Source organism: Pantoea sp. JZ29 (assembly GCF_035190385.1).
Lineage (GTDB): Bacteria > Pseudomonadota > Gammaproteobacteria > Enterobacterales > Enterobacteriaceae > Pantoea > Pantoea stewartii.
The window spans coordinates 173015-230685 of the sequence record NZ_CP045242.1; the positions used below are offsets into that span (position 1 = coordinate 173015).

Here is a 57671-nt window from a genome sequence, read left to right on the forward strand (position 1 = left end):
TGAGATCACGTTTTCCCGACCTTTACGCCTGCTGCATCCCCGTTTTCCTTGCTATCTGGTTCCCCGGGCGCAGGGGCACTTTATGCTCGGGGCCACCATGGTTGAGAGTCAGGATACCAGCCCCATCAGCGCGCGCGCCATGATGGAGCTGCTGAGCGCTGCTTACAGCATTCATCCTGCGCTTGCCGAAGCGCGCATTATCGAAAGCGGGACGGGGTTACGTCCTGCTTATCACGACAACCTGCCCGACGTGCGTTATGAAAACGGTGTCTTTTCCATTAACGGCATGTATCGCCATGGCTTTTTGCTGGCACCGGTTATGGCCGAAAAGCTCATGCATCAACTTGCAACAGAGAGACTACTATGCGAATCGAACTAAATGGTCGTGCTATCGAGACGAAAGCCGGGACGCTTGCGGAGTTGTTAGAAGAGCAGGGCATTGACGCTGGCTGTGTGGCCAGTGCCCTCGATGGAACCTTTGTTCCCAGAGAGCGCTATGCTTCACAGTTGCTTGAGGCCAACTGCCGTCTGGAAGTGCTGTCGCCAATGCAGGGAGGTTGATCATGTTTTACGACTACACGGGCGAGTCCCGTTTTTTACTGGGCACGGCCGGTTATCCCTCACCGGATATTCTTCAGCAGGCTGTTGTAGCCTCCGGTGCGGATATCATCACGGCCAGTCTGCGTCGGGAAGGAAATCAGGGTGGGGCCTTTCGCGATTTACTGAAAACGCTTAATAAGCGCGTGTTACCGAATACGGCGGGTTGCCATACCGTCAGGGAAGCCGTCACGACGGCGCATATGGCGCGCGAACTGTTTGCCACGCCGTGGATCAAACTGGAAGTGATCGGGCACGCGGATACCCTGCAACCGGATCCTTTCGCCCTGGTGGAGGCCGCCCGTATTTTATGTGCCGAAGGTTTTCATGTTTTTCCTTACACCACAGAAGATCTGATTGTGGGCGAAAAACTGCTGGAAGCGGGCTGTCAGGTGCTGATGCCCTGGGGCGCGCCCATTGGCTCGGGGCAGGGGCTACGCAATATTGACGGTTTACGCACCATGCGTGCCTGGTTTAAAGACGTTCCGCTGATCATTGACGCAGGGATCGGTGCTCCCAGCCAGGCGGCGCAGGCGATGGAGCTGGGCTTTGATGCCGTGTTGCTGAATACCGCCGTCGCGAAATCCCACGATCCGGTACGCATGGCGGGAGCGTTTGCCAGTGCCATTCAGTCAGGACATCAGGCGCGGTTGGCCGGCATGATGGAACGTCGGGATATGGCGGTCGCCTCCACGCCCGTTTTTGGTCTGGCGCAGTTCAGTTAAGGAGCGAAAATGTCGCGATATCAAAGACAGACTATGTTGCCCGAAGTCGGGGATGAGGGGCAGCAGGCGCTGGCTGCAGCCCGCGTTCTGGTCGTGGGCGCGGGTGGACTCGCGTCAACCCTGTTGCCCCTGCTCGCAGGTGCCGGCGTGGGCTATATTCGGCTGTATGATCATGATGTCGTGACGCTGCATAATTTGCATCGCCAGACGTTGTTTACCGTTGCCGACATTGGCGAGCCCAAGGTTTTCTGCGCGCAGCGTGCGCTGGCGCAACGCAATCCTGACATACTCATCGAGCCGCATGTTGATGCCCTGCGTGCCAGCATTATCGATACGGCAATGACAGGGATTGATTTGGTCATTGACGCCGCAGACAATTTTGCAGTGACCTATCTGCTCTCCGACAACTGCTATGCCCGACGAATTCCCCTGGTGAGTGCCTCAGTGCTGGGAAGACAAGGCTATGTTGGCGGATTCTGCGGCGGAGCGCCCAGCTATCGCGCGCTGTTTCCCCGTTTACCCAAAGCATCAGGCAACTGCAACACTGCGGGGGTTTTAGGCCCGGCGGTCGCCACCTTAGGCGCAATGCAGGCTCAGATGGCGCTCAGCATACTGCTAACGCTGTCGCCGTCACCGTTAGGGTGCATGATTAACTGTGATTTTGTGTCATGGCAGCTGCGTCAGTTCCGCTTTGACGCGGCACCGGAACCGGAAAAACCCGGGATTCCGTTTATTGATCCTGCCTTGTTGACGCCAGACGACTGCGTGGTGGAGCTACGTGGGATGGATGAAGCCCCCGTGAGCGTCAGCACGAATGCTGAGAGGCTACTGCCACAGGATATTGCCCGCTGGCAGCCGCCCGCGGATAAGCGCATTGTTCTGGTCTGCGCCAGCGGCATGCGTGCCGCTCAGGCCGCGCAGGCACTGGAGGCGTGTGGCTGTGAGCGGCTGGCCATCATCGCCGACCGCTAAATCTGACGGAAAAGCAGGCTTATCAGGCCCGGTCTGAACGACGGGCCTGATAGATATCGGGTCGGGTAATCGTCCAGGCGTAATCGGGCCGGCTGGTATGAACATGCCGATAAGCTGAATCAACAGGCTCAGATGAAACGCGAACGCGCGACCACCTTCATGCTGGCTTTCGAAAAAACGCTGCAGTATCCACCGCAAAAAGCAGATGATTTATATAACCGTTTACAGAGATGTCGTTAAATATTTTTCTAAACCAGAAAGGGTAAATGCAATTTTGATCCTGAAGTTGTCCGTATACGGCAGCGCGCTATGGATGCGGCCAACCATATCGCCGGATTTGATGTTGCCACCATGCAGGATAACTAACGCTGGTGTTAACAGCGATGATGCTTTGCAGCGTGGCATTGAGACCGAAGATTGCACTGGCTAGTTGTGCACCAACATTTTCAATGGCAAGATCAGTTTATATCTTATAGCAATTAATGGCTTAAGCACGTCTGTCTGCTTCTCCAGACAATCAGGGCGAATTGATCGGAACAGCCAATGAGAGACAGCATCAAACACGGTGTACTTTTATTACTAATGCCGGGAGTTAATGGATGATGAAAAGGAGAAATGTATGGTTAGGGATGTAAGCTGGATGCATGAGTGCCTGGAAATTAATAATGGCTTATTTGATAAAATTTTTAACATGATTTTAATGTGAATGTTAACGCCAACACCAGCAAGCCCGGCAAGACCAGGCTTTTTTCATTTAAGCAGTTGCGCGATCATTCCATGAGTCGCGGAAGATAATATTGCCATCTATATATTTCCATGTAATCGCTTCATATCGAATCTCCAGCGTTTCCTGGTGAGTGCTGCTCATCCCATTAGGTGTAAGATAAGGCGAAATAGTCGTTATTTTGACATTTTCTAAAATAATATTGAAATATTCGGCCTCTGTACCAGACTCCAGTATATGATACATTTTAATCGTAGCCTTCTTCATAGGACGGCCCTGGCATACGGCACGATATAAAATGGGTGTAGTTCTGTCGAATTCTTTCACTACAGTAATGGGTCGGTGAATACGTGTTCCTGTTAATTTTCCCCAGCTGGGATCAACCGGAATTGTCACGGCGTGAGAAAAATTTTTTAACTCTATAGAACCCAAACGCATTGGCATTGTACAGCCACCAATAATAGGCGAACCGTTTTCATCTTCAAGCCATAAATGAGCTGGTGTAGACATATTATTTCCTTATAAATCTGTGTTATTGCTTTCGTTTGAACTTCACAATTTCATATATTGATAAACCAACCATCACGAATATAAAGAATAAGGGGATTAGCCAGATTGGACTATTCGGGAAAAATAAGCCCTGAATGACAGCAAATGCTATGGTCAATGCTGTCGGGCCATAAACCGAAATTAATGATCTGAATATACGGCTGAAAACCCTTTTAGTTAAACTTGTCATTTATCTAATCATCTTAGTAATGATATCTGCAATTTTATTATCTGATGCCCAATGAGCATTAAATGCCTCCGCCCGCTCGAATAAAGGTTCTATCAGGAAATACATCATTTCGAGCTCTTGGGTGTATAGCGCTGAATAATAAACCGGATTAGACACGTGAAGACGGTATGCGCTATCTGCCGCTTTCTGGACTATGCCATATATGCCAATCGCTCCGGCTAACTGTCCCGCCCTACGTCCCACCAGCGCGCTGAGTTGAAAACTCAGATTCATGCCTGCTGCAACAGAAGTTGCTGTTGCTAAAGCAAATCCAACATTTGTCAGTGAGCTGGCGGCAATATGTATGTTAACAGTCATTAGCTTTTGCTTGATGTGTTCAAGTTGTTCGGAGGTCTTATCCTTAAATATTTCTTCGAAATATATCTTTAGCATTTGATAAGCAATATTTTCATGTCGCAAAAGATAAATGACGCCATTTTTGAATCGAACATCTTCGTTTTTTTGCTGCTGGCAAACATCGTTATATTCATCGGTAAAACACGAGGTATAATAAAGCGCACGCCTGGCACCAGCGCCAATCGTATCTATCTGGTTTGAAACTAAATCCATGACACCTGTTAACGCACGATCTAATTTAGAAGCTAATATGTTATTGGCTTGAAAATAATTTATTATCTCTTCCCTGTAATACATCCTTCTATCCTTTTCGACGTCCTTTCATGTTTGTTTTAACGGTTCATCGTCACTGATGAAACGCGAGATTAACGAGAAATTTTTAACCAGGTACAATGTAATGCTATTAACTTATTAAGTAAATCGGAAAATTGTCTTGATAAAAGTCTTGTCAATAAAAATAATTATTTTTCATAGGTTTTACAAATTCCCAACCGTAGCGGCTTGATCATTATCACGTACTGATATTACTGTAATTACACATAGCAAAAATTGAAGGGCAGATTGATGCCCCGAGACTACGAAATCATGGTTACCTTTCGCCAGGCTGTTAAGTGCAACAGCGAAGGCCGCTACACACTCAGTGCACTCGACCTTGTACGAGAATGACTGGCACTGAACGTTACACGCCGCAAACAACTGGATAGAGACGTACGGCCACATCCATTCGCGATATTTCAACCGGCTGCCCATGTTGAGCGGGTAAGTAGCGATGAATCGCCTCAATATCCATCCTTGCGCGATCTGTCGTGATCAGATAATCGTCTTTATACCATTGCTGAACGGCTACCATCTGTTTCCCCCTGCCTTCCGATATGAATGAAAGTTATGATGACCGCGTTGAGCTGACGATCAGGATACCAGGTTGTGTACGGCAATCACTATCAGCAAAAGGCCCCCTGCCATGTTTACATAGCGTTTCAGAACAACGGGATTCACGCTTTGCGCTGAAAAAACCAGTAGCTGGCTGATAAGCGTGAGCCAGAGACACATCACTACAATGTGCACGGTGGCCAGGCTCAGGAAGGCAGCCAAATCGGTTCTGTCGCCTGTAAACTGGGAAACCACCGTCAGATAAAACAGGATAGCTTTAGGGTTAATGACGTTGGCCAGCCAGGCGCCTTTTATCGTCACCGCGCTGTCCATAGCGTTCAGCGTAAAGGTTTTTGTCTTTATCCCGGTGATAAACAGCAGTCCGCCAAGCCACAGTAAATAAACGCCCCCCACGATTTTTAACCAGGTGAACAGTGTGGATGACGCCACCAGCGCCGTCGACAGCCCCAGTCCAATCAGCAGCGCGTGCGTGTAAATACCCAGCGCAGTGCCGAACAGTGTTTTAAACAAGCCTCTGTAGCCTGATGTAAGTGCACTGTTCATCGCCAGAGTGAAACTCGCCCCAGGTGACAGCGCAATCGGCAACAGTGCAGGCAGAAAGCCAGCGAGATTAATATCCAACGGCTCTCCGTTTACAAGGCTTTTTCGCTGCGTGTACAGAACCGGTCATACACTATGACGGATTGTAAAAAGCACACAGCTTGTTACCGGTGGGATCTCTGAGATAAGCGACACAGCGACCATCGGTTTCTCTGATATGCGGTGGGGATTCAGCCGAGGTTCCGCCGTTTTCGAGACCCTGCTGATGCCAGCGGAAGACGGCGTCAGATGAGGGCATCGCAAAGCCGATGGTTCCGCCATTGGCAAAGGTGGCGGGTTGACCATTAATGGGCTTAGTGACAATAAAACGCTGGTTATTTTTCGAATAAAAAGGGCGGCCTATGGCATCAATTCCCTGCTCTTCACACGCTATTACGGCAAAAATGGCGTCATAGAATTTTTTAGCCTGTTCAATATCGTCTGTACCAACAACCATATGACTAAACATGATTAACTCCTTTTAACATCGGTAAGCATATACTTAACATACCCGCAATGTGTGCGGAAGAGCTGATGAATGAGCTACCTGTTTTACAGGTTATCAGACGATGCGACAGGGCGATGACTTCCCGTGGTTACGACGCATTGATGCAGCACTATTCATAGGATGCCTGCCTGATGATAAAGCCGGGAATGACGGTAACGCGCAAAGCCGCCATGCGTCGTGCTTTTAAGGCCATTGTTCAGGATAAGCGGGTGGTTGAGCAGGGCAGAATGGCGGTCATTGAGGGGGGAAACGGCGCTGGTGATCATGGAAACCGTGCTGCGTTATCCCTGTCAGCCGGAAAACCATGTTGAAACGACCCGGCGCGCCACCTATGTGTTTCGCCGGGACCGTGATGGTCAATGGCGCTGCACCGTTGATTCGGCCTGCTGCCCCGGAATGAAAACGCCCGTTCGGATGTAATACGGGCGCGAACGGGCGGTTTGTCAGATGACTTCCACCAGCTGGAAGGTTTCAAAGATCAGCTCCATTTCGGGACTGAATCCGCCGTTGCGCTGGAAGAAGCGTTGATGTTCACGCTGCCAGTATTCAAGACTCAGGTCGCCTTCTCCTTCCATCATGGCCATTTCCGGCGTGACGCGATCAAAGCGCGTCAGAAAAAGCCCGGTCGTTCTGACGACGCACAGCGGTTTTTTCTCGCCATCTAAAATAATGTTGTAACCGCCAGGCAGCGGCCTGACGTCGTCGTCGTACCAGCCCTGCAACGAGCTGCAGGTGGCAATTTTCTTCCCGGTCAGGACCAGGGTCGCCAGTTCATTCGCCAGCTCAGGTGAATCGCCAAATGACCACGACAGTGCGCCAGGATATTTAGCCTTTATTTGTTCCACATTCATTGTCATGGGAATATTACGTCCGTTTATGGGTTATCCACTCAGTTTGTGTGCATCGCAGGGGAATATCAGGCCAGAAGGCGTTCTGCCCACTGTTCAACCGAATCGCCGCTGCCGATATCGGGCTGGACCAGACCATTAATCATGAAGGTTGGCGAAACATGAATCCCGTTCTGACGGGCATACTTACAGTGCCATTTCACCAGATTTTGTAAGTCAGGGCGATCGAAAGTCGCATAAGCATCAATGCCGCTGTAATCCCTGAGCCGTGCCAGGAGTTGGTTAGGCGTGGTGTCCATGTTAGGACCACGGCAGTGGTCAGTGAACTCAAACGCTTCGCGGTGATCGGCCACCGCCTGGAGGACGGCTTTAGCCGCCGCTTTACCTTGTACTGAGGCGGCAAGAATATAGCGCACAATAACCCCGGAATACATATGCCAGGGCTGGGACTGAAGATGGACTTTAAGCGTCATCTTATCTTCTCCGACCAGGCTCAGGAGCGCATCCAGCTTATTGAAAGCCCGAACGGAGAAAGGGCAGGTGGGCTCGATAAAAACTTCAAAAAGATGAGGCCCATGACCCCAGGTAAGCGGTTCTGCCCGTAGTGTTTCAGTGTTCATAGCGGCTCCTGTTGTAAAGCATGAAAGTTGGCTTCAATGACTGTGACAAACTTAGCCAGGTTCTGCTAGTGCAGACCTTATTTTAAACCGATAAGGATTAATCTCATTTCTCCCACATCAAACCAAACCAAACTAGAATTAGCTATCCGGCGGTTTCGCTTTAAAGGCCAGCACTATCAGATTTCATCAATGTTAAATCATGATATTAAACATTATTTTTAACGTTAAGGCACAAAGCGGCAAACTGAAGCGAAATAAAAGCCGCTAAGGTAACGCGCTTTATTCCCTGATATTGGGGTTCAGTCGCGTCATTTATGCCTGGTTCAGGTCTGAGGAACACTGCATGTCGCATTTTCGTCCGGTAGCGCTGGAACACGCAAGCCGTCTGCTTAATCACGGTCCAACGGTGTTAATTACCAGTCGCGACAGTCAGTCAAAGCGCCGCAACATCATGGCCGCAGCCTGGTCGGTACCCGTTGAGTTCACACCAGCAAGAATGGCTATCGTTGTGGATAAATCCACATTGTCACGTGAGATCATTGAAGCCAGTGGGGCATTTGGCATTTGTGTACCGGCGGCGGGTTTTGTGGATATGGCTTATGCGGTGGGCAGCACGTCCGGGCGCGATCAGGACAAGTTTGTCGACTTCGCTATTCAGGCACACGAAAGTCCGCACTATGGCGTGCCGTTGCTGGAAGAGAGCTGTGTCGCGTGGATGGAGTGCCGTCTGCTGCCTGAAACGGAAGCGCAACAGGCCTATGACACGCTGTTTGGTGAGGTGATCACTGCGGCGGCTGACAGCCGGGTATTTTATGACGGCCGCTGGCATTTCGAGGCCGTGGATCCCGCGCTCCATACATTACATCATCTTGGCGGTGGTCAGTTCGTGACCGTTGCGAATACGCTGACTGCCAAATCAACGCGTTAAAAGAGGTACAGAATGACAATTAAGAGTTACGCAGCCATGCAGGCGGGACAAGCGCTGGAGCGTTACGACTATGATCCCGGCCCGTTGGACGCTGAAGATGTTGAAGTCGAGGTTGAGTATTGTGGTGTCTGTCACTCCGACCTGTCGATGATCGATAACGAGTGGGGAATTTCGGCTTATCCCGTGGTTGCTGGTCATGAGGTCATCGGACGCGTAGCCGCACTGGGCGACAGTGCAAAAAATAAAGGGCTGAAAGTTGGTCAGCGCGTGGGCATTGGCTGGACGGCCAAGAGCTGCCAGCACTGCGATCCCTGCATCAGTGGCGATCACGTTAACTGTGCACAGGGTACGACGACGACCATCGGCAACCACGGCGGTTTCGCTGAGAAGCTGCGTGCTAACTGGCAATGGGTCATTCCGCTGCCGGAAAAACTGGATCCTGCCACGGCAGGCCCACTGCTCTGCGGCGGTATCACGGTATTTAAGCCTCTGCTGATGCACAACATCACGGCGATGAGCCGGGTTGGTGTGATCGGGATTGGTGGACTGGGTCATATCGCCATTAAAATCCTGCATGCCATGGGGGCGGAAGTAACGGCGTTCAGTTCATCTGAAAGCAAAAAGCAGGCTATCCTCGACATGGGGGCAGACCATGTGGTGAACAGTCGCGATCCCGAGGCGCTGAAAGCGCTGGCCGGTCAGTTCGATCTGATTATCAGCACTGTCGCGGTTGATCTTGACTGGCAGCCGTACTTTGCGGCATTGGCTCCTCGCGGCAAGTTCCATACGGTCGGCGCGGTGCTGAAACCTTTCGATGTCCCGGCTTTTAGTCTGATTCTGGGCGACCGTGCCGTTACTGGCTCGTCAACAGGCTCTCCGGCTCAGTTACGTTCACTGCTGAAGCTGGCTGGTCGTGCAGATATCGCCCCGACGGTAGAGTACTTCCCAATGTCCAAAATTAACGATGCGCTGGCGCACGTACGCGCGGGTAAAGCCAATTACCGCGTGGTTCTGAAGGCGGATTTCTGATGCCAGGTGCGCCTTTCTGGCGCGCCTTTTCTCTTTCCCGTAAGTAGACGGGCTAATCTCTGTTAAAATTAACTCCTCACGCTTGATGCCGGACGTCTGTACTGGAGAGATTATGTTGTGGATTTGGAATGCCCTGATCGTGTTTATCACCGTGGTCGGCATGGAAGTGGTTGCTGCACTGGCACATAAATACATCATGCATGGCTGGGGTTGGGGCTGGCATCTTTCACATCATGAACCGCGTAAAGGCGCATTTGAAGTTAACGATCTCTATGCCGTGGTATTCGCTATTGTGTCGATTGCCCTGATTTACTTCGGCAGTACAGGAATCTGGCCGCTCCAGTGGATTGGCGCAGGCATGACCGCTTATGGCTTACTGTATTTTATGGTCCACGACGGACTGGTACACCAGCGCTGGCCGTTCCGCTACATACCGCGCAAAGGCTACCTGAAACGGTTATACATGGCCCACCGCATGCATCATGCTGTAAGGGGAAAAGAGGGCTGCGTGTCCTTTGGTTTTCTGTACGCGCCACCGTTATCTAAACTTCAGGCGACGCTGAGAGAAAGGCATGCGGCTAGATCGGGCGCTGCCAGAGATGAGCAGGACGGGGTGGATACGTCTTCATCCGGGAAGTAACTGCCTGACCGGATGCCGTCAGCAAAAGCGTTAATTTTTCGGCGGTGGATGTGGACTGGCGATGATCCCAGGCCTGCTTACCGGCCTGTTCAACTTTCACGCCAATTTTACGGTACACCTGCTTCGCTGTCGCGATGGCCCAGGCCGAGCGTAAGGGTAATTGTGCCAGACCGGCCATCGATGATACGTAATAGGGTTCCGCTTCCCGTACCAGTCGCCCGGCGATACGGCTTAAGGCCTGCCGGTTTTCTGGCGCAGCATAATTCGCTTTCGTCAGTCCTTCCTGTTCCAGCCAGCTTTCAGGCAGATAACAGCGGCCCACCTGAGCATCGTCGACAATATCACGCGCAATGTTGGTCAGCTGGAAAGCCAGCCCGAGATCGCAGGCGCGATCGAGCGTGGCGTTATCGCGAACGCCCATAATTTGCGCCATCATCAGGCCCACAACACCGGCGACGTGATAGCAATAACGCAGCGTATCGTCCAGTGTCAGGTAGCGCGTTTCGCGCACATCCATGGCAAAACCTTCCAGATGGTCGAACGCGTAGGCGGGAGCGATATCATGCGCCATCGCGACTTCCTGAAACGCGGCAAAAGCGGGCTCGTGCATTTGCGAACCGGCGTAGGCCTGACGCGTTTTCATTTCAAGCTGCTGCAGGCGCTGCTCAGGCATCTGCGAAGAGGGCTGGTCGGCATGAAAGCCCAGTGTTTGATCGTCAATGACGTCGTCGCAGTGGCGGCACCATGCGTAAAGCATCAGCACGCTGCGACGGGTTTTGGCGTCGAAAAGCGTCGATGCAGTCGCAAAGCTTTTCGAGCCAACCGCCATGGTTTCGACGGCATGATTCAGTAATGACGTATTCGTCAAATCAGGTCCTCCAGCATTAAGCCTGCCGTCGCCTTCGCCGAGCCGATTACGCCGGGAATGCCCGCGCCGGGATGGGTGCCTGCGCCAACCAGATAAAGATTATCAATGTGCTTATCGCGGTTATGTGGTCGGAACCAGGCGCTCTGGGTCAGAATAGGTTCAACCGAGAAGGCCGAACCTTGCCAGGCATTGAGCTCGTCGCGGAAATCGAACGGCGTAAACATACGGTGCGTCACCAACTGGCTTCGCAAGCCAGGCATGTAATGTTGCTCAAGGTAGTCAAAAATACGATCGCGCAGTCGGGGTCCTTCTACCGCCCAGTCGAGGTTCGCCGTGCCTAAGTGTGGAACAGGCGCCAGCACATAATAGCTGCCGCAACCTTCCGGTGCCAGTGACGGATCCGTGACACAAGGTGCGTGTAAATAAAGCGAAAAATCCTCAGCCAGACCATCATGGTTAAAAATTTCGTGAATCAGTTCACGGTAGCGTGGCCCAAAACAGACGGTATGATGGGCGAGCTGATCGTGATGATGGTTGAGACCAAAATAGAGTACAAACAGTGAGTTACTCATACGCTTGGATTGCAGTTTTTTCGCCTGCTTAGCGGCTGCGGGATGCTGAGACAGCAGATCGCGATAGGTATGTACAACATCAGCGTTCGACGCCACCGCGCAGGTTTCAAACCGTCTGCCATCTTCCAACTGCACGGCCTGAATCTTGTCCCCAACGGTTTCCATATGACTGACCCGGGCGTTAAGCACGACTTCGCCGCCCAGATCCTGAAACAGCTTGATCATGCCATTGACCAGCGCACCGGTTCCACCGCGTGGAAACCAGACGCCCCATTCCCGTTCTAACGCGTGAATCAGCGTATAAATGGACGAGGTTGCAAACGGATTCCCCCCCACTAAGAGCGAGTGAAAAGAAAACGCCTGCCGAAGATGCTCATCCTCAATGTAGCCGGCAACTTTACTGTAAACGCTGCGCCAGGCCTGCAGCTTTGCCAGCTGGGGTGCGGCCCGAAGCATGTCTTTGAACGATAAAAAAGGCACAGTGCCGAGCTTCAGATAGCCCTCATTGAATACGGCACGCGAATAGTCAAGGAACGCTCGATAACCCGCAACATCGCGCGGATTAAACTGCTGTATCTGCGCTTCTAACTGGGCCTGGTCGTTATCGTAATTGAAGACCTTGCCGGACTCCCAGCACAGGCGATAAAACGGCGTGACCGGCAACAGCTCGACGTAATCCTTAAGCTGTTTACCGGCCAGAGCAAACAGTTCTTCAATTGCGCTGGGATCGGTGATAACGGTAGGGCCTGCATCAAAAGTAAAGCCCTGCTCCTGATAAACATAAGCCCGGCCACCCGGCTTGTCGCGCTGCTCAAGCAGCAAAACAGGAATACCTGCGGCCTGTAAACGAATTGCCAGTGCCAGGCCACCAAAGCCCGCACCAATTACCGTAGTTGGTTTCATGTAGTCGCTCTTCAACGATGAGTCGTCATAATTGCCTGCAATGCCGCGAAAACGGGAACGGGCGGCTTGCCGCTCAGAATGCGTAGCCGATCGATCACGGTGAGTTTTCCCGCATAAAAGCGGGCAATCAAATCCTCGGGTAAGCCATAGAAACGCTGCATCACACGCCAGCGTGACTCGGCCGGTCCGGCTAAAAACAACATGCGATTCAGCATGCGGAAAAACCCCTGTTGCTGCCAACGTTGCTGGGCAAAGTGAGCAATCGTCTGGTGAACAGAGGTAGAGGTAAACACATCCAGCGCGCTGAGACGATCGGCCAGTGCCACCGCGAGCGGTAGGGAGTAGCCAGTTGTCGGATGAAACAGCCCGGCGCGTAATCCGCTACAGGCTTGTGGTTGCTGTTGCCAAAACTGACGATTATCGCCCGTTAACGTAATGGGCAATGCACCCTGTTCTTCCCGCAGCAACGTCTGTAACGGCCAACCCTCTCGCGCAGCATAATCGCGAATGTTCTGACGCGCCCGTTCGGCCTGAAGATTAGCCTTGTCAATGTAGTGTGTGTCTTCGATCAGCAGTGCGGTTGCGGAAAGCGGCAGGGTATAAACAAAGCGGTAGCCATTTTGCTGATCGACCGTTGCATCCATGATAATCGGTGACGATAAACCATGCGGCGCGCTCAGTTGCCACTCCTGACCGATAAATGCCTGGAATCCTACGCGTAGTGCAGAATCAGGCGTGTAACCCCGTCCGTCGATCACTGTACTGGCATGAATAATCCGGCCATCCGCTAACTGGACCGATTCAGCATGAACGGCTGAAACCGCGGTATGCAGCCATAAATGTTGTCCAAACTGTTGCCGGAGTATCCCGGCGAAATGCCGGGAGGTCACGCAGTAGTAGCCACTGTTCACATGGCGACGGCGTTGGGGGAAACGAACCTGGTAGTCGGGCCAGTGATGGACCACAAGCGGCGCTATCCAGCGATGCTGATTCAGCGTTAAATCCTCTTCGTGAAAGGACCAGGTATGGTTCCCTCCCGCCTCAGGACCCGCCTCAATAAGCAAGATCCGCATATCCGGATGCTGTTGCTGAAGCCGGAGCGCGATAAGGCCATTAGCCAGACCGGCACCGACCAGAATGAGATCATAGTGCGGTTGCATAATCCTGCCCACTGAGTACTGGCTGACAGGTCCGCATCGCCTGTTCAACAATATCGGCGGCGGCTGGTGTGCCGCCTGCCAGACGCAATGCGGCCTGAATTTTTGTCATACGCTGCGGGTAATCGGTGTTAGTCAGCAGCGATCGAATCTGCCGCGCCAGCGCATGGCTGGTGGTAAACCGAGACGCACGCTTGCCGATGCCATGATAAACAATTCGTGATGCCACGCCAGGTTGATCAAATGCCAGCGGCAGCGCCAGTAGCGGTGTGCGGGAAGCAATAGCATCCAGTACCGTATTCATCCCACCATGTGTGATTGTCAACTGTGCCTGTGAAAGTGCTGCGGATTGATCGGCAAAATCCACAACCTGAATGTCCCCGCCCCGGGCCAGTTCACCTGCCTGCGTGGCTGAGAGGCCGCCACAGTGTGCCAACAGTAACTGCGCATCCACCTCTTCGCAGGCTTTGGCGATGGTCCTGAACAGGCCATAACGATGCCCCTGCAGGGTGCCCAGCGAGGCAAAAATACGGGGTTTGTCCGGGGACGGAAAATAAGAAGTTGCTGACCCCGGCGTCCCCTGGGGTTGCCGTAACGGTCCCACTGCATGAAAGCAGTCGGGCAGCGCTTTGCGGGGAAAATCCAGTTCGGGGATCAACTGGCTGATTTGTGCCAGTGGAGAAAAACAATGATGCAGTTTTTCACGCGGGGCTAAACCCATTCTGTATGCATGATGCGCGATCACACGATCGTGACGTCGCATCAGCCAGTCATAAATTTTTTCGCTGGTGGTATAGCGTTCCCGAGCCGCATCGCTGGTGCCGTATTCGAAAGGCATCACCGCCAGAGGCAAACCCGGTTCGCGGTTGAGCGGCAGCGCGCAGGCCACCGAAACAAACGGCAGGCCTGACGCTTCTGCGACTACTGCACCTGCCGGCTCCATTTGATCAACGATCACGCCCTCTATCTGCAACGCATGAAAAGCGGCGGGCAGTTCCCGGCAAAGCATATCGCTGGTACGTGCCATTTCATTGATCAGTCGTAACATCGAGGGTCCGAGCGGGTGCGCGGCCAGGTGCAGCAGGTGCGATAAGGAACCGGGAGGATGCGTTTGCAGTCCGACGGTCTGGAATCCGATATCGCTGCCCGTTACCAGCGCTTTGCAGTCATGTTGCTGAAAAAACGTAACACGATGACCGCGGACCACTAATTCCTGAGCAAGGTTTTGCAGAGCGCGAACATGGCTGAAAAAGGGCGGTGCGATCACCGCAAAATGGCTCATGCAGCATCCTTAACTGACGGCAGCGAGTTTTTTGTCAAACCAGGCCTGAATAAAAAGTTGGGTGGTGGAATGGCCGTTTTGGCATGCCGCGGAAAGGTGTTCACTGGCCAGGCGCAAATGCTGTCGCAGGCGTTCTTCGACCGCGCCTGAGCCTAATAAATTGACCAGCGTTGATTTACCTGCGTCCTGATTGATGTCTTTGCCGGTATCGGTCATGCCATCGGTAAGATCGTCAAGCAACTGAAAGGCCTGACCGAGATCGAGCGAGAAACGATGCAGGTTCTCACGCGCTTCGCAGGACGCGTTGGCCGCAATGGACGCCATTTGCGTTGACGCGCAAAACAGCGTGCTGGTTTTAAACTGATTGGTTAGCAGTATGGCATCGGCGCTGCGGGGTTTATCGCCTTCCGAGAGGTCCTTAAACTGGCCCTGAACCAGACCCTGCATGCCAATCGCAGTGGACAGCTCCGACACCGCGCGAGTTTTGGCTATCGGCGTCAGACCTTCAGCCTCGGCAATCACCCCAAACGCTTTGCTGAGTAAAGCGACCGCCGCCAGAATCGCCACATGTTCACCGTACTGCGTGTGAATGGTGGGACGCCCCCGACGCATCTGCGCATCGTCCATGCAGGGCATATCATCCAGAATCAGCGAGGCAGCATGCACCATTTCAACCGCGCAGGCTAAATCCAGTAATCCCCCGTGACTGATCGCACAGCCAAGATCGCGCGCTGTTAATAACAGCAGCATCGGACGAATACGTTTGCCCGGTGCCAGCGTGCCTTCACGCATCGCGGCACCCACACAATCCCGCTCACCCTGAACCGGCAGTAACTGATCAAGGCGGCTATCAATATCAGCCAGCAATTGCTCAGCCGAAATGCCAGTAAGGTGAACGTGTTTTTTTGCGCAGACCGTCATTCGGGCTGTCCTTATTAACGGATACATTTACGACAACGCTAAAACGTGCGATGCCATTTTAAAAGACACTTTAACTGCCAGAGCATCGTTGGCAGGGCTACCCGTTTTTTTACCGTTCGGGTTTTCAGTTTTTATTGGGCTAAACCCATATAATTAATACTAGTTGAGCTTTAAGAAAAGAGGGGAAATTCATCAACCTCCGTCACTGCCCTCTGCCGGACTGGCTTTAATCACCTGGATCGTTCTTCAGCGCGTCAGCGCCCGTAATAGCGAAATAATCTGTGAAATGTCATCCGCGCTCAGGGGAGTGTCTTTGGCAAATTGCACATTGCCTTGTGCGTCAAGAACAATTGCCGCCGCCCCGCCCGATTTAAGCTGCCAGCGATGGCGGGCAAGGCCACTGCTGTCAATGATGAACTGCTGCCACGGCGACGCTTTTTTACTGGAGCGAATGCTGTTAACCACAAAAATACTGCTGCCCGGCAGAGCATCGTCGGTATTAACGATGGTAGTTGTCTGAAAGGTCTTTTCCGGCAGACTGGCCTGCTGAATGGCGCTGATGAGGCCTGCGGACTGCTCTTTAGCCGATAACCGGCCAGCCACATGAATAAGTAAACGGGCTTTTCCTGTAAGTGACTGACTGTTCCAGGTTTGGTAGTGAATTTGACCGTTGCGTAACTGCATTTCACCTTTATCTGCGACAGAAACGGCCGGAACAGGTTTGCCCATCGTAAATGTGTGAGCATGAGACCAACAGGAAACAAGAAAAAGCACCATCAATCCATAACGTTGCACGTGGTCTTCTCATGTTGTCTTCAGGAGAACTTCCAGCTTAGCAACTTTCTCCCTCTTTCGTCTGTTTAATGCGTGTATATGACGCAGATCAATAAGAACCGCCCTGAATTGAACAAAAATGCAGCATTAACGACAGGTTGGGAGGTGAACATGCATGCAGAGTTTATGACATTACCCGAAATGGCGACCTATCTGGGTATTTCGCAAACAAGCCTGGTCAGAGCGCTTTGCAATCGTGGGGCGTTATATGGGGTACCATTGCCTGAGGGGCTGGAGCATCTGCCTTTGACGCAGCGTCACTGGTTACGCGAGGATGTGCGGCAGTTTAAACATGCGCTACAACGTGCCCATGTTATCCATCATCACTGAACGGACAAAACGTTATTATGCCTGACAGCACTGTCGCCCGCTTTTAGCGGGCGACAGTGTTTATTTACCTTGCTCGTCGCTTTCACCCAGGAAGAAGTACCAGAGCGGAATGGACATTAAGCCTGTAAACACTGTTGTATAAAGCAAAATCATCAAGGCCTGCGTGATATACATCATCGCGGTCCAGTCGCTGAACGGAATATTGTATTGCTCAATTACACCACTCACCATGGCGCGAGCCATCACCGTTCCGACAATAATGGCGAGAATGGCGACACTGCGCAGGAAATAGCGCATCTCTTTACGCTTTACTGCAAAACGGGACTGCACAATCGCCAGCGGCGATTGTTGATCTTCCGGCGTAGCGACCACCTGGCGTACCGCACGCTGCGCTTTACGCCAGCGTTGCAGATCCAGCAGCACAAAGACCACTAAACTGACGCCCATCAGCGGCAACGCATAACCCAGAGCCAGGGCGAGAATCAGGCTTGAGCCCTGAAGATAGCGGGGTAACGCCAGCCAGGCCGCGAGCAGCGTTTGCACTGGATTGGCCTGCGGCAGTGCCGGGCGTCGAATCCACCACATGCGGTAGCCGAGCACGATCATGGCGCACAAACCAAAACCAAAGAACGCGAGAAGCAACTGATTGGGTAAGCCAAACAGCACGCCCATATGCGCATCCACGCCCCAGCGCGTAAGTTTTGCGACCAGCGGGAAACGGGCAAACTCAACGTGATCAACAATGCTGAAGTCATGCGGATTTACGGATACCGAGTCGACCTGCGTCGGCCAGCGACGATCTATCTCACTGACCGTCCAGGCCTGGTCAGGGTTTTTGGGCTGGCGCAGCTCAATTTTGGCAGCGTGTAAACCGGCCAGGCGCGCGGCGTGTTCAACGCTGTCCCAGTCCGCGTCCGGCTGATTGAATACGGCGGGCATACTGGCATGATGACCCGGCATTGAAGTCTCCATCACCATGCCGTCCATGTCGGGATGATGATCGGCGTGGGGATCGGCAGGCGCAGAGGGTGCAGCCCCGTTTAACGCCGTTCTGACCTGCGGTGTCAGCCAGCCAAGATCGCTACGCATTTTATCAATATTGCTCCCGGCCCACTGCGACCAGGTCAATCCCGTAACGGAGAAAAAGATCAACCCCAGAGATAACACCAGGCCCAGCGTAATATGCCAGTATCGTGTCAGTGCAAAACCCGTCTTGCGCGTTTTTACCTGACGCCGGGGCCGGGTACCAGACCACAACACGATCCCGCCCAGCGCCGCTACCCACAACCACGACGCCGCGAGTTCACTGTAGTTGCGGCCAACATCCCCCAGCAGCAGTCCACGATGCATCTGGTCAAGCCACATCCGCAGAGGTAACACGCCGCTGGTGCCGTATACGGTCATATCACCTTTGACGCGAAGCGTATAAGGATCGATGAAAACAGAGCGTGACTCTGATGGGCCTGACTGTGCATCCGTAAATTGCACGCGAGTGGTGTCATGAGCGCCGGGCGCAGGCCGTACCGCATAAATCCGCGCATCACCAACATATCGCCGCGCCGCAGCAATCTGAGCGGACAGCGGCTGAGCGGCACCGACAGGCTCCGCGGTTAACGCATCTTTATAAATTACGTTTTCTATCTGTGGCGTCAGGACATAAAGCGTGCCGGTTAATGCCGCAATAAAAATAAACGGCGCAATAAACAGGCCAATGTAAAAATGCAAACGGCGCAAAACATTCAGTACCGTGCCGCGCGGCGGCGATGTTATTTCTTGTGAAACACGCATAGCGATTCCATATTTCGAGAATACCGGGCTTTTCTTCTTCGTGGATGACGAAGAAGAAAAGATCACATTAAGCTGAGGCGCGCATTTGCAATGGTGGGGCGCGCTGCCGGTAAACCCGCTTGTGGCGCGGTAACAGAGGGCAAAACGTATCGGGAGTCGGTGGGGCCCGGCTAATTAAACACATTAACCAGATGAACGGAATAAACACCCACAGCATAAAGGGGATATGGACCAGCAGATCGCAGTAACCACAGGCACTCATCATCATGCTGTGATCGCCCATGGCCATATCGCTATGGTGATCCCCCATCGGCATGTCGGCCATGATCATATCGTTATGCTGATCCAGCATCGACATGTCGGACATCGCCATCGCGTCACGATTTTCAGCCAGATTTTTGGATACCATCGGTGCAATGAACAACAGCAGCACCGCCAGTATCGCAAGACAGGCGGTAAAACGTTGTCGATTATAATGGGTGGCGTTAATCATCTGAACGGCGGTAGTCGGGTACACGATAGAGGCGGCAGTGTAACGCGTCAGAGGGTTTAGGGTTAAAAGAAATGCCTTTTTGCCCCAAAAAATTAGCACCTTTTGAACACCTTCACTTAATTAGATATTAAGAATAACTTATCTGTTACTGCTGCCATACATTTGAGCAACATTATTCATCCGCAAAACGTGATAAAGGATACGTCATGAAAATCGTAACGCTTGATGGTGGCACGCTGCCCGTCCCTCCTTCTCAACCTGACTGGTGCAGCGACTGGTGTTTTCGTGAAGAAACGCATGACAATGAGATTATTGAGGCGTTAAAGGGCGCAACCATTGCCATCACCAATAAAGTCCCGCTGCGTGCGGCGACGCTGGCGCAGCTTCCTGACCTGCGCTATATCTGCGTCACCGCCACGGGCTTTGATTGCATTGATATTCCGGCGTGTCGGGAACGTGGAATCGTCGTGAGTAATATCCCCGGCTATTCAACGCAAAGCGTTTCAGAATGCGTGATCGCCTTTATTTTTGCGTTGCGTCGCCAGATAGTGGAATACGCGACGCTTACGCGTGAAGTATGGCCTGCCTCTTCTCATTTTTGTTTTCACCGTTCAACGATTCAGGATATTGCGGGGGCAACATTAGGCATTGTGGGAAAAGGAGACATTGGTATCGCCGTGGGCAGGCTGGCACAGGCGCTCGGCATGAAGGTGTGCTTTGCCGAACGCAGGGGCAGCACCAGGGTGCGTGAGGGCTATGTAAGTTTTGACGAGATGCTGGCCGCAAGCGATGTGATCTCGCTGCATTGTCCTCTGAGCGAAGAAACCCGGCATCTGATTAACAGTGAAACCCTGAATAAGATGCAACCCCATGCGCTGTTGATCAACACAGCGCGTGGCGGTCTGATTCATGAAGCTGATTTGGCGAAGGCATTGCAACAGGGCACGATAGCCGGAGCGGCACTGGATGTGCTGAGCAGTGAGCCGCCGCCAGCCGATCATCCTCTGCTTCAGGCCGATGTGCCGAATCTGCTTGTCACGCCGCATATTGCCTGGGCAAGCAAAAGTGGTATGCACAATTTGTTGCAAGGCATCATGGTCAATCTGGCTGGCTTTGAGCAAAACCGGCCTGTAAATGTTGTCAGCTGAGTCAGAATATTGAGCGGCCCAGCCTGTCAGTCAGGCACTCCAGCGCGGCAGTGCCTGCCAGCGAGTTGCCTGCACTGTCCAGCCCGGGTGACCATACCGCTATACTCATTTCGCCCGGGACCACGGCAATAATACCGCCACCTACGCCCGATTTTGCGGGCATGCCGACACGCCAGGCAAATTCACCCGCCCCATCGTACATGCCACTGGTGATCATCAAGGCATTGATTTGCCGGGCCTGACGGGAGGTGATGAGCGCCGAGCCGTCAAGCGTTTTTCCCTGGTTTGCCAGGTAAATAAAACTGCGGGCCAGTTCAATACAGTTCATGGACAATGAGCAGTAGTGAAAGTAGGTCTGCATCACGTTGGTCACGTCATTGTCAAAATTGCCAAATGACTTCATTAACCAGGCGATAGCCGCGTTGCGGGCTGAGTGTTCAAACTCTGAACGCGCGACATGACGATCGTACTGAATATCAGGTTGCTGGCTCAGTTGACGGATAATCTCAAGCATACGCTGGCGCGGTGCTGTAAGACGCGTTTCAAGCAAATCACAGATCACCAGCGCGCCGGCGTTAATAAAAGGATTACGCGGTTTTCCCTGCTCAAGTTCAAGCTGAACCAGTGAATTGAACGGCTGACCTGAGGGCTCTTTACCCACGCGTTGCCAGATCTCCGCATCCTCATAGCGCGTCAGTGCAACAGTTAAGGAGAGGACTTTAGAAATCGACTGGATGGAAAAGCGCGTTTCAGCATCACCCGCCTGAAAGACTGTGCCGTCACGCAGACAGACGGCAATACCTAAATGATCGGCAGCCACGTCGGCCAGTGCCGGAATATAATCGGCTACCTTACCGCGATGAATTAAGGGACGAACCTGTTCAAGAACCTCTTCCAGCAAGGCATTACTCAGCGTGGTCACACGTTTCACTCCAGAATAAGCGATGATGGCGCAGGATGATGAGCGCCCTTCAGGCGCAAATCAATGGCTTATGGATAAAATTGCCGTGCACATCCTGAAATCATGTTCTTCGCGTGTAGCGAGCGGCAGAACAGCAGGCGTTGCTGGCGTAGTAAAATCCAGAGATAAATAAAAGCGAGGAATAATGCTGCAAATACGCTAACCTCTCGATTTAATTTGGGTCGTCAGTTTTCAGCAGGATATTTGAGGTCAGGCATGCGCGCTTCTGTTTCAAACCGACACGGGATTTTTCGGCCTCGTCGGCTTCGTCTGTTGCAATATATTATACGTCGAGACAAAACACCGGCCGCGTTGCTGCTGATGGCCGCGCTGGTGGGTGTGCTGACTGGCCTGACCGCGGTGGCGTTTGATAAAGCCGTGGGCTGGGTGATTCATTCGCGGGTCAACTGGCTGAGCCAGCATGAAAATAATGTCTTTCTTCTTGGCTGCTACGCTTTTATTTTTTCCGCCGTGCTGGCCGCGACAGGCTATTTTCTTGTCAGGCGCTTTGCGCCGGAAGCAGGCGGTTCGGGCATTCCTGAAATCGAAGGTGCGCTGGAAGAACTGAGGCCAGTGCGCTGGTGGCGCGTGTTGCCGGTTAAATTCTTTGGCGGACTTGGCGCAATTGGTTCTGGCATGGTGCTGGGTCGTGAAGGCCCGACGGTTCAGATTGGTGGTAACATCGGGCGCATGTGCCTCGATATCTTTCGCATGCGCTCCTCTGAATCCCGCCACACTATTTTGGCTACCGGGGCCGCATCAGGTCTGGCCGCAGCCTTTAATGCACCGCTGGCGGGCATTCTGTTTATCATTGAAGAAATGCGCCTGCAGTTCCGCTTTAGCCTTATCTCCATTAAAGCCGTGTTTGTGGGCGTCAGTACGTCAAGCATCGTTTTTCTTGCGCTGAACGGTAATCAGCCCATTATCAATATTGGTCAGTTAAAAGACGCTCCGATCCAGACGCTCTGGTTATATTTACTGCTGGGGATTTTATTTGGCGGTTGTGGCGTCGCTTTTAATCGCCTGATATTTACCCTTCAGGATCTGTTTCAAAGGCTGCATCAGGGACGAACATCACGCTGGGTCCTGGGTGGGGCGTTATTGGGCGGCTTATGTGGCTTACTGGGGCTGATATTGCCCCAGGGCGTAACCGGCGGGATTACGCTCATCCCCGACTTTACCGCAGGAAACTATACGTCGATTGCCTTACTGTCCTTATTTTTATTGCGGGCGGTCGTCACGCTACTGTGTTTTGCCTCTGGCGCCCCAGGGGGCATTTTCGCCCCCATGCTGACGCTGGGCACCTTACTGGGTACCTGCGTGGGGCAACTGTGCGTTAACCTGTTCCCAGCCTATCATCTTGAAGCCGCGACGTTTGCCGTAGCAGGCATGGGCGCCTTGTTTGCCGCTTCAGTTCGGGCACCGCTCACCGGGATTATTCTGGTACTGGAGATGACCAACAATTATCAGTTGATCCTGCCGATGATTATTACCTGTCTCGGTGCGACACTCTCTGCACAGTATTTCGGCGGTACACCGCTGTATTCAACGATACTGGCACGTACGCTGGCAAAACAACAACCTCAGGAGGAGGGGGCAACGGCGCGGTAAAAGCATCCCGATTACGGCAGGCAGGGCGCGCGCCATCTGTAAAAGGATGGCGTCCGTATGTAAAGCAGACTGCGCGGAACAGGTGCGATATCACGCAGGCTTGTGCAGGGAAACGTCTGGCAGAGAGAAAAGCGATCAGGAAAAGCCAGCCGGCACGGGCAGGAGAAAGGCCTTAAAACAACGCGAACATAAGGGCGACGGGGAAACTCATCGGCCAGGTTGCACCCACCAGAAAGGCACTCAGTAATTTAATGCTGAGTTTGTCGCGGGCGATAAAAAACGTAATGAGCGCGGCAACAAAAGCAACCACGCCGTAGAAAACCAACATGTGTTGATAAAGTGTCATTTGAGCCCTTATCCCTGATTCATGATTTGTTACGATCATGCGGTTTTTTGTGACTTAGATCAAGTATCAGACCTTTTGTGTAAATAAAAAAACAATGCCTTTCTAAGAAGGTAAACCGTAGAGCAGACAAGGTGAGCTGGCGATTTCATGCTGAAATCGTCGAAAGTTCAGGCGATTATGTAACAGCATGCTCGCGCTTACCGTAAGCCTTCAGGCTAATGACAGCCCTCGCTTTCATAGCGCCTCATGCTTCTGCACAGCCAGGCTTTGCGACATATACTGTTTACGGCAACGTGCCTCACGCTTACCTCCTCTCAATACGGTTTCGCACAGGAGTACCCGGTGAATAAACTGATTTCTCTGCTATTAATTTGTTTGAGTCCTGCGGCATTGGCTTTGACGCTGCAGTCAAAAGATTTTAGTGATAATGGCGTGCTGGATAAGAAGTTCGCGGGCGCAGATAAAATTAAACCAGCCTGTACCGGGCAGAATGTTTCTCCTGAACTCAACTGGTCCGAAACACCGGCGGGCACAAAAAGCTTTGCCTTGCTGATGACCGATCCTGTTGGCGCAAAAGGGCTCGGGGTTACGCATATGGTGGCGTACAACATTGCCGCTGAACGCAGCGCATTTGCTCAGGGCGAACTGACGCAGGGGAAAGGCTATACCGGCGGTAAAAATTCACCGGGTACGGCGCACTATTATGGTCCTTGTCCCCCTGTGGGATCTGGGCTTCATCACTACAACTTTGTGCTTATTGCCACAGACCTGCCGCCGTCTGCGCTTGAAGCCGGTTTAACGCATGATCAACTGCTGAGTAAACTTAAAGGGCATGCGCTGGCTGCTGCAAGCACCGTCGCCCGTTTCGGCAATGACTAACGTGCTATGCGATCAAAAAAACACCCTGCATGTGCAGGGTGTTTTTCGTGAGTTTGCTTTATTTCGCGTCGGCTGGTGAGGGTGGCACTGGTTCTGCGCTTTTATCCAGTTTTCTAATCAGGCTATGCGCTTCAGCTTCAGTTGCCACAGCGGGGGATGAACCGCTTAACGGCTTACGGGCGGTTTCCCTGACCGTCAGAATCGTCAGTAATCCAATCACACCCGCCACCATCATATAGTACGCTGGCATCATGGTATTCTGCGTGGTATCGACCAGCCATGCTGTCAGTAACGGGGTTGTCCCGCCAAACAACGATACAGACAGATTAAAGCCGATGGCGAGCGCACTGTAACGAATATCCGTGGTAAACAGTGCCGGTAATGTCGAGGGCATTGTGCCGCTGAAGCAGGTATGGAGCACGCCCAGAATCAACAGTCCCGCAAAGACGGCCCACATATTATGTGTCCCGATCAACATAAAGCAGGGGATGGAGAGCAAAATCAGCCCTACCGCACCGAAACCAATCACCGGGCGGCGCCCAATGCGATCGGTCCAGCGGCCCCACATCAGCGTGAGCGGCATCATCACAAACATGACAACCATGACCAGTAACAGACCGCTCAGTTCAGGTAAACCCAGCACGCCGGTCAGATAGCTGGGCATATACGACGTCAGCATATAGTTCGACACGTTAAATAACAGGACCAGGCCGATACATTTCATCATCGGGACACGATGCTTACTTAGCATCTTAAACAGGCTCAGGCGCGGTTTGCTTTGCTCCAGTTCCTCCTGCTTTTGCATATGCTGTTTGAAGGCCGGCGTTTCTTCCAGTTTCAGACGCACATACAGGCCGAACAAGCCCAACGGTGCGGCGATAAAAAAGGGCACGCGCCAGCCCCACGACATCATCGCCTCGGACGAGATTACCGAAGTCATGACCGTCACCAGACACGCGCCCAGCAGGTAACCGCCAAGCGTTCCAAACTCCAGGAAGCTGCCCATGAAACCGCGACGTTTGTCTGTTGAATATTCTGCGATGAAGGTGGCTGCACCGCCATATTCACCGCCCGTTGAGAACCCCTGCACCAGGCGGGCGACCAACAAGAGAATGGGGGCCATTATCCCGATAGAGGCATAAGAAGGGATAATGCCGATACAAAACGTGCCAATCGACATCATGATCATCGTTATCGCCAACACCTTCTGGCGTCCAATCCGATCGCCAAGTGGACCAAAGACCATCCCACCCAGTGGACGCACTAAAAAGGCGGCCGCAAAAGTACCAAAGGTGGCGATAAGCTGAATCGCGTTATTGGCATCGGGAAAGAAAACCTTACCGATGATCACCGCCAGATAGCTGTAAACCCCGAAGTCGAACCACTCCATGGCATTGCCTAATGCCGCGGCCCCTACTGCCCGCTTCAGCATGTCATTATCAATAACGGTAATATCATCAACAGTGAGTTTTTTTGGCCTTTTATTCCAGAAATGCTTTTTTGGCCTGGTTGACGATGAATGGTTAGTATCCATATTTTCCTCATACGACTTAAATGGGACGACCTATAGCTTTCGCAGCCAGTCAGCGAGGTTAACGGAAGAGAAGGAAGTGAAAGCTATAAGAGGCCAGTAACTTTAATGATAGAGCGTTCTTAACCGCAGCGTAGAAACATAGTCGATGAATGTCATTTTTTGCAAGTCTCTGGGAAAAAAGACTGTCTTATAAGTGAGATAGCAGAAAATGAGTTTTTACTTTTATTTACATTTTGCTATGTTTTCCAAAAGGCACTGAGAGTGACCCGGGAGCCCGTTAAAAGTGGTGCGCGAAGACTCTCTGCCAGCCAGGGCTGGCAGAGAAGGGCACATCAGGCAGGCTTCGCCTCGGGTGTCCGGCCCGAGAACCACCACAACATCAAGGCTACCAGGGCAATGCAGCCTAATGCGCTAAAGGCAATACTGTAAGAGTAACGGGCCACAATCAGGCCTGTCATGGCTGGGCTCATGGACGCCCCAACGCCCTGCATCAGCATTACCACACTTTGGCCAGCGTTCACGTGCCCACTGCCGCGCAACAGCGACACGATATAGCCCGGCACGGCGACGCCCAGTATCCCGGCCGCAATACCGTCCAGGATTTGTACGGGAACCACGAAAAAGGTCTCCGGAAATTCTGCTGCAATAACCGCGCGCAGTGGCATCATTAACAGTGCGGTCATGATTAAACGGCGATAGCCAATGTGATCGACACGTTTAGAGACAAAGATCGCGACAGGGATCATCACTAACTGGGAAATTACGACCGTTGCGGCAGCATACAGGCCGGGATCCACCGTGTCAGGTCCGGTTGAGGAGGCCACACGCATGCTCAGCATGGGCAACAGCGCAGCGTTAGCCAGATGGAACAGCAGCAGCGTCAATCCGGCCACCAGCAACGCCGGTTTGCGCGCCAGTATCCACAGGCTGAGCGTAGGTTTATCCGACGATTTATCGTCCAGGCCGCGCGCCACATCATGGTCAATATCGTCTGCACGAATAGCCAGGGTGGCGATAGCCGCAAATACCGCCATGACCATCATCAGGATGAACACCGCACCCAGCCCCCATTTCCAGGCGGCAAAACCTGCAAGGACAGCCGCCAGCGTATTACCCGCATGGTTATAGGCTTCGTTGCGTCCCATCTGACGGTTGAACCCTTTTTGCCCGGTCAGGCCAAGCGTTATTCCTGCCACCGTCGGACCGATGAAGGCGGCAGCGATGCCCGCGACGATTTGCGAAATAATCGCCGTCCATGACTGATTGCTGTACCAGAGCAGTAAGGTAGCGACCGTAATCACGACACAACCCGCCAGGATAATAAAGCGTTTGTAACGTGTGGCGTCGGCAACCACACCCGCCGGTAACGTTGAGAGCAGTCCGGCGATACCGCCTGAGGTCATCACCAGGCCTATTTCATCCGGGCTCCAGTGGCGTTCTGTCAAAAAAATGCCTAAAAAGGGCCCAAGGCCGTCTCTGACGTCGGCCAGAAAAAAACTCATCAGGCACAGCGCCTGAAGTGACCGTTGTGACATGTGCTTTTCCCTGTAGCTGATAAGAAGTTGTGGGTAACGACCACATTTCAATGCGTAACGCAATGCATCATGGCAGTAAAAATACTCAGTAACATAACGTTAAAGTTACAAAATGAAAAAATTCACGTTTTGTGTAATTTAGTCTAATGACTGGCTGACTGTGTGAGGGGCACTGAGGCTGCCAGCGGTCAGGCTTTATGCCATAGCGTGCCATCCCCTTATTGATGCGGCACTGTCTTCATCGTTGCCACTGGGGAGGCCTGCGGAGGGAGCAGTGTTGGGTCGTGCAGAATTTCACAATTTTTATCCAGAAGCGATTCGACGGATGCCCGGTTCCCTTTATCCCAGCCTCGTCGCGTCACCAGCATGATAAAGCCGTTTTTTCCTGAAAACGTGGCAGGAACAACGGCAATCCCATATTCCGCCAACTGGGGCGGAGACAGATGAAAATCGCGGGCAACGGATGCAACAGGATAAATGCCCATCACACTGGGCTGCAGGACGCGTCGCGCATAATAAGTGTGCGTTAACAATTTGTCTGGCAGGGGATGCCAGTCATCCTGAATATAAGGGCGTTCAGCCTGTAACTGGCGATAGACATCTTCCCGCAGGCAGGTGAGATGAATATGCAGTTGATTCTGGCTGCGCCCCCAGGCGGAATTGACAGCCATGCCCAGCCTGTCTTCCGGCACCGTTCCGCCATACGCCGCCATTACGCGATAACGCATCAGCCACGCATAACCGAAATAGTCTGTGCGGGTCGTATACGACAATAAGGGGCTTTCGATACCAGATAACAAAAGTGTGGGCACCAGAATAAAATGATACGGATAACGTGGATTTTGAATAACGCTGAAGCCCTGCTGTTCCCCTTTTGCAAGATAGACTTGCTGGCAGGGGGCAGCATAGCCAGTGTACGCGTAGTTCACCCTGCAAACGTCGTTCGTCACCATCCACAACGCATCCTGGCGCGCACATCCTGACAGCGCAAAAGCTATCCCTGCCAGAATACTCAGGCGGCACAGAAGGGGCAGGAGAGGCATCAGACTGCCGCCGGTGTTAACGTGCCGCGTGGCGCCGTGCTATGCATAATCCGAAGTGTTCGCGCTCTGAAATGCCATACCTTATTTGTCCTTACAGGCTTATCCGTTCCACTGGCTACACAATAAATTAGCGACACGCCACAATAAAGGCCACAGCGTGTGTGACAGAAGATCATCCCGCGCGTGTTTCTGCGCTGGCCGTGCCGAACGCCCGTCGGCCGCAGAGGTGAGATCTTTGATCACTTAGCGAATCACCAGCTGTGTCAGTGCGGATAACAAGGCATCTACCTTCGGCAGCAGTTGCTTACGGCGTGGCCAGATGACGCTCAGGGCCAGACCATCAGGCTGTAATTGTGGCAGGATAATCTCCAGTTCGCCTTTAGCTACGGCACTGTTTACCAGCCAGGAGGGCATTTGCGCTATGCCAAGTCCAGCTATGACCGCCTGGAGTTGCGCATCTACATCACCCAATGCCATCCGAAACGGCATATCTCGCCACTGGACATGTCCTTCTTCACGGGGGAATAACCAGGGTTTGGGCGTGTTATCCGCGCGTTCGTAAAGAATGGCCCGATGTTGCATCAGCGCCTGTTCGTCCTGTGGCCGGCCTTCGCGATCCAGCCAGGCTGGCGATGCACAAAACACCATTCTCTCTCGTCCCAGGTAGCGACTGCCCATTGAGGCTGGTAAATCGGCGGATCCGCCAATCCTGACCGCGACATCAATACCTTCGTCGAAGAGATCAATAAAACGATCTGAAAAGCTCACTCTGAGCTCAAGCTCGGGATGCTGCTGGCAAAACGGAATCAGCAACGGCATCACATTCAGGCGACCATACGTATGCGGCACAGCGAGTCGCAGGCGTCCTGACGGAATAATACGTTGTGCTGCCAGAACTGACTCAGCTTCAGCAAGCTCCTCCATGATGCGTATGCAGGTTTGGTAATAGGCGTTACCGGCATCGGTGAGCTGCAGCCTGCGTGTTGTGCGCTCCAGCAGGCGCGAGCCCAGCCGCGCTTCCAGCCGACTGACGCTTTTACTGACGGCGGAGCCGGTGACATGCAGACGTGCTGCCGCAGCAGTAAAACTGCCGCTTTCAACACTGGCAACAAAGGGAACAATATCCTTAAGTCGTTGATCGTGCATGATTGATGAACTCAGGTTGAGAATGCTGTGAATAATTACCAATAATAGGAATTAAATTCTCTATTACGCTTAGCATTACGCAAAACGAGGAGAATTAACATGCAAAAACAGGCTTTGATTGTCGGAATCAGCGGGGTTATCGGGCGAGCGCTGGCTGAAAGGTTAATGAAAGACGGATGGCAGGTCAGCGGATTATCCCGCGGTCGCGGCGCTGTTCCGCAAGGCTGCCACAGTCTGACGGCCGATTTGACCGATCCCGATGCGGTGCGCGCTACCCTGAAAGATACGAAACCCGATGCGGTATTCTTCAGCGTGTGGGCGCGTCAGGACAGCGAAAAAGAGAATATCCGCGTCAATGGCGGGATGATCCGTAATGTCATTGAGGCACTCGGCGAGCGCTTACAGGGGGCGCATGTTGCCCTTGTCACCGGACTGAAGCACTATCTGGGGCCGTTCGAGGCTTACGGTAAAGGTGCGGTGCCGGTTACGCCTTTCCGTGAAGAACAAGGTCGTCAGCCCGTTGATAACTTTTATTACGCGCAGGAAGATGAGGTTTTTGCAGGCGCTGACAAGTACGGCTACCGCTGGAGTGTCCATCGTCCCCATACCATCATTGGCTATGCGCTCGGCAATGCCATGAACATGGGGCAGACGCTGGCCGTTTACGCGACCTTGTGTAAAGAAAAAGGCTGGCCGTTTATCTTCCCGGGCTCACCTGAACAGTGGAACGGCGTTGTGGATATGACCGATGCGGATCTCCTGGCTGAACAACTTGAGTGGGCGGCAACCAGTCCAGACGCGGCCAATCAGGATTTTAACGCTGTCAATGGTGATGTGTTCCGCTGGAACTGGATGTGGCCGAAACTGGCTGAATATTTTGGTATTGAAGCCGCTGCTTATCCGGCAAAAATGATGCCGCTCGATGGCCGTATGCAGGACGCTGCCAGCGTATGGCAGGCCATTGCCGGGCGCGAAAACCTGCGCGAGAGCGACGTCACCCGACTGGCGTCATGGTGGCACACTGACGCCGATCTGGGCCGTCCAATGGAAGCCTTTACCGATATGAGTAAAAGCCGTAAAGCGGGGTTTACCGGCTACCGCAGCACGCTGGATTCATTCATCCAGCTGTTCGATAAGCTGAAGCAGGAAAAAATCATCCCGCAGTAACGGGATTCGGCCCTGTCAGCGCAAGGCCATCGCCGCTGCGCTAAGGGTTATACTTGTAGTCTGACTGACGTGAAATAAGGATCAGGACGATGGCAACGTGTTTTATCATTGGCGCGGCGGGAAAAGTGGGCACTCACCTGACGAAACAGCTCTGCGCCAGACAGCATGCGGTCTCGGCGCTGCACCGTAAACCGGAGCAGGCCGAAGCCATCACCGCTGTGGGCGCGACACCGATCATGGGCGATCTTCAAAAACTCAGTGTTGAGACGCTGGCGCAGAAAATGACCGGTCATGAGGTGGTGATTTTCAGCGCAGGGGCGGGTGGTGCTGGCATTGAACTCACCAATGCTATTGATGGTCAGGGTCTGGCGCTGGCGGTTGCTGCAGCAGAGAAGGCGGGGGTTAACCGTTTTTTGCTGGTGTCGGTTTTTCCGGATGCGGCGCGGGGCGAAAAAACGTCTGAAGGCTTCGAGAACTACATGCATGTGAAGCGGCTGGCGGATGTTCGCCTGGTGGAAAGTCAGCTTGACTGGGTAATCCTGCGTCCCGGGACGTTAACGGATACGGCGGGCAGTGGCACCGTACGAGCCGGTTACGCCATCCCCTACGGAGCGGTTCCACGTGAAGACGTTGCCGCCACGCTGGTGGCGCTCGTTGAAACACCGCAACTGAATCACAAAATCATTGAACTGACCGCAGGTGATGAAAGCATCAGTCACGCTCTGCAACGTTTGCAGCGCTAAAAAAACGGCCCCTGTCAGGGGGCCGTTTTCTGTTACTGCCAGCTTATTTTACACAGCGCGAGCAGTGTTCACGTTCGATATGCTGGAAAAAGTCATTTCCTTTGTCATCGACCAGAATGAAGGCCGGGAAATTTTCTACTTCGATTTTCCAGATTGCTTCCATTCCTAACTCAGCGTATTCCACACACTCCAGGCTCTTGATGCTCTGTTGCGCCAGAACTGCCGCGGGTCCGCCAATACTGCCCAGGTAAAACCCGCCGTGTTTATGACAGGCATCAGTAACCTGCTGGCTGCGGTTGCCTTTTGCCAGCATCACTTTGCTGCCGCCATTTGCCTGCAGAAGGTCAACATAGGAATCCATGCGGCCTGCTGTTGTCGGGCCCAGTGAACCCGATGCATAGCCTTCAGGCGTTTTTGCCGGTCCGGCATAGTATACCGGGTGATCCTTGATGTACTGCGGCAGGCCTTCGCCGTTATCAATACGCTCTTTCAATTTCGCATGCGCAATATCGCGGGCCACGATAATGGTGCCGGTCAGGGACAGACGGGTGGACACCGGATACTCAGAAAGCTGTGCAAGAATCTCATTCATTGGGCGATTCAGGTCAATATGCACCACCTCGCCCTCACCCTGTTTGCGCAGCGCTTCAGGAATATAGCGTCCAGGATTGGCTTCCAGCTTCTCAATCCAGATACCGTCGCGGTTGATTTTGGCTTTGATATTGCGGTCAGCGGAGCAGGAGACGCCCATACCGACGGGGCAGGATGCGCCGTGGCGTGGCAGACGGATAACGCGGATATCGTGGGCGAAATATTTTCCGCCAAACTGTGCGCCCAGCCCTAACTGCTGTGCGGCTTCCAGTAATTCCTGTTCCAGCTGAACATCGCGGAATGCCTGGCCATGCTCGTTGCCTTCTGTTGGCAAGCCATCGTAGTAGTGCGTTGACGCCAGCTTCACGGTTTTCAGCGTGCTTTCAGCAGAGGTACCGCCAATGACAAAGGCGATATGGTAAGGCGGACAGGCGGCGGTGCCCAGGGTGCGCATTTTATCGACAAGATAATTCTTCAGCTTACCCGGGCTGAGCAGGGCTTTGGTTTCCTGGTACAGATAGGTTTTGTTGGCTGAACCGCCCCCTTTGGCGATGCAGAGAAATTTGTATTCGTCACCATCCACGCTGTAGAGATCGATCTGGGCGGGCAGGTTAGTCCCGGTGTTGACCTCTTTATACATGTCCAGCGCCGCGTTCTGTGAGTAACGCAGATTGTCTTCGATATAGGTATTGTAAATCCCCTTTGACAGGGCGGCCTCATCACCTCCACCTGTCCACACGCGCTGACCTTTTTTCCCCATAATGATGGCTGTACCGGTGTCCTGGCAGGTTGGCAGCACACCTTTGGCCGCGATTTCTGAATTGCGCAGGAACTGGAGTGCCACATACTTGTCGTTATCGCTGGCTTCAGGATCGTCAAGAATAGAGGCCACCTGCTGCTGGTGGGCCGGGCGCAACATAAAGGAAGCATCATGAAAAGCCTGTTGCGCGAGTAAGGTTAACGCCTGAGGTTCTACTTTCAGCACCTCCTGCCCGTCAAATTCAGCAACGGAAACATAGTCAGGGCTGAGCAGGTAGTATTCGGTATCCTCGTGGGTAAGAGGGAAGGGGTTCTGATAATAAAAAGGTTTGTTCGACATGGTATCTCACTTAATGACGTGCTGGCTCCTTTTGAGACAGGCTGACAGGAGCAACATCACAGGCGAATTCGTTGTTTATTATGCTTGCCAGCCGTAAGCGCAGGCTGGCAAGTAATGGCATGTTATCGTATGACGCGCTGGATTGCACAGGGCGCGGTCAGAACATCCACACCATCCAGGGATAAGCAATCAGCATCATTGCAATCAGGAAGATAGCGCCGAAGATAGTTCCCAGTCGCCAGTAATCCTTAGTGGGTAAGTAGCCGCTGCCGTAATAAATAGGGCTTGGACCTGTACCGTAAGGTGTGATGATGCCCATCACGCCCAGAGAGGTACACAGCATCAGACAGAACACGGGCATATTGATGCCAGGAATCGAGGCGGCAATCGTCAACATGGCAGGCAGTAACGCCGTTGTGTGCGCGGTGGTACTGGCGAACAGGTAATGCAGCAGGAAAAAGGCAATTAACAACACGACCGCCGAGATCTGTGGATCATAGCCTTGCAGTAATATTCCTCCTTCTTTACCCAGCCAGGCGATAAAGCCCACTCTGGCCAGACCGTCAGCCAGGGCTACCAGCGTGGCAAACCAGGCAAAAGTGTTCCAGGCCGCTTTGTTGCTGGTGATATCATTCCAGTTAAGCACACCAGTCCACAGCATCAGGATGATGACTAACAGTGCCGCCATGGCCGGTTCGATCCAGGCAGTAGCAAAAATCCACATCAACAGTGCACAGACCACAAACACCAGTAACAGGATTTCATTGCGGGTCAGTTTACCCAGTTTTTCAAGCTCTGCCATCGCCCAGCGTGGCACCTCATCATTCACTTTGACTTCAGGTGGATAGAACCAGTAAGCCAGCAGCGGCATGGTCAGAATCAGCAGCAGACCTAAAGGAATAAAGGCAAGAAACCACATTCCCCAGGAAATATCGAAGCCAATGACGCTTTTGACTAAAGCAAGGGCTAACAGATTCGGCGCCAGTGCAGACAGGAACATGGAGCTGGTAATACAGGCCGCCGTGATGGCAACCCACATTAAGTAGGATCCGATTTTGCGCGCGCTGGGATCGTTGGGTTTAGAGCCATACAGCGGTGGCAGGTTGGCGATAATCGGGTAGATGGTACCGCCACTGCGCGCGGTGTTAGACGGAGTAAAGGGTGCTAAAAGCAGGTCAGCAAAAGTGATGGCATAACCTAATGTTAAGCTGCGGCGGCCCAGATATTTCACCAGAATCAGGGCCAGACGACGACCAAACTGCGTTTTATCGTAGCCAGCAGCAAACATGAATGCGCCAAAGATCAGCCACACGGTTGAATTACCAAAGCCGCTGACGGCCCATTTAAAGGACTCCGTTGCGAGTTTAAATGTCGGATTGGCCAGTTCTGTCGGACTAAACAGCAAAAACTGACTGAAGAGGGCGATGACTACGACGCCTGTCAGACCAATTACGGCACCGGGCAGCGGCTCAAAAATCAAGCCTACAATCACCCCAACAAAGATGGCGAAGAAATGCCATGCATAAGGTTCAAGACCGGACGGTACGGGGACGAGTAATAAAAGCACTGCGACGATGACAGGCAGGGCTAGCATCAGTGCTTTATTTTTTTTGCCCGCAGCTGCAGGGGCTGCTTTAGGGGGCTCTTTCATGTTTGAGAGTGTTTTCATAGTGTTTTTCTACGAGTTAAGGATAATACGATTAACGCCCCGGCGAATTCTTCAAGACATTTTATTTATTCTACATTATAAGAATAACCCGTGGTGTTTTATATTCTTTTAACGTTTCTACTCGTGCGATGCAGAAAATTTAAGAAACCATGTGAATATGATGCGACTTCTGGAAAATAAAATTTTGATCTGGATCAAACAAGTTAAATTGTATTTTTTATGTTTTAACAAATTAAACGATAATCAATGAGGAACAGGTGAGTAAGATAGCATTGAATACTTTTTGCAACCACATCAGGAAGAAAAAACACAGAGCGTTAATTTTAACTTATTGTTTTTATTGTGTTTATTTTACTGCTGTTTCACTATTGCTTTTTGGTAACTATTGATTAACAATAACCATACATCACGAAATCACTCCAATCAAACAAAAAGTCTAAAGATATTTAAAAGTTAAATAATTAAAATTATATCTTATGAAACTAAATTAACTGATATATTATAAGCATGACATCGGACCACTTAAATTAAATTAAAAACGTCCAGAAAGAATTCCCGGTTTTTGATATTTTGGAGTTAATCGCAATGAATACACTCACCCCAATTCTTAATCCCCTCACCTTGCCGCGTGGTGCAGTTTTAAAAAATCGTCTGATCATGGCACCAATGACAACCTGTACCGGATTTTATGATGGTACGGTGACCAGCGAGTTGGTTGAATATTACCGTGCACGTGCGGGCAGTATCGGAACAGTGATTGTTGAGTGCTGCTTTATCGATCCAAAAGGCCCGGCTTTTCCGGGTGCGATCGCCATCGACAGCGACAACAAAATACCCGGCTTAAAACGCATCGCTGACGCCATCAAGGAAAAAGGATCCACCGCGATTCTTCAAATCTATCACGGCGGACGCATGGTTGAGCCTGAACTGATTGGCGGTAAAACCCCTGTCGCGCCCAGCGCAATTGCGGCACCCCGTGAAGGGGCAACGACGCCCCGCGCCTTAACGGCAGAAGAAGTGGATACCATGATCACCAAATTTGGTGATGCCGTTAACCGCGCCATCAAAGCGGGTTTCGATGGCGTAGAAATCCATGGCGCTAACACCTATCTTATTCAGCAATTCTACTCACCTAACTCAAATCAGCGTGAAGACAAATGGGGCGGCAGTCGTGATAACCGCGCCCGCTTCCCGCTGGAAGTGCTGGATATCACGCATAAGATGGCCGAGCGCTTTGCGCATAACTCGTTCATCATCGGTTATCGTTTTTCGCCTGAAGAACTCGAAGTGCCCGGCATCCGCTTTGACGACACAATGTACTTACTGGAGAAACTTGCAGCACGGGGCCTGGATTATGTGCACTTCTCTGTCGGGCAGTTGATGCGCCCATCCATCGTGGATACCACCGATCCTACACCGCTTATTGAGAAGTTTATTGCCATGCGGTCAGAAACCCTGGCGAAGGTCCCGGTAATAGGTGTCGGCGGCGTGGTTAACAAAGAGGATGCAGAAAAGGCACTGGAAAAAGGCTATGACCTGGTCGCCGTCGGTAAAGCCTGCATCGCTTATCCAGACTGGACTGACCGCATCATCAATAACGAGCACCTTGAACTCTATATCGACAGCAACAAACGTGAAGCTTTACTCATCCCCGAGCCTCTGTGGCGTTTCTCACTGGTTGACGCCATGATTCGTGACATGAGCGAAACCGGTCGTAAATACAAAGCGGGCGTTTATCAGGAGAAAGTTGAGGCTGAAGCACTGAAGCTGAAAATCAACGTTACGCTGGATACCGATCGTATTACCGATATTTCCCTGGTTCCTGATGACACGCTGGATGTGGACTTCACCACCACGTTTGAAAGTCTGCGTAATCGTATTCTGGTGGCAAACAGCCCACATGTTGACGCGATTACCGGTGCGACGACACAGAGTGAAGCGCTGAAAAAAGCGGTCTCACGCGCAATGACCACATCGAACAAAGCACACGTCATTGAAGAGGGCGGCAATCCCAACGCGCCACAGCAGTATGACGTTGTGGTTGTTGGCAGTGGTGGTGCAGGGCTGGCCGCCGCCATTCAGGCCCACGATGAAGGCGCTAAAGTGGTGGTCATTGAGAAGATGCCGACCATTGGCGGCAACACCATTAAAGCCTCTGTCGGGATGAACGCCGCAGAAACGCGTTTTCAGAAGCTGAAAGGGATTCAGGACAGCAAGGAGCTGTTTTATGAAGAAACCCTCAAAGGCGGTAAATTTAAAAATAATCCCGCGCTGTTGCGTGAGTTTGTTGACTTAGCGCCGGAAGCCATCGACTGGCTGGCAGATCACGGCATTGAGCTTAACGATATCACTATCACAGGCGGTATGAGTATCGACCGTACGCATCGCCCTGCAGACCGCTCCGCTGTCGGCGGCTTCCTGATTAGTGGTCTGGTGAAAAATATCAACAGCCGTAATATCGACGTGCTGCTTGAAACCGCAGTTGAAGAGATCCTGTTTGAAAATGGCGCGGTCAGCGGCGTGAAGGTGGTGGATGAATACAATGACAGCCGTATTCTGAACGCAAAAAGCGTGATTGTGGCGACAGGCGGTTTCAGTGCTAACCGGGAAATGGTGGTGAAATATCGCCCGGAACTGGATGGTTTTGTCACCACCAACCATAAAGGCGCTACCGGTGCAGGCATTGCAATGCTGCAAAAAATTGGGGCGGATACAGTCGATATGGGCGAGATTCAGATTCACCCGACAGTCGAGCAGACGACATCTTACCTGGTCTCAGAATCGATTCGCGGTGGCGGGGCGATCCTGGTCAGCCAGGCAGGCCAGCGCTTCTACAACGAAATGGAAACTCGCGATAAAGTTTCGGCGCAGATTATTGCGCTGCCAGAAAAAAGTGCCTGGATTATCTTTGACGAGCAGGTCCGTATGAACAACAAGGCCGCTGATGAATATATTGCGAAAGGCTTTGTGATCAGCGCCCCGAGCGTAGCGGAGCTGGCGGTTAAGCTGAATATGGAACACCGTACGCTGGAAGAGACACTGCAACGCTACAACGGTTTTGTGATTAAACAGAAAGACGAGGATTTTGGCCGTCAAACCGCGCTGCGTCATCCGTTAAGCGAAGGGCCTTTCTATGCCATTCGCATCGCGCCCGGCGTCCATCACACAATGGGCGGCGTGACTATCAACACGGCGACTGCAGTACTGGACACCAATAAGCAGGTTATTAACGGTGCCTGGGCTTGTGGTGAGGTCGTCGGTGGTATCCACGGTGCAAACCGTATCGGTGGAAACGCGGTTGCCGATATCATCATCTTTGGTATTCTTGCTGGCGCAAACGCAGCGGCTTTTGCCAAACGCTAAGCCGTGATATCCGGCATCCGTATAACATCGGATGCCGGTTCTTCTTTCTCCCCGAGTCCTGTCGCTTATGCAAACTGATTCACACGTGTACGCCTATTCCGCCGTCCTGATGGGCTCGCCCATTCTGCTTAAGCTGTATGAGCATAATGAGGCGCTGGCAGGTCAGGTTTTTCGCTTGATCAAACAGTATGAGAATGTGCTTACCGTCAATCGCGAGCACTCCGAAGTGATGGCGATTAATCATGCGGCCGGTCAGCGTCCCGTCAGCGTCAGCCAGCCCGTGTTTACGCTAATCGAGCGTGCACTTGCGGTCAGCCTGCTGCCTGAAAGTAGTTTTAATCTGGCCATCGGACCGCTGGTCAAATGCTGGAAGATCGGCTTTCAGGGGAAAAGCGTGCCGGCGCGGGCAGAGATACAGGCAAAACTCGCTTTAACCCATCCTGAGAACATTGAACTTGATGCGGCGAACCGTTCGGTCTTTCTGAAGCAAGCGGGCATGGAGATTGATCTGGGTGCGATTGCCAAGGGCTATATTGCCGATCGGGTGCAGGCATTTTTACATGAGCAGGGTGTGGACAGCGCGCTCATCAATCTTGGCGGCAATGTGCAAACGCTCGGCGCGCCGCCTGATGCACCGCAGGAAGGCTGGGCAATTGGTTTAAAAAAACCCTTTGCCGCTTCGGACGCGCTGCTTGGGGTGATTAACGTAACGAATAAATCCGTAGTGACTTCCGGGATTTACGAACGTTACTTTGAACAGGAAGGGGTCTGCTACCACCATATCCTGGACAGGCATACCGGCTATCCGCTGGATAACCCGCTACTCAGCGTAACCATCGTTTCAGATCACTCAATTGATGGGGATATTTTTACCACGCTGATCTATGGCATGGGCATTGAAAAGGGGAGCGACTATCTGAAAGCCTATCCCGGCATAGAGGCTATCTTCGTGACGCGCGACAAACGCATCATCTGCTCGTCACAACGTCACTTTGATTTTACATTGCTGGATCACAGCTTCCGCTACATCACTGGCAGTACTGACGTAAAAGTGCGTGATACTCAGGCTGGAGACGGTAACGATAAACCGGACGACCTGTCACACCGTAATGAATGCTCGTAAATAAAATATTGCTTTGCGCCAGCCAAATCAGGTATTTGCGGCAAGATACACGAGAAATATTGACCTCCGTTGCCAGCTCATCGGTGGAAAATTCCGTTCCGGGATGCGCATCAATCCACAGGCAAAGCGTACGCAGTGTTTGCGGTGTCAGTCCTTTAGGCAGACGTTTTGTCTCGTTGGCGTTCGCCGGGTTGCCGTGCAGCAACTGGTCGACATCAGATTGTTGATAAAACTGATGATTATCCATGAGCCGTTTTTTTTGTCGCCAGCCGGTCAATGCTTCTTCAAAGCGCGAAAACTGAAACGGTTTAATCAGGTAATCCACAACACCATAATTCAGCGAGGTTTTGATGGTTGCCGCATCCGCTGCTGACGAGATGATAATCACGTCAATCGGACGACCTGCGCTGCGCAGCTCCGGCAGCAAATCCAGTCCGTTTTCCTGCTGCATATAGATATCCAGCAAAATAAGATCAACGGCCGGATCGGTCTGCAACAGGCGTTCTTTGGCTTGCAGTAACGTGGACGCAGTGCCACAACAGGTAAAACCGTCTATCTGACCGATGTAGCATCGGTTCAGCTCGGCCACCATGGCATCATCGTCTACAACTAACACATTGATCATTCGTTAATATTTCCTCTTTCCCACGGAAGCTGTACTAAAAACTGCGTGTACACGCCTGGCTCGGATTCGACGCTGACGTTACCGCCCAGACTTTCCGTTTGTTGCTTGAGTAAAAACAGTCCAACGCCACGATCTTCACCTTTGGTGGAAACGCCACGTTCGAAAATGGTTGCCAGCTGATCGGCAGGAATGCCGGGACCATCGTCGCTGACCTCACATGACAACCAGCCGTTTTGGTAGTGCAGCATGACGTGAATTTCACCGTCCATATCCGGGTCAAGCGCCTCAAGGGCGTTTTCGATCAGGTTACCCAGCACCGTTATTAATGCGGCAATTTGCTGTTCACTGCCGCTGTCTGGCAGGTAGCTGGCTTCGCTCAGGATTAGCTGATGGCCTTCATCCGTCACACGATTAATTTTGCTTAACAGGAAACCCGCAATGACCGGTGATTTAATCTTCTGCAACAGCGAACCGATTTCGGTCTGGTAGTTATTGGCCGTTTTAAGGATGTACTCTTCCATCTGCGCATAGTTTTTCATGTGCAGCAGCCCAAGAATCACGTGCAGTTTGTTCATGAATTCATGGGAACGTTCACGCAGCGCATCCACATAGTTTACCATGCCGTCGAGACGCTGCATTAGCTGACTGATCTCTGTCTTGTCCCTGAAGGTGCTCACCGCGCCAATGATACTGCTGCGACTACGCACGGGTACGGTGTTGCTGATCAGTATTTTGCCGCGCACGTTAAGTTCTTCATCATATGCGGCTTTGCCTTCATGCAACGCATCACGCAGATGGGTCAGCATTTGCGCATTTTCCGGTACGCGATCGCCACTCAGAAAGGCTTCACGCGTCGTCTCTTTCAATAATTGTGACGCTGCCTGATTGATCAGGCTGACGCGGGACTGATCGTCGACGGCAATGACGCCTTCCTTAATCGAATCCAGGATAGCCTGACGCTCTTCAAACAAACTGGAGATTTCGTATGGCTCTAACCCCAGCAAAATGTGCTTCAGGCGTTTTACTAATATGAAAATGCCCAGCATGCCGACCAACGCGCCTAATAATACCGTCCAGAAGATATTCCAGCGGCTTTTTGTGACTTGCGCGGCAACGTCATTCACTGAGATGCCAATAGCCACAACGCCGATTTGCTGGTGTCTGGCATTAAACACGGGTGTAAACACTCGGAGTGCTTCGACCAGAACGCCATGATTAACCGCAACGTTCTCATGACCCTGTAAAGCAGGGTTAATATCCTCACCGACAAAATGTTGGTTAACCGCATCAGGATTCGGATGCGAAAACCGAATACCGCGCATATCTGTTACCACGACAAACAGCAAATCATTACGTTTACGCGTTGCCTGGGCGATAGGCTGAATGATCTTGCTGCCATCAGGCTGGGTCAGCGCCTGCTGGATTTCCGGGCTGTCAGCCAGCGTTCGCGCCACGGCCAGGGCCTTATCTTTCACATGCGCACGTGTGAAGTTATCAATCTGCACATAGTAAAGCAGATGTACGCTTAACAAGACGGTCATCAACACAGCAGCCATCATCAGAGACGAGAGCGTGCTGAGTTTCATGGGGCGTTTTTTAGACGAACGGTGGGGCCGGGAGTCATTCATAGTGAGTATCAGCAATAGTAAGGTTCGCGATGCAACATACGCGAAGTCGTACCACCAGTACAGTTTCATGGCCAGCGATCATCAGTTTAAAAAAACTCACCACACAGGCAGGACTGATTCAGGTCAATGCTGCTCCCCAAAAGTAAAGCTATCGTGCGTCATTGCGCGTGTTTTCCGTGCTTATCCCCCAGAGGCTTCTTATTGCCACAATGAAATGTCAGCTTGTTATTCTGGAGTCAGGGTTGATGAAGAAGAAGAACGGCACACCAATGCCTCACGATGCAACGTTTCGACAATTTCTCTCGCAGCCCGAGATTGCACGTGACTTTATGGAATTGCATCTTCCCGCCGAATTACGTGCTATTTGTGATCTGAATACATTGAAACTGGAATCCGGCTCTTTTGTGGAAGACGACCTTCGCCAGTATTTCAGTGATGTTCTCTACAGTCTGAAAACGACACGAGACGAGGAGGGCTATATCCATGTACTGATCGAACATCAGTCCTCCCCGAATAAACTGATGGCTTTCAGATTACTGCGATACGCGGTGGCGGCCATGCAACGTCACCTTGAAGCCGGCCACAAAAGCCTGCCGCTGGTGATTCCTGTCCTCTTCTATACCGGGAAACGTAGCCCCTATCCCTACTCGACCCGTTGGCTTGATGCATTCAGCGATCCCGTACTGGCAGCCCGACTCTATGCCGAACCCTTCCCGCTGGTGGATGTCACCGTGATTCCTGATGAAGAAATTGCGGGTCATCGCAGTATGGCCGCGCTGACACTGCTCCAGAAGCATATCCACCAGCGTGATTTTGCGGAGCTGATGGATACGCTTGTCCCGGTATTGCTGGCAGGCTATCTTTCTTCATCACAAGTCATATCATTGATACACTACATTGTGCAGACAGGGGAAACTTCGGATGCCGAAGCCCTGGTCAGAGAACTGGCACAACGTGTGCCGCAACATGGAGACGAACTAATGACCATCGCGCAGCAGCTCGAACAAAAAGGCATCGAAAAGGGCATGGAGAAAGGTATCGAAAAGGGCATTCAGCTGGGACGTGAAGCGGGTCGTTCTGAAGGGGAACGTGAAGCCACGCTGAAAATTGCCCGTACTATGTTGCAAAACGGCCTGGATAACGAGACGGTAATGAAAATGACGGGTCTTAATGCGGATGATCTGGCGCAGATCCGTCACTGAGGATCCCCTTGACCGGTCAGTGATAAAGAGCCGCTGTTATCACCGTTGAAAGACTCACTATCCGTAATATCTTATCTTGAACGGCGCGCTTTCCTCTTTGTGTTTTAGCCTTCCTGCGAGTAAAAGCTGTCGCATCATTTCTCATCACCGCGCGCTGAAAATATTTGCCTTAGGGCATTGTATATTGCAAAACGCCCCTTTATTGTGTGGTTAAAATATATCGATAATGAAGTTAACCTTTTGTAACTAAATTAATCGAAATAAAGAAGCTTTTAATTTTTTAACTATTTTCACATTAACTACGCAATAACAATATTTTAAACTTTCGGGACTTTTTTTAACTACTTCTCCACGTTAATTGTAGATTCCGAATGATTAAATCAACTAAATTCGTACCTGCACTTTCGCTTGCAGCGTTACTCGTTTCTTCAGTCACCCATGCTGAAAATTCACCAGAAAAAACAGACGTTCTGCTGATCGGCGGCGGTATCATGAGTGCTTCTCTGGGCACCCTGCTGGAAGAGCTACAACCGGGCTGGAAACAGATCATGGTTGAGAAGCTTGATGGTGTGGCACTTGAATCCTCGAATGGCTGGAATAATGCCGGTACCGGCCACTCCGCCAATATGGAACTGAACTACACGCCTGAGCGTGCTGATGGTTCTATTGACGTGACCAAAGCGCTGGAAATTAACGAAGCCTTCATGATCTCCCGCCAGTTCTGGAGTTCTCAGGTGAAAGACGGCGTGTTAAATAACCCGCGTTCATTTATCAACTCTACGCCGCATATGAGTTTTGTATGGGGCGATAATGTGGATTATCTGACTAAGCGCTACGCGGCGTTGCAGAAAACCGTCCTGTTCCAGGGTATGCAGTTCTCCACCGATCACAAACAGATTGCGCAGTGGGCACCTCTGGTGATGGAAGGTCGCGACCCTCAACAAAAAGTGGCAGCAACCTGGACGCCTGTCGGGACCGACGTTAACTACGGTGAAATTACCCGTCAGTTGATTGGTAGCCTGAAGAAACATGATAATTTCCGTCTGGAAACGTCTTCTGAAGTCACCGACTTCAAACGTAACAGCGATAACTCCTGGCACGTGACCATCAAAGATGCCAAAAATGGCGGCGAACGCACGGTAGACGCAAAATATGTGTTCATCGGCGCGGGTGGCGGTGCGCTGAAGTTACTGCAAAAAACCGGCATTCCCGAAGCGGATAATTATGCAGGTTTCCCGGTTGGCGGCTCATTCCTGGTCACCAAAAACCCGCAGATTGCTGAGCGTCATTTAGCCAAAGTTTACGGTCAGGCTTCTGTGGGTGCGCCACCGATGTCCGTTCCACATCTTGATACACGCTACTTCGATGGCAAACGTGTCGTGTTGTTTGGACCTTTCGCCACGTTCTCAACCAAGTTCCTGAAAAACGGTTCGCTGTTTGACTTGCTGAGCTCGACGACGACTCACAACTTTATGCCAATGACCCATGTGGGCCTGGATAACTTCGATCTGGTGAAATACCTGATTGGTCAGGTCATGTTGAGCGATGATGACCGCTTTGCTGCGCTGAGAGAATACTATCCTGATGCGAAGAAAGAAGACTGGACGCTGATCCAGGCCGGTCAACGTGTACAGATCATCAAGAAAGATGCAGAGAAAGGTGGCGTGCTGAAACTCGGTACAGAAATCGTGACCGATCAGCAGAAAACCGTTGCTGCACTGCTGGGCGCATCGCCAGGCGCATCAACCGCTGCACCTATTGCGATTAACGTTATGCAGAAACTGTTCCCGGAGCAATTCAAGTCTGCGGAATGGCAGGAAAAAATCCGTAAAATTGTTCCTGCTTACGGTCAGAAACTGAACGACAATCCTGCACTGACACAGCAGGTGTGGGATGAAACGGCTGCAACGCTGCAGCTGACGAAGCCACCGGTTATTAACATGGGCACTAAGCCTGCTGAAGCTCCCGCGGCGAAAAGTGATAAAACACCTGAACCAGCGAAGCACGATATGGCGCTGTAATGCCATAATATGAAAAAGCCCGCGTCAGTGATGACGCGGGCTTTTTTACGTCTGAAGCGTGCGCGCAATCTTCATCAGGTTTTATCACGGCGCCAACTGGACCACGGATCTTCATCGGATGACGGTGTGGAATCCAGTTGCGCGTCATCCCGTGAAGCCAGGTACAGGGCTTCCACTTCAGCGCGCGCCCAGGGCGTCCGGCGAAGAAACTTCAGGCTGGACTTCACACTGGGATCGTTTTTAAAACAGTTGATATTGATACGCTTGCTCAGTTCAGCCCAGCCATATCGTGCCACCAGGCTGTTGACCTGCATTTCAAGTGTAATACCGTGCAGGGGATCGTTAGAGACGTGAGCGGTCATAGTCTTTCCGGTAAATGCTGTAAAAGTCTTATCCTGCAGCACGATGCTGCGTGGCGCAAGTCAGTTCAGTCAGGGGCGCTGTGGGGCGATATTGTCCACCGGCACGCTAAGCCTTGCGGACAGTCTGCACAAATAAATAAGGCCGGTAAAAATTACCGGCCTGAGTCAGGCAGAATAAGAAAGGCTTACAGCAATGACTGTGCTGTTTTCTCCAGGAGTGCCAGCAGGACAGTAATGTCCTCCAGGGTCACCGTTGGGTTCAACAACGTCATTTTCAGGCAGGTCATACCGTTATGCTCGGTCACGCCGACATTGGCCCGGCCGGATTCCAGCAATGCATCGCCGATGCGCTGGTTGAACAGCGCAATGTCAGCATCGCTCCAGCCCGCGGACTGATGTGGGCGATAACGGAACAGGACGCTCGCCAGCTGAGGTTTCATTACCAGCTCCAGCGCATCCTGCTGTTCAATAAACTGCGCAACCTGCTGTGCCAGCGTGACGCCGTGATCGATAATTTCGGCATACTGTTTCTGGCCCAGCGCTTCCAGTCCCATCCACAGCTTCAGCGCATCGAAACGACGCGTGGTTTGCAGAGATTTTGATACCAGGTTTGGTACGCCCTGTGCCTCATCAAATTCAGAGTTCAGGTAAGCGGCCTGATAGCGCATCAGCTCATAGTGACGGGCTTCTTTTAACAGGAAAGCGCCACAGCTGATTGTCTGGAAGAATTGTTTATGGAAATCCAGCGTAACGGAATCCACCAGATCCAGACCATCCAGGTAATGACGATATTTCTCGGACAGCAGCAGCGCGCCGCCCCAGGCCGCATCAACGTGAACCCAGATGTGCTGCTCAGCCGCCAGCCTGACGATCTCACGTAACGGATCGATAGCACCCGCATCCGTTGTGCCCGCCGTCGCGACAATCGCCAGCACCTGCTCGTTGTTGGCTTTGGCCTGTGCCAGTTTCTGAGCCAGGTCCGTCATATCCATGCGCGCAAACTCGTCGCATTTCACCAACGTGACCGACTGGTAGCCTAAGCCGAGCAGGGCCATATTTTTCTGCACTGAGAAGTGCGCGTTTTCCGAACAGAAAACTTTGATTTTTTTCAGATCGCCAGTCAGGCCGTCCTGCTGCACGGAATGACCCTGACGGGCAAAGAAGGCATCGCGTGCCAGCATCAGCCCCATCAGATTGCTCTGCGTGCCGCCACTGGTAAAGACGCCTGCATCACCCGCCTGATAACCAACCTGCTCGCGCAACCACTCGATCAGCTTCATTTCGATAAGCGTGGCAGAAGGTGCCTGATCCCACGAGTCCATACTCTGGTTCGTGGCGTTGATCAGTACTTCAGCGGCCTGGCTGATAACCAGACTTGGGCAATGTAAATGCGCAACACACTGTGGATGATGAACAGACAGGCTGTCTTTCAGGAAATACTCAATCGCGCGCTCAATGGCGGCCTGGTTACCCAGGCCTTCTGGGTTAAAGTCCAGCTTGATGCGTTCGCGGAGTTCTGCAACCGTTTTGCCCTGATACATTTCAGGCTGTTCCAGCCACTTAACAACGGCCGCGCTGCTTTGAGCGATAGCCTGCTGATAAGCCTCGGTGCTTTGCACCGAGGACGCCAGAATAGGATTTGACCGTGACATCGAACTTACTCCACTTAAACTGCTTCGACGCCTGCGGCAAGCAGGGAGTTTTCAAACTTATCCAGGAAAACCTGAAGCTCATCATGGTTGATCAGCAGAGAAGGCAGCAGACGTAATACGCTGCCGTGGCGGCCGCCACGCTCCAGAATCAGACCATTTTCGAAGCATTTTTTCTGCACCAGCGCAGACAGATCGCCGTCAGCCGGGTAGCAGCCCATGTGATCCTGTGCTTCGTTTGGTTTGACCATTTCGATACCGATCATCAAACCCAGACCACGGACGTTGCCAATCGCCGGATAACGTTTTTGCAGCTCGGCCAGTTTGCCTTTCAGCCACTCACCTTTTTCTGCCACGCTGTCAGCGATGTTGTTTTCTTTCAGCAATTTCAACGTTGTCAGACCGGTTGCCATGGCCAGTTGGTTGCCACGGAATGTACCGGTATGGTGGCCAGGCGACCAGGCATCAAATTGCTTTTTAATACCCAGTACGGCTAATGGCAAACCGCCACCGACGGCTTTTGACATAACGATAATGTCGGGTTCAATGCCGGCGTGTTCAAAGGCAAAGAATTTACCGGTACGGGCAAATCCGGCCTGAACCTCATCCAGGATCAGCAGAATGCCGTGCTCCTGGGTGACTTTACGGATACGTTGCAGCCACTCTGCTGGCGCAGGATTGACGCCGCCTTCACCCTGAACGGCTTCCAGGATGACCGCAGCCGGTTTACGTACGCCACTTTCAACGTCGTTGATCAGGTTTTCGAAGTAGTAGGTCAGCGCTTTAACACCGGCTTCGCCGCCAATGCCCAGCGGGCAACGGTAAAGGTGCGGATAAGGCATGAACTGCACTTCCGGCATCATGCCGTCCACGGCTTCTTTCGGTGACAGATTACCTGTCACTGAAAGCGCACCGTGGGTCATGCCATGATAACCGCCGGAGAAGCTGATCACGCCTGAACGGCCCGTGTGTTTTTTCGCAAGTTTCAGCGCGGCTTCCACTGCGTCCGCACCAGAAGGACCAGTGAACTGCAGGCAGTACTCTTTGCCCTGACCCGGTAACAGAGAGAGCAAATATTCTGAGAACGCGTCTTTTAATGGCGTGGTCAGATCGAGAGTATGTAACGGCAAGCCGCTGGTAATGACATTTTGGATGCTTTGCAGTACGTCAGGATGATTATGACCCAACGCAAGCGTTCCGGCACCGGCAAGACAGTCAAGATACTGTTTGTTCTCAACGTCTGTGATCCAGACACCATTAGCTTTTGCGATCGCTAACGGCAATTTACGCGGATAACTTCGAACATTTGATTCAAACTCGGCCTGGCGGGCCAGATAAGACTCATTGTTACCGTTTAATGTATTCGCATTCAAACTATCAATACGGACTTTATCCGTCATCATATCTCTCCTACAACCGGGCGTGGCATCACGCTGCAGTTGGATAAGTGAATAAAATTTAGAACTCATGTTAAAAACGCGGCCAATATATTGTTTTTTAACACAGGACTCAATGATTAATTTTATGTCTTTTTATTAATTCATTTGTTATATAAAACAGTTGCTTACCGTTAATTTCGTCACTAAGTAAGCAACTTTTCTTAAAACAGATAATCAATAAAGTGCCAAAAAACACGCGCTTATCGGATCACGCATGCGTTTTACTAAGTAAAAATAAAGTGTGTTAGCAACCGTTTCGGTGCGGATAAGCGATAAAATTTGAGATTAATCAACCATCAAAATGTAAAACGTGCGCCATAGAGATGAAACAATATAAGGATAAGAGTAAATATAATTATAACTTCTGTTTAACATTCCTTTAATGTCGGTGGGCGTCAACCCCACGCTGTTGTTGCGGATACGGTTAACGCAGCAGTTTTACAAAGTGATGAATATCAGACATCACCTGCTCGACTCTCTCAGGCGAAGACTTAATACTGAGCAGATCGGCATAGCCATTCAGCATGGCGTTGAGCTGGCGTGCGCTGCGCGCAACATCCTCAATCCGAAAGTATCCCTGTGCGACGCCAGCTTCGAGAATGCGACACAGCAGGGCATCCCAGCCGGCCGTAATTTTTTCGGCCAACCCGGCATAATCATCGTGATGGCCAGCCATCTGCCACACTGAAGCATAAAGTTGCCAGCCGGAATCCGCCGCATCAGGAATATGTCCTTCGATTAAACAGTATAGTTGCTGCTCAGGATCCAGCGCGGCCAGTTCACGGGCGAAGTCGTCGAGTTCGCCCTGCATAAAGCGCTCCAGCGCCGTTAAGGTCAGCGTGTGCCAGTCAGGAAAATAGTGATAGATATGACTGCGTGAAATGCCCAGCGTCGCGGTGAGCTCGCGTGTGGTGGCCTTTTCGAGCCCCTTTTCAAGAAAAAGCGCGACGGCGCCCGCCAGAATTTTTTCTTTCAGTGTTTCCCCGGCGGTTTGTGTTGATGCTTGCATCCTGACTCCTGAATTAACTTTGAGCAATCACGCAATTATGATGCGCTGGTACTTGAGCGACCGCTCAGTTTTAACAGTTTACGAAAAGAAAATCATGCGTTCTTCCAGAGCGACACTACCGAATACCGCGCCACATACCGCCATTGCAACCCTGAAAACGCTGGGGCGACGTCACAGTAAAAAGTTGACTCTCACCCTGTTGCGGGTCATGGCGGAAAATGTCTCCTGTTTGCTTTACCCGCTGTTAGCCGGGTTCGCGATTAGTGCCATTATCACCGGACATGCGCTCCAGGCCATGCTTCATGCGGTAATAGCCTTTACAATGTGGGAAACGGTGCGGCAAGGCGTAGCGTGGACACCCGAATTTTTGCACGGATCTATGTAGAGTTGGCGGTGCCGGTGGACGTGGCGCAACGCGAAGCGTAATGCCTCAACGATTGCTATCCGTGTGACGCTGTCACGTGAGTTTGTCGACTTTTTTGAGCTGCATTTGCCTGTCTTGATAACATCCGTCGTCCCATCAGCGGTGCCGCCATCGTGTTGCTGGCAATTGCGTTCTGGACGGGCGTCGGTTGCCCGATCATTTTGCTGAGCCTGGCATGTTTCCTGCCGGGATTCTCACACAAAAATAAAGCCTTGTCTGGCCGGCTAAATAACCGACTGGAAAAAGAGATCAGCTTGCCGCCGGCACAACGCGCAGGACAGCCTGACGTAACAGGTTCACACACCTCACCCGTCTCAACGGTCAGTACCGCTTCGTATCAAATTTGTTTACTATCCATTTAATATATTCATAACCCAAATAACCATCTGGTTTAACGACTGCCAACAGGATAACGCTGTCCAGGCGCTGTTGAAGGATCACACAGCATCATGCTGGGTTTGCCGCTAACAGGAAAAAGATTTCTTGCATGCGTAACGTAAAGGACAGTGGCTGGCTTGTCGATAGAGTTAATCAGAGCAGGTCGTCGCAGTCATCACTTCGTCAAGTTTAGCGATGACGTAAGGCAAAGCATCCAGGACGCGATGCATTCTGGCAACACGCTATTCGTATGCCAAAGAAGGATTTGCTGCCAGAGAAAGGCAGCTTTTTGACTGGATAATATGATGAATCACTATTCACGCCGGCGCGTGCTGAAGATGGTTGGGCTTGTCGCTGTGGCCAGTGCGACCGGCCATCTGTTCCCTTTGGCGCCTCTCAACGCTGCGCAACCGAACATGCAGGCAGATGCCCTTGATGTGTTTATGCTGGTTTCACAGCAACTGACACAACAGAACGAGCTCAATGACACGGTAGGCAGTGCGCTGTTTGATGCGTTCAGTCAGACGCAGAAAAACTTCAGCGCGGCACTTTTTCATCTCAGCAACCTGTTAACGCATCAGCCCGACCTGTTACAACAGGCACGCCTGCAGTTTGCTGAAACTGAGGCGGCAAGCGCCAGGCTGGCCGGGGCGATTCTGAGCAGCTGGTATACCGGCATTGTCGGCAAAGGCAAAAATGCGCGCTATATCACCTATATCAACACGCTTGCGAATCGGGTCGTTAACGACAAACTGGTTCCACCGAGCTTCTCCTATGGCGTTTGTGGCAGTTGGGCGAGCCAACCGTGACCCTTTTCAAGAGTAATGTTATCCATGAAGAAGAATAATTCGGCTGATGTGGTCGTTATCGGTGCAGGCGTGAATGGCGCGTTACTGGCGACGCGTCTGGCGAAAGCCGGAAAGTCCGTTATCCTGCTTGAATCCGGACCTAAGGTCAGCCGTGGAGAACTGGTGGAGCGCTTCCGCAGTTCTGCCTTTAAGTCTGACTTTATGTCACCGTACCCCTTTTCACCGATGGCACCCCAACCGCGCTATACCCCAGAACCCAATGATTATCTGCAGCAACTGGGTCCTCAGGCATTTAATGCGCAATATATTCGTATTTTTGGCGGCACCAGCTGGCACTGGGCGGCTCAGTTGTGGCGCTTTGTCCCGAATGATTTTCAGCAACATTCGCTGTATGGCGTGGGAAAAGACTGGCCGATTAGCTATCAGGATCTGGAACCTTATTACTATGAAGCCGAAGTCATCGCTGGCGTCGGCGGATCGCCGGACAACGGCTCGCCTCGCAGTAAGCCGTTTCCGATGGAACGGGTGCCAGCCTCCTGGTTGCAGCAACGTGTCACGGCCCGACTCGCGCCAGACTTCACCGTACTGGATGACAGTACCGGCCGCAACAGCCGAAGTTACGATGGCCGACCGGCCTGCTGTGGAAACAATAACTGCATGCCCGTGTGCCCCATTGACGCGCAGTATCACGGTGGCCTGGCCGCTCAGCAGGCGGAAGACAGCGGCGTACAGGTAATCACTGAAGCTGTCGTTTATCAACTTGAGCACGATGCGCAGGGGCGGATTGTGGCCGCAAACTATTATGACTGGAATAAAACACGCCATCGCGTGACGGCGCAGACATTTGTTCTGGCGGCCAATGCGATTGAAACGCCTAAGCTGCTGCTGATGTCCACCAGCGAGAGATTCCCACAGGGCATCGGCAATGCCCGGGACACTGTGGGCCGTAACCTCTGCGATCACCCCGCGATTGGCGTCACGTTTGATGTGGATGAAGAAATCTGGCCCGGACGCGGCCCCGTCAGCCCGTGCTCAATCGGGCAGTTCAGGGACGGTGAGTTCCGTCGTGAACACGCGCCATTCCGTCTGGATATTTCCAATGCCTCGCAGGTCGCCGCGGTGACGAAAGAAGTGCTGGAGGAAGGCTATTTTGGCAAAAAACTTCAGGAACAGATTCGCTTCCGTGCGGCACGTCGTCTCAGCATAAAGAATGCCCTGGAACAGCTCCCGGATCCCACCAACCGCGTCACGTTAAGCAGTAACAAAGATGCTCTGGGGCTGCCTACCCCGGCACTGTACTGGAATGTGGACGAGTATGTGCAAAAGGGCACGGCGAAAACCCGTGAATGTTATGACGCGATTGCCGCAAAGCTGGGCGCGACCAATATTCGCCACAGTAAAAGCGGCAAATTTTCTAATCGCCAACATATTACTGGCACGTTGTCGATGGGCCTGGATCCCGCTACCAGCGTCACGGATGCCTGGGGGCGGGCGCACGATCATGAAAACCTGTTTATGGTGGGCACTGGCGTGATGCCCACGGTCGGAACCTGTAATGTCACACTGACCGCCATGGCGCTTGCGTTGCGCACGGCTGATAAAATTTTGCAGGAGACGCAGCATGGATAAGTTACTGAGGCGCCTGGTGGTGCCGATTGCCCTTATGCTCAGCCTCATGCAGACCACTGCGCATGCCGAAAGCCAGGGCGATCTTATTAAGCGGGGAGAATACCTTGCCGTAGCCGGGGACTGCGCGGCCTGCCATACAGAAGAGGGCAAAGCACCGTTTACCGGTGGCCATGCGATTGGCAGCCCGTTAGGGATCATCTTCAGTACCAACATTACGCCTTCAAAAACGGCAGGCATTGGTCACTACAGTGAGAAGCAGTTTGCCGATGCCTTACGCAAGGGCATTCGCGCGGATGGCAGCCATCTTTATCCGGCCATGCCGTATCCCGCCTATGCCCGGATTAACGACAGCGATATCTCCGCGCTTTATGCCTATTTTATGTACGGTGTAAAAGCAGATGATACACAGCCAGAAAAAACGGCGTTGCCGTTTCCGTTTAATCTCCGCTTCAGCATGGCGGCGTGGAATCTTCTGTTCCTTGACGGCAAGCCTTTTACTCCCGATCCCAGCCAGTCTGCTGAATGGAATCGCGGCGCGTATCTGGTGGAAGGGTTAACCCACTGCAGCACCTGCCATACGCCACGTAATTTCCTGATGGCGGAGGAGTCGGATAAATCGTTACAGGGCGCTTCTCTCGGGACCTGGTATGCGCCAGCGATTACGTCTGCTGCGTTACAAAGTGACGATCAGTGGTCACGCGAGTCGCTGGCAGCCTATCTCGCCAGCGGTCACGCCGATAATGGTGCAACGGCGGCCGGTCCGATGCTGGAAGCCATCGACAAAAGTTTTTCGCGGATGACGCCGGACGATCGGGCCGCTATCGCGACCTACCTGTTGCCTGCAGTCGATCACGAAGACGACACGGATGCCGATGCCGACAGCGAGGAGCCCACCGTCGGTCTGACGCCCGTCACCGGGGACGATACACCTGATATGTTATCGGATATGACGGACGGCGAGCAGATTTACCGTAATAACTGCGCATCCTGCCATAACCTGGAAGGACAGGGACTTAACGGCCTGCCTGCCTTAACCAAACATCCGGTACTGGAGAAACCCAATGCGGATAACGTGGCGATGGTCATACTGGACGGTGTCTGGCCTGCAAAAGGGCAGGGCATGCTCAGTTTTGCCAAGACCTTAAATGACACACAAATTGCCGATGTCACGAACTACGTGATGCAGGACATCGGCAACAGTGCAGTGCGCATCACTCCGGCGCGCGTGAAAGCATTGCGTCAGGGCGGTGAGCCTTCACTGCTGCTGCCGCTGGTCCGGGGGGCGATGGTCGCAGGCGTGCTGGTGGTCATTGGGGGGCTGTTTTGGTGGTGGCGTCGTCGACGTTAAGGCATCTTCCCCTCTGTCTCTGAGGGCAGAGGGGAAACCTGATAATCAGCTCACTCGCCCTGCCGCATTATGCTTCCACCGCCGGAGAAGATTCTCTTTCCTCTCGCTGACATGCACAGCATGCGCGTGAAAGCGTAACCGTCATCTACACTAAACACAGTTTGCAGAAATGGCCTGTGTGGTTGTCATTGTTAACATGTTATTTCTGATATGTTGCGGTATCCCATAGCGAAAAAACGGTAAACCGGCATGGAATTACGTCGTAAAAAAGATGCTGCAATGATGCGCCTTTCCCCGCTGCTCAGAAGCATAACACTGGCCTGTAGTTTACTGACGCTGGGCGTGATTGTGGTTAATGCCTGGACGCTGCACATGGACTGGCAGAGAACCGTCCGGTCAACCGAGGAGCGTGCGATTGATCTCTCTGTCGCACAGGCCCGTCAGGCAGAAGATACCTTTTTGCAAATCGAACTTTCTCTGCGCGAAGTACAGCGCGTTATTCAGTCCCAGCCCGGAACGGATATTGACGTGGCGGAAGTCAATAACATCATGCGCACCTTACAAAGTCGTCTTCCTCAACTGGAGGACATGTTTTACTTTGACTCACAAGGGCGATGGATAGCCAGTTCGCTTACTGAGATGCCCAAAGGAAATAACAATGCTGACCGGGAGTATTTTATTTTCCATCAACATAATCTTCGTAGCAGCGTGCATGTCGGTCCGGCGCTCCGCAGCCGCAGCTCGGGACGCTATGTCATCCCGGTATCCTTACGGATTAATGACGACTATGGCGGCTTCAAAGGTGTGCTGCTCGCCACGATTAGCATTGATTATTTCCGCCATTATTACGATTACTTTGTTATCGGCCCGCAGGATTTACTGGTGCTTATGCTGGCAGACAGTACGGTGCTGTATGCGCGCCCGTTGCCAGACAGCTATATCGGCAAAAACCTCTCCTCCAGTCCACTTTTCCATCAGTTATTAGCCAACGCCGAGCGCGGAAGCGGCCAGTGGAAAGCCGAACTGGATGGCGAAAAGCGAATATTTGGTTTTGTCAGCTCCAGCCGTTATCCAGTAGTTGTGACCGCGGGATTTGATACCAAACGGCTTTTTTTAGAGTGGATGCAAAGCCGCGTGCAGGGGGTTTTACTGAGCCTTGTATTGCTGGTGGGCATTATTCTGCTCTGGATATTTATCCGGAATGAAGCCAGGCGCAGCCTGCGTTATCAACTTGAACTGACGCATCTTCGCGATGAGCTCACCGCCGCGAATCAGTCGCTGAAGAGTCTGGCAAATGCGGACGGGCTTACAGGGCTGGCAAATCGTCGCTATTTCGATCAATTCCTGAAAAAAAGCCTGCTCCATGCGCGCAGCAGCGGCGGGCCGGTGTCGCTGATCCTTTTCGATATCGACTATTTTAAACGCTACAACGATACTTATGGCCATGTGTCAGGTGACGAATGCTTACAGCAGGTCGCCCAGATACTGAAAACGTTTGCCCAACGTCGCACGGATATCGCGGCCCGTTATGGCGGCGAAGAATTTGCGATTGTATTGGCCGATACGTCGGCCCGGGATGCGTTGACCGTTGCCTTAAGTGTGGTCGAGACCGTCAGACAACGGGCCATACCTCATGTCTCAACGGGGCTCACAACGGGTTGCGTTACGCTCAGTGCGGGGGTGGCGGCTACGGAGGCTGGCGAAGGGCCAGAGCATGCAGAATCACTGATCAAGCGTGCGGATGATGCCTTGTACCGGACAAAACACGAAGGGCGAAACGGTGCTAGTCTGTAACGTCGCGCCATTCAGTGCCGCTGCCCGGATCAGCACCGGGCAGTGGTGTCTTACTTGTCGCTACCGAAGCCTTGCTTATGCAGTGCGGGCAGGACTTTGGGGAAATAGATGTGTTGGTAATAGCCACTCACGCTGTCACTCCAGCTTTCGCCGTCGGCGCGGCCTGTATCTTTCCAGTGCTGCACCATCTCGGCGTTATAGTGGGCAATCTGTTGTTCCAGGCCTTCGGTATGGTAGCTTTCCTCATGACGGAAAGTCTGCATTGGCAGGCGTGGCTTCTGAAACGCGGGTTGATCAACATAGCCGATAACCACACCTGCGACCGGGAAGGTATATTCTGGCAGGTTAAGCAGTTCGATCATGGCGTCAGGATCGCGGCGGATACCACCAATCGGCACAATGCCCAGCCCTTCTGAACGGGCTGCAGCCATGATGCTTCCCAGGGCAATACCCACATCCGTCGAGCCAGAAACAATACTTTCAATGCTTTGCTGGGCAATTTGCTCTTTGCCTACGGCGGCCATCGCCATCCGTGATTTATGCATATCCAGCACCACAGTGATAAAGACAGGGGCTTTAGCGATCCACGGTTGGCCGCCCGCGATTTGCGAGATAGCCTGGCGTTTAGCCGGATCGCGTGTCACCACCAGAGAAACCTGCTGTGAGTTTACGGAGGTAGGCGCGCGATAAGCAGTGCTGATTATGCGATCCAGAATGGCATCATCGACCGGCTGATCGGTGAAGCTGCGTTCGCTTTTGTGACGGGTAAACAGGTTAATTATCTCGCTCATCATCTCTCCTGACATCATCCTTTAAAAATCGTGTCGTGAGGATAACAAAAGAGTGCGCTGTGCTCTTTAACCGTACTGGCTTTCACCCGCCAAAACAGGTTAACTGCCTTCAAACGAATCAGATCAGGTCCTGTCAGCAGCACGACACGAAGGGCGTCGATAGCCTGTCGGCACAACGCTTAACCGTCTCTGCACCTTGCAGAACCGTTAGCCGCCATAATCACATCACGTTCTGTCATTCTGCTGACACTTTTCAGCCATAAATCTTTCATTTTGCTCCGCTAGCTTACTGCCATTCTCATTGGCAGAGCGGCGAAGCTATGAGCCATTTGGCGCTTCACAACATCACTAAACGCTGGGGCGAAAAAACTGCTCTGGATAACATTTGTTTCGAAGCGGAAGAAGGAACCTTTGTAGCGCTGTTAGGTCCGTCAGGCTGCGGTAAGTCGACGCTGCTTCGGACGATCGCCGGACTGGAAACCGCGGATGAGGGAACGGTCAGTTTCAGTCATCGCGATATCACGCACCTGCCGCCATCAGATCGCAAACTTTCGATGGTTTTTCAGTCGTATGCGCTGTTTCCGCATCTCAGCGTTCGCGAAAATTTGCTGTTTGGTTTAAAAGCGCGCGGTGAGGACAGGCAGACATTTGCTGGCCGCCTGAGCCGCGTCAGCAAATTAATGGAACTGGAGACGTTGCTGGATCGGTTACCTGCACAGCTTTCGGGCGGCCAACAACAGCGCGTTGCACTCGGACGTGCCGTGATTGCCAACAACACCTTATGCCTGATGGATGAACCCCTTTCTAACCTGGACGCGAAACTGCGCCAAAGTATGCGTCGCGAAATTCGTGCGCTGCAGAGAGCGCTGGGCCTGACGATGCTCTATGTCACCCACGATCAGACGGAAGCGATGAGCATGGCTGACCGCATCATTCTGCTGAATGATGGCCGGATTGAGCAGCATGATACGCCAGACAACCTGTATAACAATCCGGCCAGTATTTTTGCGGCGCAGTTTATCGGTGCGCCGCCCATGAATATTCTGCCGCTGACCTCTGTCAACGGCAGGCACTTTTTGAGCCAGCCCACTCAGCCTGTGGTCAGCGAGTCGTCTGAGACGGCGCTCAGTCTGGGGATCAGGGCGGAAGATATCCAGTTCATTGATCCTCACAGTGCGGGGTTGACTGCCAACGTCGTGAACTACGAATACATGGGCGCAGATACGTTAGTAGTCTGTCAGCTAACAGGCAGCCAGGCCGT

General features: G+C 52.3%; 53 protein-coding genes and 2 pseudogenes (2 of these 55 running past the window's edge). 25 read left to right on the forward strand and 30 right to left on the reverse strand.

Annotated elements, in window-relative coordinates; all coding sequences use genetic code 11:
* The 4 genes in view from GC090_RS20685 to GC090_RS20700 are tightly spaced (at most 9 nt apart) and all read left to right on the forward strand, a layout consistent with a single transcriptional unit that may run on beyond the window.
* Positions 1-379, forward strand: the end of a protein-coding gene (locus GC090_RS20685; protein WP_054634067.1) for an FAD-dependent oxidoreductase. It extends 566 nt beyond the left edge of the window; 379 of the gene's 945 nt are visible here — the last part of the coding sequence; the start codon falls outside the window, past its left edge; it ends in the stop codon at positions 377-379.
* The gene (gene thiS, locus GC090_RS20690) at positions 364-561 is read left to right on the forward strand and encodes a sulfur carrier protein ThiS (RefSeq protein ID WP_006122036.1); all 198 of its coding nucleotides are present in this window, start codon (positions 364-366) and stop codon (positions 559-561) included. Before GC090_RS20685 ends, thiS begins: the two co-directional genes overlap by 16 nt.
* Positions 562-563: 2 nt before the next feature.
* Positions 564-1322 (forward strand): thiazole synthase, encoded by a 759-nt coding sequence (locus tag GC090_RS20695; protein WP_324021918.1) that lies wholly within the window; start codon positions 564-566, stop codon positions 1320-1322.
* A 9-nt stretch (positions 1323-1331) separates the two neighbouring features.
* Positions 1332-2294, forward strand: coding sequence for a HesA/MoeB/ThiF family protein (locus GC090_RS20700; RefSeq protein WP_324021920.1), 963 nt, complete (start codon positions 1332-1334; stop codon positions 2292-2294).
* A gap of 754 nt (positions 2295-3048) precedes the next feature.
* On the opposite strand, the gene GC090_RS20705 is transcribed toward GC090_RS20700, so the two are convergent.
* The 5 genes from GC090_RS20705 to GC090_RS20730 all read right to left on the reverse strand — a co-directional run bounded on the left by GC090_RS20705 (position 3049) and on the right by GC090_RS20730 (position 6092).
* Positions 3049-3528, reverse strand: a complete 480-nt coding sequence (locus tag GC090_RS20705; RefSeq protein WP_164483337.1) for an Hcp family type VI secretion system effector — start codon at positions 3526-3528, stop codon at positions 3049-3051.
* Positions 3529-3757: 229 nt separating this feature from the next.
* Positions 3758-4450 carry a hypothetical protein gene (locus GC090_RS20715; RefSeq protein ID WP_205952979.1) on the reverse strand — a complete coding sequence of 231 codons (693 nt, stop codon included), beginning with the start codon at positions 4448-4450 and terminating at the stop codon, positions 3758-3760.
* Between the two features lie 382 nt (positions 4451-4832).
* Complete coding sequence (locus GC090_RS20720) at positions 4833-5003, reverse strand: hypothetical protein (RefSeq protein ID WP_324021923.1); 171 nt, start codon at positions 5001-5003, stop codon at positions 4833-4835.
* Positions 5004-5062: 59 nt separating this feature from the next.
* Entirely contained in the window at positions 5063-5665 is a 603-nt protein-coding gene (locus GC090_RS20725; protein WP_054634070.1) for a LysE family translocator, read from the reverse strand.
* A gap of 52 nt (positions 5666-5717) precedes the next feature.
* On the reverse strand, positions 5718-6092 hold the full coding sequence (locus GC090_RS20730; RefSeq protein WP_006122041.1) for a VOC family protein: 375 nt from the start codon (positions 6090-6092) through the stop codon (positions 5718-5720).
* 65 nt (positions 6093-6157) lie between these two features.
* Here GC090_RS20730 and GC090_RS20735 point away from each other — a divergent pair.
* Positions 6158-6551 (forward strand): annotated as a pseudogene (locus tag GC090_RS20735) (YybH family protein).
* Between the two features lie 23 nt (positions 6552-6574).
* Here GC090_RS20735 and GC090_RS20740 read toward each other — a convergent pair.
* Together GC090_RS20740 and GC090_RS20745 are read right to left on the reverse strand one after the other, a co-directional pair.
* Entirely contained in the window at positions 6575-6988 is a 414-nt protein-coding gene (locus GC090_RS20740; RefSeq protein WP_006122042.1) for an ASCH domain-containing protein, read from the reverse strand.
* Between the two features lie 59 nt (positions 6989-7047).
* Positions 7048-7599: a DsbA family protein gene (locus GC090_RS20745; protein ID WP_324021926.1), complete on the reverse strand. Its 552-nt coding sequence runs from the start codon at positions 7597-7599 to the stop codon at positions 7048-7050.
* A 343-nt stretch (positions 7600-7942) separates the two neighbouring features.
* On the opposite strand from GC090_RS20745, the gene GC090_RS20750 reads away from it, so the two are divergent.
* From GC090_RS20750 to GC090_RS20760, 3 genes are all read left to right on the forward strand, one after another.
* Positions 7943-8527, forward strand: a complete 585-nt coding sequence (locus GC090_RS20750; protein WP_324021928.1) for a flavin reductase family protein — start codon at positions 7943-7945, stop codon at positions 8525-8527.
* Positions 8528-8539: 12 nt separating this feature from the next.
* Positions 8540-9556, forward strand: coding sequence for an NADPH-dependent aldehyde reductase Ahr (gene ahr, locus GC090_RS20755; RefSeq protein WP_006122045.1), 1017 nt, complete (start codon positions 8540-8542; stop codon positions 9554-9556).
* A gap of 112 nt (positions 9557-9668) precedes the next feature.
* Entirely contained in the window at positions 9669-10196 is a 528-nt protein-coding gene (locus GC090_RS20760) for a sterol desaturase family protein (RefSeq protein ID WP_033742309.1), read from the forward strand.
* Here GC090_RS20760 and crtB read toward each other — a convergent pair.
* The 6 genes from crtB to GC090_RS20790 all read right to left on the reverse strand — a co-directional run bounded on the left by crtB (position 10135) and on the right by GC090_RS20790 (position 16694).
* A complete protein-coding gene (crtB, locus tag GC090_RS20765; protein ID WP_039339600.1) occupies positions 10135-11064 on the reverse strand; it encodes a 15-cis-phytoene synthase CrtB in 930 nt (309 codons plus the stop codon). The two genes, GC090_RS20760 and crtB, sit on opposite strands and share 62 nt — an antisense overlap.
* On the reverse strand, positions 11061-12539 hold the full coding sequence (locus GC090_RS20770; RefSeq protein WP_006122048.1) for a phytoene desaturase: 1479 nt from the start codon (positions 12537-12539) through the stop codon (positions 11061-11063). The genes crtB and GC090_RS20770 overlap by 4 nt, the downstream gene beginning before the upstream one ends.
* Positions 12540-12550: 11 nt before the next feature.
* A complete protein-coding gene (crtY, locus tag GC090_RS20775) occupies positions 12551-13699 on the reverse strand; it encodes a lycopene beta-cyclase CrtY (protein ID WP_324021932.1) in 1149 nt (382 codons plus the stop codon).
* Positions 13683-14978 carry a glycosyltransferase gene (locus tag GC090_RS20780; protein WP_324021934.1) on the reverse strand — a complete coding sequence of 432 codons (1296 nt, stop codon included), beginning with the start codon at positions 14976-14978 and terminating at the stop codon, positions 13683-13685. Before GC090_RS20780 ends, crtY begins: the two co-directional genes overlap by 17 nt.
* 9 nt (positions 14979-14987) lie before the next feature.
* Positions 14988-15899 carry a polyprenyl synthetase family protein gene (locus GC090_RS20785; RefSeq protein ID WP_033742307.1) on the reverse strand — a complete coding sequence of 304 codons (912 nt, stop codon included), beginning with the start codon at positions 15897-15899 and terminating at the stop codon, positions 14988-14990.
* A 246-nt stretch (positions 15900-16145) separates the two neighbouring features.
* On the reverse strand, positions 16146-16694 hold the full coding sequence (locus GC090_RS20790; protein ID WP_324021935.1) for a YtfJ family protein: 549 nt from the start codon (positions 16692-16694) through the stop codon (positions 16146-16148).
* Positions 16695-16844: 150 nt separating this feature from the next.
* On the opposite strand from GC090_RS20790, the gene GC090_RS20795 reads away from it, so the two are divergent.
* Positions 16845-17063: a MerR family transcriptional regulator gene (locus GC090_RS20795; RefSeq protein ID WP_033742609.1), complete on the forward strand. Its 219-nt coding sequence runs from the start codon at positions 16845-16847 to the stop codon at positions 17061-17063.
* A 60-nt stretch (positions 17064-17123) separates the two neighbouring features.
* Here the strand turns inward: GC090_RS20795 and GC090_RS20800 are convergent, their stop codons facing one another.
* Both GC090_RS20800 and GC090_RS20805 read right to left on the reverse strand, forming a co-directional pair.
* Entirely contained in the window at positions 17124-18851 is a 1728-nt protein-coding gene (locus GC090_RS20800) for a DUF2534 family protein (protein WP_324021937.1), read from the reverse strand.
* A 67-nt stretch (positions 18852-18918) separates the two neighbouring features.
* Complete coding sequence (locus GC090_RS20805) at positions 18919-19344, reverse strand: DUF2946 domain-containing protein (protein WP_006122055.1); 426 nt, start codon at positions 19342-19344, stop codon at positions 18919-18921.
* Between the two features lie 206 nt (positions 19345-19550).
* Between GC090_RS20805 and GC090_RS20810 the strand changes: the two genes are divergently transcribed.
* Positions 19551-20492, forward strand: coding sequence for a D-2-hydroxyacid dehydrogenase (locus tag GC090_RS20810; RefSeq protein ID WP_185200306.1), 942 nt, complete (start codon positions 19551-19553; stop codon positions 20490-20492).
* Position 20493: 1 nt separating this feature from the next.
* Here the strand turns inward: GC090_RS20810 and glsB are convergent, their stop codons facing one another.
* On the reverse strand, positions 20494-21414 hold the full coding sequence (glsB, locus tag GC090_RS20815; protein WP_006122057.1) for a glutaminase B: 921 nt from the start codon (positions 21412-21414) through the stop codon (positions 20494-20496).
* A gap of 22 nt (positions 21415-21436) precedes the next feature.
* On the opposite strand from glsB, the gene GC090_RS20820 reads away from it, so the two are divergent.
* Together GC090_RS20820 and clcA are read left to right on the forward strand one after the other, a co-directional pair.
* Positions 21437-21586 (forward strand): hypothetical protein, encoded by a 150-nt coding sequence (locus tag GC090_RS20820; RefSeq protein ID WP_324021939.1) that lies wholly within the window; start codon positions 21437-21439, stop codon positions 21584-21586.
* A gap of 83 nt (positions 21587-21669) precedes the next feature.
* On the forward strand, positions 21670-23064 hold the full coding sequence (gene clcA / locus GC090_RS20825; RefSeq protein WP_033742298.1) for a H(+)/Cl(-) exchange transporter ClcA: 1395 nt from the start codon (positions 21670-21672) through the stop codon (positions 23062-23064).
* Positions 23065-23236: 172 nt separating this feature from the next.
* Here clcA and GC090_RS20830 read toward each other — a convergent pair whose 3' ends face one another.
* Positions 23237-23410, reverse strand: coding sequence for a GhoT/OrtT family toxin (locus tag GC090_RS20830; protein ID WP_006122059.1), 174 nt, complete (start codon positions 23408-23410; stop codon positions 23237-23239).
* 342 nt (positions 23411-23752) lie between these two features.
* Here GC090_RS20830 and GC090_RS20835 point away from each other — a divergent pair, with 342 nt between their 5' ends.
* Positions 23753-24289: a YbhB/YbcL family Raf kinase inhibitor-like protein gene (locus GC090_RS20835; RefSeq protein ID WP_324021941.1), complete on the forward strand. Its 537-nt coding sequence runs from the start codon at positions 23753-23755 to the stop codon at positions 24287-24289.
* Positions 24290-24347: 58 nt separating this feature from the next.
* Here the strand turns inward: GC090_RS20835 and proP are convergent, their stop codons facing one another.
* From proP to GC090_RS20855, 4 genes are all read right to left on the reverse strand, one after another.
* The gene (gene proP, locus GC090_RS20840) at positions 24348-25823 is read right to left on the reverse strand and encodes a glycine betaine/L-proline transporter ProP (RefSeq protein WP_054687877.1); all 1476 of its coding nucleotides are present in this window, start codon (positions 25821-25823) and stop codon (positions 24348-24350) included.
* A 332-nt stretch (positions 25824-26155) separates the two neighbouring features.
* Positions 26156-27358 carry an MFS transporter gene (locus tag GC090_RS20845; protein ID WP_039339306.1) on the reverse strand — a complete coding sequence of 401 codons (1203 nt, stop codon included), beginning with the start codon at positions 27356-27358 and terminating at the stop codon, positions 26156-26158.
* Between the two features lie 218 nt (positions 27359-27576).
* A complete protein-coding gene (locus GC090_RS20850) occupies positions 27577-28401 on the reverse strand; it encodes a CDP-diacylglycerol pyrophosphatase (protein WP_162286582.1) in 825 nt (274 codons plus the stop codon).
* 243 nt (positions 28402-28644) lie between these two features.
* The gene (locus GC090_RS20855; RefSeq protein ID WP_006122064.1) at positions 28645-29547 is read right to left on the reverse strand and encodes a LysR family transcriptional regulator; all 903 of its coding nucleotides are present in this window, start codon (positions 29545-29547) and stop codon (positions 28645-28647) included.
* Between the two features lie 99 nt (positions 29548-29646).
* Between GC090_RS20855 and GC090_RS20860 the strand changes: the two genes are divergently transcribed.
* Positions 29647-30714: an SDR family oxidoreductase gene (locus tag GC090_RS20860; protein WP_058708863.1), complete on the forward strand. Its 1068-nt coding sequence runs from the start codon at positions 29647-29649 to the stop codon at positions 30712-30714.
* Positions 30715-30803: 89 nt separating this feature from the next.
* Positions 30804-31457, forward strand: a complete 654-nt coding sequence (locus GC090_RS20865; RefSeq protein ID WP_039339312.1) for an SDR family oxidoreductase — start codon at positions 30804-30806, stop codon at positions 31455-31457.
* Positions 31458-31500: 43 nt separating this feature from the next.
* On the opposite strand, the gene fumA is transcribed toward GC090_RS20865, so the two are convergent.
* Positions 31501-33147 (reverse strand): class I fumarate hydratase FumA, encoded by a 1647-nt coding sequence (gene fumA / locus GC090_RS20870; protein WP_006122067.1) that lies wholly within the window; start codon positions 33145-33147, stop codon positions 31501-31503.
* A gap of 157 nt (positions 33148-33304) precedes the next feature.
* Positions 33305-34816 (reverse strand): DASS family sodium-coupled anion symporter, encoded by a 1512-nt coding sequence (locus tag GC090_RS20875; RefSeq protein ID WP_039339314.1) that lies wholly within the window; start codon positions 34814-34816, stop codon positions 33305-33307.
* A 585-nt stretch (positions 34817-35401) separates the two neighbouring features.
* Between GC090_RS20875 and GC090_RS20880 the strand changes: the two genes are divergently transcribed.
* Both GC090_RS20880 and GC090_RS20885 read left to right on the forward strand, forming a co-directional pair.
* A complete protein-coding gene (locus GC090_RS20880; RefSeq protein WP_006122069.1) occupies positions 35402-38179 on the forward strand; it encodes an NADH-dependent fumarate reductase in 2778 nt (925 codons plus the stop codon).
* Positions 38180-38246: 67 nt separating this feature from the next.
* Positions 38247-39302, forward strand: coding sequence for an FAD:protein FMN transferase (locus GC090_RS20885; RefSeq protein WP_324021642.1), 1056 nt, complete (start codon positions 38247-38249; stop codon positions 39300-39302).
* On the opposite strand, the gene dcuR is transcribed toward GC090_RS20885, so the two are convergent.
* Positions 39208-39927 (reverse strand): two-component system response regulator DcuR, encoded by a 720-nt coding sequence (dcuR, locus tag GC090_RS20890; protein ID WP_006122071.1) that lies wholly within the window; start codon positions 39925-39927, stop codon positions 39208-39210. The genes GC090_RS20885 and dcuR overlap by 95 nt on opposite strands.
* Positions 39924-41513, reverse strand: coding sequence for a sensor histidine kinase (locus GC090_RS20895; RefSeq protein ID WP_058702581.1), 1590 nt, complete (start codon positions 41511-41513; stop codon positions 39924-39926). Before GC090_RS20895 ends, dcuR begins: the two co-directional genes overlap by 4 nt.
* Before the next feature lie 287 nt (positions 41514-41800).
* On the opposite strand from GC090_RS20895, the gene GC090_RS20900 reads away from it, so the two are divergent.
* Both GC090_RS20900 and mqo read left to right on the forward strand, forming a co-directional pair.
* Positions 41801-42757: an Rpn family recombination-promoting nuclease/putative transposase gene (locus GC090_RS20900; RefSeq protein ID WP_324021644.1), complete on the forward strand. Its 957-nt coding sequence runs from the start codon at positions 41801-41803 to the stop codon at positions 42755-42757.
* A 371-nt stretch (positions 42758-43128) separates the two neighbouring features.
* Positions 43129-44778 carry a malate dehydrogenase (quinone) gene (gene mqo, locus GC090_RS20905; RefSeq protein WP_006122074.1) on the forward strand — a complete coding sequence of 550 codons (1650 nt, stop codon included), beginning with the start codon at positions 43129-43131 and terminating at the stop codon, positions 44776-44778.
* A 74-nt stretch (positions 44779-44852) separates the two neighbouring features.
* On the opposite strand, the gene GC090_RS20910 is transcribed toward mqo, so the two are convergent.
* The 4 genes from GC090_RS20910 to GC090_RS20925 form a co-directional block, all read right to left on the reverse strand.
* Positions 44853-45140 (reverse strand): VF530 family protein, encoded by a 288-nt coding sequence (locus GC090_RS20910; protein WP_110268542.1) that lies wholly within the window; start codon positions 45138-45140, stop codon positions 44853-44855.
* A 185-nt stretch (positions 45141-45325) separates the two neighbouring features.
* A complete protein-coding gene (locus GC090_RS20915; protein WP_054687884.1) occupies positions 45326-46792 on the reverse strand; it encodes a pyridoxal phosphate-dependent decarboxylase family protein in 1467 nt (488 codons plus the stop codon).
* Positions 46793-46806: 14 nt separating this feature from the next.
* On the reverse strand, positions 46807-48189 hold the full coding sequence (locus GC090_RS20920) for a diaminobutyrate--2-oxoglutarate transaminase (protein WP_324021945.1): 1383 nt from the start codon (positions 48187-48189) through the stop codon (positions 46807-46809).
* Between the two features lie 463 nt (positions 48190-48652).
* Complete coding sequence (locus tag GC090_RS20925) at positions 48653-49237, reverse strand: TetR/AcrR family transcriptional regulator (protein WP_006122078.1); 585 nt, start codon at positions 49235-49237, stop codon at positions 48653-48655.
* A 94-nt stretch (positions 49238-49331) separates the two neighbouring features.
* On the opposite strand from GC090_RS20925, the pseudogene GC090_RS20930 reads away from it, so the two are divergent.
* The 5 genes and pseudogenes from GC090_RS20930 to GC090_RS20950 form a co-directional block, all read left to right on the forward strand.
* Positions 49332-49912 (forward strand): annotated as a pseudogene (locus tag GC090_RS20930) (ABC transporter six-transmembrane domain-containing protein); the annotation flags it as partial.
* Positions 49913-50344: 432 nt separating this feature from the next.
* Positions 50345-50848, forward strand: a complete 504-nt coding sequence (locus tag GC090_RS20935; protein WP_033742279.1) for a sugar dehydrogenase complex small subunit — start codon at positions 50345-50347, stop codon at positions 50846-50848.
* A gap of 24 nt (positions 50849-50872) precedes the next feature.
* The gene (locus tag GC090_RS20940; RefSeq protein ID WP_033742278.1) at positions 50873-52477 is read left to right on the forward strand and encodes a GMC family oxidoreductase; all 1605 of its coding nucleotides are present in this window, start codon (positions 50873-50875) and stop codon (positions 52475-52477) included.
* Positions 52470-53825 (forward strand): cytochrome c, encoded by a 1356-nt coding sequence (locus GC090_RS20945; protein ID WP_324021647.1) that lies wholly within the window; start codon positions 52470-52472, stop codon positions 53823-53825. The genes GC090_RS20940 and GC090_RS20945 overlap by 8 nt, the downstream gene beginning before the upstream one ends.
* A 249-nt stretch (positions 53826-54074) precedes the next feature.
* A complete protein-coding gene (locus GC090_RS20950; protein WP_205952999.1) occupies positions 54075-55619 on the forward strand; it encodes a sensor domain-containing diguanylate cyclase in 1545 nt (514 codons plus the stop codon).
* A 50-nt stretch (positions 55620-55669) separates the two neighbouring features.
* Here the strand turns inward: GC090_RS20950 and GC090_RS20955 are convergent, their stop codons facing one another.
* The gene (locus tag GC090_RS20955; protein ID WP_054687887.1) at positions 55670-56410 is read right to left on the reverse strand and encodes a nitroreductase family protein; all 741 of its coding nucleotides are present in this window, start codon (positions 56408-56410) and stop codon (positions 55670-55672) included.
* Positions 56411-56730: 320 nt separating this feature from the next.
* Here GC090_RS20955 and GC090_RS20960 point away from each other — a divergent pair, with 320 nt between their 5' ends.
* A protein-coding gene (locus tag GC090_RS20960) for an ABC transporter ATP-binding protein (RefSeq protein WP_205951456.1) crosses the window boundary here: on the forward strand, positions 56731-57671 show its 5' portion. The gene runs 163 nt beyond the window's last position; only the first 941 of its 1104 coding nucleotides appear in the window; its start codon is at positions 56731-56733; the stop codon falls past the right edge of the window.

Coding starts and splice junctions, on each gene's coding strand:
- thiS (WP_006122036.1), top strand. CDS start 364: ATGCGAATCGAACTAAATGGTCGTGCTATCGAGACGAAAGCCGGGACG.
- GC090_RS20695 (WP_324021918.1), top strand. CDS start 564: ATGTTTTACGACTACACGGGCGAGTCCCGTTTTTTACTGGGCACGGCC.
- GC090_RS20700 (WP_324021920.1), top strand. CDS start 1,332: ATGTCGCGATATCAAAGACAGACTATGTTGCCCGAAGTCGGGGATGAG.
- GC090_RS20705 (WP_164483337.1), bottom strand. CDS start 3,528: ATGTCTACACCAGCTCATTTATGGCTTGAAGATGAAAACGGTTCGCCT.
- GC090_RS20715 (WP_205952979.1), bottom strand. CDS start 4,450: ATGTATTACAGGGAAGAGATAATAAATTATTTTCAAGCCAATAACATA.
- GC090_RS20720 (WP_324021923.1), bottom strand. CDS start 5,003: ATGGTAGCCGTTCAGCAATGGTATAAAGACGATTATCTGATCACGACA.
- GC090_RS20730 (WP_006122041.1), bottom strand. CDS start 6,092: ATGTTTAGTCATATGGTTGTTGGTACAGACGATATTGAACAGGCTAAA.
- GC090_RS20740 (WP_006122042.1), bottom strand. CDS start 6,988: ATGACAATGAATGTGGAACAAATAAAGGCTAAATATCCTGGCGCACTG.
- GC090_RS20745 (WP_324021926.1), bottom strand. CDS start 7,599: ATGAACACTGAAACACTACGGGCAGAACCGCTTACCTGGGGTCATGGG.
- GC090_RS20750 (WP_324021928.1), top strand. CDS start 7,943: ATGTCGCATTTTCGTCCGGTAGCGCTGGAACACGCAAGCCGTCTGCTT.
- ahr (WP_006122045.1), top strand. CDS start 8,540: ATGACAATTAAGAGTTACGCAGCCATGCAGGCGGGACAAGCGCTGGAG.
- GC090_RS20760 (WP_033742309.1), top strand. CDS start 9,669: ATGTTGTGGATTTGGAATGCCCTGATCGTGTTTATCACCGTGGTCGGC.
- GC090_RS20770 (WP_006122048.1), bottom strand. CDS start 12,539: ATGAAACCAACTACGGTAATTGGTGCGGGCTTTGGTGGCCTGGCACTG.
- crtY (WP_324021932.1), bottom strand. CDS start 13,699: ATGCAACCGCACTATGATCTCATTCTGGTCGGTGCCGGTCTGGCTAAT.
- GC090_RS20780 (WP_324021934.1), bottom strand. CDS start 14,978: ATGAGCCATTTTGCGGTGATCGCACCGCCCTTTTTCAGCCATGTTCGC.
- GC090_RS20785 (WP_033742307.1), bottom strand. CDS start 15,899: ATGACGGTCTGCGCAAAAAAACACGTTCACCTTACTGGCATTTCGGCT.
- GC090_RS20795 (WP_033742609.1), top strand. CDS start 16,845: ATGCATGCAGAGTTTATGACATTACCCGAAATGGCGACCTATCTGGGT.
- GC090_RS20800 (WP_324021937.1), bottom strand. CDS start 18,851: ATGCGTGTTTCACAAGAAATAACATCGCCGCCGCGCGGCACGGTACTG.
- GC090_RS20805 (WP_006122055.1), bottom strand. CDS start 19,344: ATGATTAACGCCACCCATTATAATCGACAACGTTTTACCGCCTGTCTT.
- GC090_RS20810 (WP_185200306.1), top strand. CDS start 19,551: ATGAAAATCGTAACGCTTGATGGTGGCACGCTGCCCGTCCCTCCTTCT.
- GC090_RS20820 (WP_324021939.1), top strand. CDS start 21,437: ATGATGGCGCAGGATGATGAGCGCCCTTCAGGCGCAAATCAATGGCTT.
- clcA (WP_033742298.1), top strand. CDS start 21,670: ATGCGCGCTTCTGTTTCAAACCGACACGGGATTTTTCGGCCTCGTCGG.
- GC090_RS20830 (WP_006122059.1), bottom strand. CDS start 23,410: ATGACACTTTATCAACACATGTTGGTTTTCTACGGCGTGGTTGCTTTT.
- proP (WP_054687877.1), bottom strand. CDS start 25,823: ATGGATACTAACCATTCATCGTCAACCAGGCCAAAAAAGCATTTCTGG.
- GC090_RS20845 (WP_039339306.1), bottom strand. CDS start 27,358: ATGTCACAACGGTCACTTCAGGCGCTGTGCCTGATGAGTTTTTTTCTG.
- GC090_RS20850 (WP_162286582.1), bottom strand. CDS start 28,401: ATGCCTCTCCTGCCCCTTCTGTGCCGCCTGAGTATTCTGGCAGGGATA.
- GC090_RS20855 (WP_006122064.1), bottom strand. CDS start 29,547: ATGCACGATCAACGACTTAAGGATATTGTTCCCTTTGTTGCCAGTGTT.
- GC090_RS20860 (WP_058708863.1), top strand. CDS start 29,647: ATGCAAAAACAGGCTTTGATTGTCGGAATCAGCGGGGTTATCGGGCGA.
- GC090_RS20865 (WP_039339312.1), top strand. CDS start 30,804: ATGGCAACGTGTTTTATCATTGGCGCGGCGGGAAAAGTGGGCACTCAC.
- fumA (WP_006122067.1), bottom strand. CDS start 33,147: ATGTCGAACAAACCTTTTTATTATCAGAACCCCTTCCCTCTTACCCAC.
- GC090_RS20875 (WP_039339314.1), bottom strand. CDS start 34,816: ATGAAAACACTCTCAAACATGAAAGAGCCCCCTAAAGCAGCCCCTGCA.
- GC090_RS20880 (WP_006122069.1), top strand. CDS start 35,402: ATGAATACACTCACCCCAATTCTTAATCCCCTCACCTTGCCGCGTGGT.
- GC090_RS20885 (WP_324021642.1), top strand. CDS start 38,247: ATGCAAACTGATTCACACGTGTACGCCTATTCCGCCGTCCTGATGGGC.
- dcuR (WP_006122071.1), bottom strand. CDS start 39,927: ATGATCAATGTGTTAGTTGTAGACGATGATGCCATGGTGGCCGAGCTG.
- GC090_RS20895 (WP_058702581.1), bottom strand. CDS start 41,513: ATGAAACTCAGCACGCTCTCGTCTCTGATGATGGCTGCTGTGTTGATG.
- GC090_RS20900 (WP_324021644.1), top strand. CDS start 41,801: ATGAAGAAGAAGAACGGCACACCAATGCCTCACGATGCAACGTTTCGA.
- mqo (WP_006122074.1), top strand. CDS start 43,129: ATGATTAAATCAACTAAATTCGTACCTGCACTTTCGCTTGCAGCGTTA.
- GC090_RS20910 (WP_110268542.1), bottom strand. CDS start 45,140: ATGACCGCTCACGTCTCTAACGATCCCCTGCACGGTATTACACTTGAA.
- GC090_RS20915 (WP_054687884.1), bottom strand. CDS start 46,792: ATGTCACGGTCAAATCCTATTCTGGCGTCCTCGGTGCAAAGCACCGAG.
- GC090_RS20920 (WP_324021945.1), bottom strand. CDS start 48,189: ATGACGGATAAAGTCCGTATTGATAGTTTGAATGCGAATACATTAAAC.
- GC090_RS20925 (WP_006122078.1), bottom strand. CDS start 49,237: ATGCAAGCATCAACACAAACCGCCGGGGAAACACTGAAAGAAAAAATT.
- GC090_RS20935 (WP_033742279.1), top strand. CDS start 50,345: ATGAATCACTATTCACGCCGGCGCGTGCTGAAGATGGTTGGGCTTGTC.
- GC090_RS20940 (WP_033742278.1), top strand. CDS start 50,873: ATGAAGAAGAATAATTCGGCTGATGTGGTCGTTATCGGTGCAGGCGTG.
- GC090_RS20945 (WP_324021647.1), top strand. CDS start 52,470: ATGGATAAGTTACTGAGGCGCCTGGTGGTGCCGATTGCCCTTATGCTC.
- GC090_RS20950 (WP_205952999.1), top strand. CDS start 54,075: ATGGAATTACGTCGTAAAAAAGATGCTGCAATGATGCGCCTTTCCCCG.
- GC090_RS20955 (WP_054687887.1), bottom strand. CDS start 56,410: ATGAGCGAGATAATTAACCTGTTTACCCGTCACAAAAGCGAACGCAGC.